Here is a 57,671-nt window from a genome sequence, read left to right on the forward strand (position 1 = left end):
CTTATGCGGTATTAACAGTCGTTTCCAGCTGTTATCCCCCAGTATGAGGCAGGTTGCCCACGCGTTACTCACCCGTCCGCCACTAAGATTTAACAAGAATCTGCCGAAGCTTCATCAGCGTTAAATCTCCGTTCGACTTGCATGTGTTAGGCACGCCGCCAGCGTTCATCCTGAGCCAGGATCGAACTCTCACGTTTAAAAGTTTAATCCGGCTAAGAACTTAAGCTTGGCTTTTCGTTCTGTCCGTTAATTTACATTTTTTCTGAATTATTCTCTTGGAATCTTTCAGGGTTGCATTACTGTTTATTTGTCAAGGTACAAGGAGCCTGAAACCCGCTCCAGTACTGCGTTTGCAGTGTTGTCTGCATCAGCAACGAATATAAATATATCACCCGCTATATTTAATGTCAACACCTTTTTTCAATTTTTTTTGCGAAAAAATGACATTTTCTGCATTACGTAAACGCATCTAACATAAAAACGTCACTTCTCGTGAGTGCTTCATGACTCAACAATAAACAGAACGCCCATGGTTCCTGGGCCGCAGTGGGATGAGACGACGCTTCCGGCTCGCGTCTCAATTATGTCAAGGAAAATTCCTAATTTTTCCAAAAAACTTCGTACTTCCTCTACTTTATCCCTGTCACAGCCTGAATGCGTGATAAAAACTCTGTCTTTTTTCGCCTTCCTAAGCTCATCTTCCATGTCTTTAACATAATTCATGATGCACTTATCTGCGCTTCCCCTATACTTCTTGTCGGGTCTCATAGTGCCACCGGACACAACGATCTTGGGATGTAGTTTAAGCGTGTTTCCCAAAAGAGCGGCAATCCCCGAACACCTTCCTCCCCTGTGCAGGAAAGTAAGGGTTTCTATAACGAAGCTGGCTCTGACTCTGCCCTTCACTTCTTCAATATACTCTGCAATCTCCGAGAGATTTTTTCCCATATTGGCTTGATCCACGGCTTCCATGACCAAAAGCCCGATTCCTGTAGAAAGATTAGCCGAATCAATTATTTTCACCCTGTCTTCAATTTCAAGTTCTCGGACTGCAAGCCTGCAATTGTTGTTGCTTGCGGACATAGACGCGGATATCGTAAAGACAATATACTCATCCTCCGAATTATCGCTAAATACATTCATATAATCCGAAACCGAAGGAGCTGCGGTCTTTGGCGTCTCTCCTGTTTCATTCGACCACTTGTATATCTCTTCGGGAGTGATATCTACTCCGTCTTTCTTTTCCTCATTACCGAGCCTTACATACAAGGGCACTATAACTATCCCATACTTATCAACGATTTCTTTTGAAAGATCACATGTGCTGTCTGAAACTATTCTGATCATATCCCTCTCCTGTCGTAAGTTGTTTTATTGTTTAGTTCCTGTCGAATTCAAAAAGCGGCACCTTTCATTACGAAAAAGTGCCGCCGTAACGCGTTCATAAATATGTTGCTTATCTTAAATTGATTTTCTGATCCTTACCGTCCTTTGTCATAATAAGTCCCAGAGTATCGACATTGGATGCATTTTTTTCATCGATCTGCGTAAGTATGGCAAGGCTCTCATGCGCCCTGGAATCTATCGTTCCAACGTATGAAGTAAGGTCATTTGGCAAGAATGTAACCGAAGAATAGCCTATATTCTTACCGTTTAGTATTATCTGGAATAAAAGATCCAATTTGAGCATATTTACGTCTTTTGCGGAATTAGACGCATTATAGAGGTCAAACCTCAGAACAAGTAGTTTTTTGCCCTTATCCGCGTTAATAACATAGCTCTTGGAACTCTCAGGATATGTACTCGAAACGGAATATCCCTGATAGGACAAAAAGATGTCATTCAGTATTTCCTGTGTATTATCGGCAGAAAGGGTTATCGTACCGGTTTCACCCGCGCCTGAAGAAGTGCTCTTTGAGCCTTCCTCGGATTTGTCCTTAGAAGCGTTTTCGGAACTCTCCTTTGAACTTTCTTCAGAACTTTCCGATGAACTGCTGTCTTTGCCCGCTTCATCAGTATCGCTTGCACCGGTAGAAGCTTCACTTCCGGAAGATGATACATCTGCGCTTATTTCGTCATCCTCATACTCATTCTGATAAGGACCGGGTGTTAAATGTGAACTGTTTTCCTCAGCTTTGGCAAGTTCCATAGCCTTAGCTTCCCTGCGCTTTTTCTCATAATTCACATCAACATACGTAAGCTTAGCCTGTTCGTTCCTTGAGTATTTCATTAATAGACCTACGGCATATTCAACAGTCTGGTCGTATTCTTCAGCCGTGAGCGAAGGAAACGCTTCCCCGCATCCGGTCAGAGCCATAACCATTCCTATCATAAATGCCGGCACAAAATACTTTTTCAAACGCATAAAGTCATCCTCTTTTGTCATTTAGTTTCAAGTTCAAAATAGAACTCAACGCCGTTCGCGTAGTTGATCACGCCGTAGTCCTGCTGCATGCTTTCCATTATTGCTTTAACAATGGAAAGGCCCACACCGCTTCCGCCGTATTCTCTTGTTCTGGCTTTATCAACCTTATAGAACTTATCCCAGATAAAATCGATATTTTCCTTCGGAATAGGTTCTCCCGTGTTAAATACGGATACTCTGACTTTGCCGTCTTTGTGAACAAGCTTTATCTCTATTATTTTATCACCGCTAACATGATTGATCGCGTTACTGTAATAATTTTGGAGAACTTCTTCGATCTTGAACTCATCTCCCCATACAAATATCGGATGATATTCGCCAAACTTTACGGTTACGTCCTTCTGTTTAGCCAAAAGATCTGCAGATCTGATATAGTTCTTCACCATCTCAACTATATCAAAGCGCTCCATATTCGCACTGTCGTTACCAAACTCAAGCTGGTTGAGCGTAAGGAGCTTTTTTACCATAATATTCATCTTGGATGCCTCATCCATGATAACTTCACAGTAAAAATTCCTGTTCTCCTCATCATCGTTTATGCCTTCCTTAAGACCCTCGGCATACCCTTGAATAAGTGCAATGGGAGTCTTAAGTTCATGAGATACGTTCGAAAGAAATTCCTTTCGCATCTCATCTATTTGTTCCTTCTTGGCAATATCATGCTTGAGTGCGATATTGGCATTCTTAAGATCTTTGATAGATGTTTCAAGCGTTTCGGACAGTTCATTCATATTCTTCCCGAGAACATCTATCTCATTTTTATAATCACTGTTATTTTCGTACTTGGCTTCAAAATTAAGCTTTTTCATCTCATCGGAAATAAGATATAGCTTCTTGATCGGAGCCGTAACTTTCTTGGATATAATAAGAACAAGCATTGAGCCGATACAAAGTGCGACAACACCGACATATGCCATGAATTTATTGGAGATTGCAACGCTGTCTTCGATACTCTCCATTTTCGAACGAATGAAAACGACATTTAGATTTATGCCGTCGGCCCTTTTTGCCGTTCCCCAAATGTCGATATATTCGCTGTTGTTACCGTTATCTATACTCTTCTGAAGAGTGTATCCGTTTCCGTCGTAAGTCCCCTGACTCAACACAAAATGGTCTTCTTCGACCGTTTTTTTGATAGGCGCAGGTTTCATAGACTGCATCAAACAATCAACCAGGACATTGACCAGCTGGCTGTTGCTCGAAACGCTCTTGATAACCTTTGTTTCATTATCACAAACTACCATATCAATATTATATCTTTCACAAATAAGGCGCATGTTGCGCTCAAATTCAAAAGATTCAATATTGTCATCGGCTATGGCGCTCACAACAAGCTCATAAGCTTCGATAATATTCTCTTTTTTCTTTTGCACATAGAATCGCTCAAGAAAAATAACGTTTATGATAAACCACAATCCAAAGGTCACCAGCATCGTTAAAATGAATACTGCACTGATCTCTGCGCGCACGGAATGTGTCTTCACTTTTTTATCGATAGAAGTCTCAGTCTGTTTCAAACTTGTAACCCATTCCCCAAATAGTCTTTATCATATCGCCCTTATTTCCGAGCTTTCCGCGAAGTTTTTTTACATGTGTATCGATAGTACGTGCGTCACCAAAATAGTCATAGTTCCACACATTATTAAGAATCTTCTCTCTGGAAAGAGCAACGCCCTTGTTCTCGAAGAAGAATGATAAAAGTTCGAATTCCTTATAGCTAAGCTCAATATCTTTGCCGTCAACCGTAACGCTGTGAGCGACTTTGTTAATTGTAATGCCGCCCTCTTCCATTACTTCGTTGGTTGTCACAATATTGGCTCTTCGCAAAATAGCCGAAACTCTGGCTGCAAGAATCTTGGGACTGAAAGGTTTTGATATGTATTCATCAACACCAAGCTCAAATCCGAGAAGCTCATCGCGTTCTTCCGATTTTGCAGTAAGCATTATGATGGGCACCTTGGAATTTTTCCTGATCTCTCTGCAGACTTCCCAGCCGTCTCTGTTAGGCATCATAACATCAAGAATAATAAGAGAAATCTCTTTGTCCTCATAAAAAATATCAAGCGCCTGCTGGCCGTCACCGGCCTCAATTACGATATAGCCATCCTTTATCAAAAAGTCTTTGACAAGCTTTCTCATTCTGCTCTCGTCATCAACAACCAAAATCTTTAAATCATCCACTCTGACTTTCCTCCTAACCTAGTCATTGTTCGCATCATCATAATAACCCTCAGAGCTTTCAATGCCAAGTTTTTTTTCTGCTTCACGAATTACTTTTTCCCTCTGCGTAAGATCCTGCTCCCACGAAGAGTAACGGTTTGTCACATTCCTCTTGTAATTCAAAATATTATCGCTGTCACCGGTCGATGCGATAATGAACATTGCAATTACAATTATCAGTAAAAAAATATTTAGAATATATGGGAATAATCTCTTAAATTCTGCTTTGCTGTCCCTTACATCAGGTTTGATCCTTTGCTGGATCGACAGATTTTCAAAAGCAGAATGCCTTGTAAGACTGACCGGTATCGGTATAGGAATAAGTTCTTCCTCCGAAAAGCCGCTCGCATATAGTTTTTCCCTAAGTCTTGCAAGATACTGCCATCCTATAGGGGACTTAAATATTTTATTCTCTATAGCCTTTTCGTATACAGCCTTTATATCATTGGGTCTGCTTGCCTTCACACGCTCTTCCAGAACTTTTATCTTGGACAGATCCAAAGACGCCTTCTGAGCATCAAGTTCAGACAAGAAGTCATACCCCCCCACTATAAAATTTGCATCTGTACGCTCATCATTGATTGCCATATTCAACTCCGTATGAAGCTATGAATACGCTGACACTCCTAGCTTTCAAAGTTTTATTTCTCCATGTAAGAGGCTTTGGTCTGTTAAAGTAGAACTTACCTTCCTCATCGCCTCCTGTGTCAACGCAGAGCCCCCAATACGCACCACTTGGCGGATTTGGAAGCATTATCTGTATATCTTCCCAATAAGCATTTATCGCAAGATATACTATGTCATCACGGCCCTTCTTTTCATCAAAGCCGGCAAAACGCACGCATATAACCTTTGAGTCCTTTGTGATATTTCCGTTGTCCGGATTCTCTGTATGAACAGACACAAAGGGCAAGCCGCATTTAGCTCTCTCAAGGTCTTTTCGTATCGCCGCATGCTTTCTCCTAAACTGAACAATATTCCTGTAAAAAGAGAAAAAGGCTTTATTCTTTTCAAGAAGATTCCAGTTAAGCCATGATATTTCATTATCCTGACAATACGCATTGTTATTGCCAAACTGCGAATTGCCAAATTCATCTCCCGCATAGATCATGGGAGTTCCTCGGCTGCACATAAGAACAGTCACAGCATTTCGCATCATCCTGAATCGCAGGTCAAGAACGCCGGGATCATCGGTATCACCTTCATATCCGCAATTCCAGCTCCTGTTATCGTTTGCGCCGTCCGTATTGTTCCAGCCGTTATCTTCATTATGCTTGTTATTATATGCATAAAGATCGTAAAGTGTAAATCCGTCATGACAATTTATAAAGTTAACAGAGGACTCATATCCCATATACGATCCGCCATACAAATCCATGGAGCCTGTAATTCTCTTTACAGCCTCCGGAGCAGCCCAAATATCGCCTTTAAGATACGATCTTATGTCATCTCTGTACTTACCGTTCCACTCTGCCCAGCGCTTCCACGAAGGAAAACTACCTACCTGGTACATTCCGCCGGCATCCCACGCTTCGGCAATAAGCTTGACATTTCCCAAGATGGGATCGTAAGCAATTCTCTGAATAAGCGGCGGTCTCTCCATAGGTGCGCCGTCCTGATCTCGTCCAAGGATACTTGCAAGATCGAATCTGAAACCGTCAACTCTGTACTCTTCCACCCAATAGCGAAGGCACGAAACAATATACTCCTGAACCATAGGATGATTACAGTTCATAGTGTTGCCGCATCCGCTAAAATTATAATACTTTCCGTCAGGTGTAAGCAGATAATAAATATTATTGTCAAAGCCTTTAAACGAGATAAAAGGCCCGTATTCATTGCCCTCCGCCGTATGGTTAAATACAACATCAAGGATAACTTCAATATGCCTCTTCTTGAGCTCTTTTATCATATATTTAAGCTCAACACCTTCCTTGTTGTGCTCGGCTTCATGCGAATAACTCGTATTGGGAGCAAAAAAAGCCGTGGTATTGTATCCCCAATAATCAAGAAGTATCCTTCCGTTTGCAACTCGCATATCACGAGTCTCATCAAACTCAAAAATAGGCATCAGTTCAACAGCCGTGATCCCAAGTGCTTCGAGATAATCCGCTTTCTCGGTAATTCCTTCAAATGTTCCTCTACACTTTACGCCTGATGATTCATCCATCGTAAAGCCTCTTACATGCATCTCGTAGATTATCGTGTCGCACATGGGAGTTCCAAGGCTCGACACATCATCCCACGCAAAATTCTGCCTTACCACTCTCGCCCTATATGTACCTGAAGTGAGGTTTTCGCCCCATATTCTCTGTCCGGATACCGCTTTTGCAAAAGGATCGAGCAATGTATTTTCCTTGTCAAAAAGAAGCCCTTTATCAGGATCCCAAGGCCCATCCACGCTATAACAATATTCAAGGTTCTCAATGTCCAGTCCAAAAACGATCATTGAATAAACCTTTCCTATCTTGTAGCTCTCAGGGAAAGGAATCGTCACAAAAGGCTCCTTATCATTTCTGTGATACAAAAGAAGCGCAATAGATGTCGCACCGTTGGAATAAATCGTAAAATTAATCCCACCGGGAAGCATAGTTGCCCCATACAAATCAGCAATGCCGGGCCTTATTTTATAGCCGTTAACCTCATCCAAAGGAATAAACTGACGTTCAATTTCGTTTTCCTTCAGTTCAACACCCTGCCTTTTTTCGGCATCTATTAACTTTCTGCTTTTTTTATGCCGTCTGTATTCACTCATGCATTAATTTTACCATAATATTCATTAAATAAGCGTTAAAAAGAGCTATCAAACGTAAATATTTACATCTGATAGCTCTAAAATTTTTAATAATTAAACAGGATATGCTCCGTTCTTTGTATCAGCGGCAGCAACATCAACCGATGTCTGCTGTGCCATACGATACTTGAAGAAGTCTGTAGCAACCTGAGGGAAGAGTGCGTATGAAAGAACGTCCTCATCCTGCTGCTTCCACTGCTTAACGTCCTCTTCGAACTTCTTAAGTCCGGGCTCAAGCTTATCTGCAGGTCTGCATGTGATAACTTCTCTGTCGCCGATGATCTTCTTCTGAACTTCGGGATTGAAAGGCTTGATTGTCTTTCCGTACTCACCAGCAAGAAGATCCTTTGTCTGGTCTGTAGCAACCTTGTATCTCTCGCCCATAAGAACGTTCATAACAGCCTGTGTTCCAACAATCTGTGAAGAAGGTGTAACAAGCGGAGGCTCACCGAAGTCCTTACGAACCTGAGGGATTTCCTCAAGCACTGTATCGTACTTGTCGCTTGCGTTCTGCTCTTTGAGCTGGCTAACCATGTTAGAAAGCATTCCGCCGGGTACCTGATACATAAGAGTCTTGATGTTAACACCAAGAACCTTGGCATCCATAAGTCCGCTTGCAAGGCATTCCTCTCTGTAAGGTCTGAAATGATCAGCAATCTTAGCAAGAAGCTTCTGATCGAGGCCTGTCTCAAAAGGCTGTCCCTTGAATGCTTCAACCATAACCTCAGTAGCAGGCTGTGATGTTCCGAGTGCGAAAGGAGAAATTGCGCAGTCGATGATATCAACACCGGCCTCAGCTGCCTTCATGTATGTCATGCTGGCAACACCTGAAGTGTAATGTGTATGAAGGTCGATAGGAAGCTTTGTAGCACTCTTAAGAGCTTTAACAAGCTTCTCAGCCTCATAAGGAAGAAGAAGTCCTGCCATATCCTTGATACAGATTGAATCTGCACCCATAGACTCAATATCCTTAGCGATATTCATCCAGTACTCTTCTGTATATGCATCACCAAGTGTGTATGCAAGAGCGATCTGAGCATGTCCGCCCTCTTTCTTACATGCCTTAACTGAAGCCTCAAGGTTTCTAAGGTCGTTAAGACAGTCGAAAATTCTGATTATATCAATACCGTTTGCGATTGACTTCTGAACGAAGTAATCAACAACGTCATCCGGATAATGCTTGTATCCGAGAATGTTCTGTCCACGAAGGAGCATCTGAAGCTTTGTATTCTTAAAGCCTGCTCTTAACTTACGAAGTCTCTCCCAGGGATCTTCCTTAAGGAATCTCATGCAAGCATCGAATGTTGCACCACCCCAGCACTCTACTGCGTTATATCCAACCTGATCCATTGTATCAATGATAGGCAACATAACCTCTGTGGGCATTCTTGTTGCGATAAGTGACTGATGAGCATCACGCAGAACAGTCTCATTGATACGAATTGGTTTCTTTTCAATATCTGCCATATCTATTTTCACCCTTTCTGTGATTTATACTCCAAATACTGCCATGAATGTACCTGCAACTACCGCTGTACCGATAACACCGGCAACGTTAGGTCCCATTGCATGCATGAGCAGGAAGTTGGAAGGATCGTATTCTGCACCAACTTTCTGTGATACACGAGCTGCCATCGGAACGGCTGATACACCGGCTGATCCGATAAGCGGATTGATCTTGCCCTTCGTAATGAAGCACAACAGCTTACCAAGAAGGCAACCTGCCGCAGTTCCGATAGCGAATGCGCAAAGACCAAGAATAACGATCTTGATTGTTGTCATATTAAGGAAAGCCTCAGCACTTGTTGTTGCACCAACAGAAGTTCCGAGAAGGATAACTACAATGTACATAAGTGCATTTGAAGCTGTCTCCTGGAGCTGACGAACAACGCCTGACTCTCTGAATATGTTTCCAAGCATCAACATTCCGATAAGAGGAGCTGTTGTGGGAAGAATCATACTAACAACTACTGTAACTACTACAGGGAAAAGAATCTTCTCAAGCTTAGTAACTTCTCTAAGCTGCTGCATCTTGATTGTTCTTTCCTTCTGAGTTGTAAGAAGTTTCATGATAGGCGGCTGGATCATGGGAACCAGTGACATATATGAATATGCCGCAACCGCGATAGGTCCTAAAATTGCTGTCTGATGAAGCTTAGAAGCCAGGAAAATTGAAGTAGGGCCGTCTGCTCCACCGATGATTGAAATAGCTGCTGCAGCCTGATCGTTGAAACCAAGTGCAATAGCAATAAAGTAAGCTGCAAAAATACCGAACTGTGCAGCTGCACCCATAAGGAAGCTTATAGGGTTTGCAATAAGCGGTCCGAAATCCGTCATAGCACCTACACCCATGAAAATAAGAGAAGGAAGAATTGCCCACTCATCAAGGATGTAGAAGTAATGTAACAATCCACCTGCAGACTCGCCAACAGGCTCAGCCATAATAGCAGGATAGATATTTACAAGAAGCATACCAAACGAAATCGGAACCAAAAGTAATGGCTCAAATCCCTTGGCAATTGCAAGATACAGAAAAACCAATGCTACGACAACCATGACATAGTTGCCGACAGACATTGAAGTAAATGCAGTTTGATCCCAGAGATTAGATAATGTCTTAACTATGTAATCCATTTTTTATCCTCATTTCTGTATAAAATAATACTTTCTCTGATTCATCAATTAAGAGTTGCAAGAACTGTTCCTGCCTCTACAGAATCGCCTGCTGCAACATCAATACTTGCAACTGTTCCGTCTGAAGGAGCTACCATAGGGATCTCCATCTTCATAGACTCAAGAGTGATAACTGTATCGCCCTTCTTTACAGCCTGTCCAACGCTGGCATTGATCTTAAGGATCTTTCCGGCAGCACCTGCCTCAACCTTGATTGAACCAGCACCTGCGCTTGCCTTCTTAACAGGAGCTACAGGAGCCTTAGGTGCACTTGAAGCTACAGGAGCTACTCCGCTTCCTGCGCCTTCTTCTACTGTTACATCATATACGTTTCCGTTTACGGTTATTGTATAGTTTTTCATTGTTTCTCCTTTCATCCGACACAGATTCAAGTCTCCGTGTACCCGATGTCATTATTAGAATTTTTTCCAATTATTGTTTACTTTTCTGATCGATCTTACACGGAATCCGTCTGTGCTTCCGCTTCCCTCGTACGCAGCGATCGCAGCGGCGATAACGGCAACGAGCTCTGAATCTCCTGAGAGATCTTCCTGCTCGGCGATCTGGCTTATTGTGTTATCCATTGCCTTTGCTGCAATATCTTTGTCGCTTACTTTTTTCTTCTTCTCTCCGAAAAGAACAGGGAAAAGACAGATGATAAGCGAGATGAGAATAAGGATGGCAAAAGCCATTCCCATGCCGAGAAGTGTATTAAGACCGGCATTAGTAAGTTTCTCTCCAAGTGTCTTGTTTACCGTAACACCTGCATCACGAATACTGAAATCATTGTTGATATAGAGCTGCAAAAGCGCGGAATGTTTTGTTCCCTGAATTGTAGCATCTACAACAAGAACATCATCATCGTTGATGTAGTATTTTACATCGGTAACTTTTATATCATCATTGAGAGTCTCAACACTGTTAAAACCAACTTCTTCAACTGCCTTGTACCAGCTTATATATCCTGACTTAATAGCATTAAAGTCATCTTCATTGACATTTTTGATGGTAAGGTTATTCTCATCAAATTCCATTGCCAAGCCAAGATACTGCTTCTCATCGAAGTTTTCGGGTGTGATATCGTTAAGATACCATCCCTCAAAAACTTTATCCTCGATATATGTTGCATACTGCTCCAATGAATCAGGTTTAAACAGTTCTTTTGGATATCTGTAACTGTCCAAGGAGCCTTCTGCAGCTTCACCGCAAGCACTGAGTCCAAAAAGGCAGCTGAGTATCACTCCCAAAACTAAAATTTTACGTTTCATTTTGAGCGCTCCCTTCATTATACTGTACCGTGCTTCTTTGCAGGACGTTCATCCCTCTTGGTGAAAAGCATCTCAAAAGCACCGATCACATACTTTCTTGTATCGGCAGCTTCGATGATCTCATCAACATATCCTCTCGCAGCAGCACTCTTAACATTGTTCTGAAGCTCTGCATAATCAGCTGCAGCCTTTGCAACAGTATCTGCATCTTTTCCATCACAAATAATCTTTGCAGCAAGTTTTGCATCCATTGATCCGATCTGTGCACCGGGCCAGCTGATAGTGATATCTGCTCCGATTGCCTTAGAATTCATGATCACATAAGCGCTTCCGAATGCCTTGCCTGTAATAAGGTTAACCTTAGGCACTGTAGCATTTGCAAGAGCATAAACAAGCTTTCCTGCAGCCTTTGCAACATGCTTCTCATCGCACTTGGATGAACCGAATCCTGTTGCATTTGTGATTGTAAGAACAGGAAGATCAAAAGCATCGCAGAAGTTTACGAACTCTGCAGCCTTCTCGCATGCATGAGCTGTAAGCTTATCATCGAACTTCTCAGAAGCCTTTCCGTTCTCGTCATATATAGCTGTACGGTTTCCAACAAGTCCAACAGTTGCTCCGTTGAGTCTTATGAAACCGGTAACCATCTCTTTTGCATAGTCTCTCTTTGTCTCAAAGAAAAGACCGTTGTCAGCAATCTGACCTGCAATAACAGCGGGATCCTCGATAGCACCGTCAAGGTTCTCGCATGCTCTGTTGAGATCGTCAGAGCACTCCTTGTATGAATCTCCGTCCTCGTTGTTTGAAGGAAGAAGAGATACAAGCTCTCTGATCTGTGCATATACAGTAGCTTCGTCGGCAACAACGTCTACATTGCCTGCCTCAGTACTCTGCCACTTTGCACTGGATGTATCACATTTCTCTTTATAGTTGCCCTCAAGAGCATTAGGTGAATTAACGAAAAGCTTAGCCTTCTCAGACTCCATGAATGTGAAGTCTGTGATTGAAGGGATAAGTGCAAGTCCACCGCCACATGATCCGAAGATTGCTGTAATCTGAGGAACAACGCCCGAAGCCTCCACCTGCTTAAGATAAATCTCTCCAAATGCGTTGAGCGCATCTGTTGCCTCCTGAAGACGAAGTCCTGCTGAATCGATAAGTCCGATTACAGGAGAGCCTGTCTTGATAGCCAGATCGTACAGGCGAACGATCTTCTTAGCGTGCATCTCACCTATAGAACCGCCAAGCACTGATGCATCCTGACTATAAACATACACCAGATTACCGTCTATAACACCATAGCCGGTAACAACACCGTCTGAAGGTGTTTCTTCCTGTTTCAGATTGAAATCTGTGTTTCTGGCTGTCACAAGAGCACCAATTTCAACGAAACTGTTTTCGTCGAGCAAAGAGATAATTCTTTGACTCGCTTGTGAAGAACTACTCATTTTTCTTTAACCTCCGTAAATATATTTAAGTTATGTTAATCTTTTGGAAAAAGAACGCAACTTAAGTCAGAATATAGTATAGCAAAAAAGAAAGTCAAAAAAAAGGAAAAAAGCATTTTTTCTGCCTTTTTCCGAAAACATTATATTATAAAATCAAATATCCAGCTTGACATTAACTTCCTGCTCTGCCTCAGCTTTGAATTCTTCAACCTGAACAGCACCTACCGTAGGCAGCTCCTCAAGCGACTTTACGCCGAAACTTCTAAGGAATTCTTCCGTCGTTCCAAAGAGAAGCGGTCTTCCCGGAGCATCAAGTCTTCCGAGCTCCTGAATGAGCCCGAACTCAACAAGACGATTTACCGCGTGATCGCTGTTAACACCTCTTATCTTCTCCACTTCAAGCCTTGTTATGGGCTGTTTGTAAGCGACTATTGAAAGTGTCTCCATAAGAGAATCGGTAAGAACCGCCTTTCTCGGAGTCTTTGCTATTTTTACAAGGTACTCGTACATCTCTTTTTTGGTACAGAGCTGTACAGCGTTCTCAAGTTCGATAATACCGATGCCGCTGTCTTCGTTTTCATATTTGGTCTTGAGATATTCTATGCTCTCTTTGACCTCTTTTGCACTCGCTTCCATGGCCTTCGCCAAAGCACTTATCTCAACGGAATCTCCCATTGTAAAAAGGATTGCTTCTATGATCGCTGCGCCTTCTTTACTTGTCATGGTATCAACTTGCCTTTCTTGATTTGATAATGATATCTCCGAACGTCTCGTCCTGCTCTATCTCAATTTCTCCAAGCTTCATTTCTTCAAGCATAACCAGAAATGTCACGATTATCTCTGTCTTGCTGTGTTGCTTTTCAAGAAGCTGCCTAAAGCTGAATCTGTCATGTTCCCGTATGTATGCCTTTATATAAAGAGTCTTGGCATCCATATCGACCTCTTCTTTTTCGATATTTCCGAATCTGCTTCTGATAGGATCGACCTTATCCTCCTGTCTCTTAAGAAGCTCTTGGAAGATTGAATTAAGTTTGGAAAGTGTCGCATCCCCTATAAGATCGGAAAAATCGATCGGAGCCTCATACTCGCTGACTTCCTTGGGTATATTCCTGCTTCTGAACCACTGCATGTCAGCTTCCTGCTGTCTGTCTTTGAGTTCGTCAGCCATAAACTTGTACATCTTGTATTCAAGAAGTTTCTCTACAAGTTCTGCTCTCGGATCCTCTTCCTCTCCATCCTCATTGACTTCCTTGGGAAGAAGCATCTTACACTTGATATCTATGAGTGTCGCAGCCATTACAAGGAATTCGCTTGTAACTTCCATATCATCCCTCTGCATGGCATTTATATAATCCATGTACTGCTCGGTGATCGTAACGATCGGGATATCATAGATATCTATTTTGTTTTTGTCTATAAGGTGCATGAGAAGATCGAGAGGACCTTCAAAGACCTGCAGTTTTACCTCAAGTGACATTTATTTTGCCTCATGTATTTTAATAACATCCACCTCGCAGGGATTGAACATTCTGACCTGGATCGTATGTGTTCCAAGCCCCCTGCTGAGGACCAGATGTTTTTTATCAATCTCAAAATGTCCGCCGTCATATTTAGGAAAAAGAGCTATCGTAGGCGAGATAACACCTCCAAGGAGCGGCAGTCTGACTATACCTCCGTGAACATGTCCCGCCACCGTAAGATCGGCGCCCCATTTCGCATACTCTTCAAAATACTGGGGATTGTGCGCTATAAGAATCTGGAACTCTTTCTTTGAGCTGTCGCCCAAAGTTCTCTTTAAAAATCCGGGTTCCATTTTTCTTTTTAAGATCTTGCGATAATAGTTCATATTAAGGTCAAGACCCGTTATCCTGATGTTCCCGTCCGCAATTCCCACCGACTCGTTCTCTAAAAAGGTTACTCCCGCCTTCTTAAGTCTGCTCTTATATCTGTCATAGAAATTACCGTAATCCGAGGTCCAAATCTTAAGCCTGTACTCATGATTGCCATTCGCATAATAAAACGGATACTTCTTTGCAAGGCTCTTTGCCAGTTCAAATCCCGGTTCATACTTTATCGGCTTTTTATCCTTGCGCGCGTTAAAAAGATCTCCCGCACAGAGTATAATATCCGGCTTTACGGCATCAATCGCATCGACCAGCTTTTCATTATTTTTGCCAAACGAATATCCATGAAGATCGGAAATCAGAACAAAAGTGTGATCGCCCTTTATCTTATCCGACTCAAGGTCATAAGTCCGTACAACAAAATTATGCGTGTCATGATAAATTACAACAACGCACAATATTATAAACAAAATTATTGCTGCAGCACAATAAAAAAATGTCATATATAAATACTCTCAAATCCGTTTATTTCATTTCAAAAATCACCAAGAGATATTATAGCATAAAAAAATATCCGCGAGGTGCACATCCAAAGCATAAAAAAAATCCCTGGAAACTCCAAGGATTTTTTCACATTTAAATTTAGTTATATTTGCGCTTTCTTGCTGCTTCAGACTTCTTCTTGCGTCTAACGCTAGGCTTTTCGTAGTGTTCTCTCTTACGAATTTCCTGCTGGATTCCAGCCTTCGCACAACTTCTCTTAAAGCGACGCAATGCGCTATCCAAAGTCTCGTTTTCTTTTACTACTACAGTTGACATCTTCTACTCTTACCCTCCCTTCAGTCCCTTCAAGCACATGACTGATTGGGTTATTTATTATGTTTTAAGCCCATTAAAGCTCACATAACAAAAATATTATAGCACAAAAAACTTTGTCGTCAAGCACTAATTCGTAAGTAACATATTTTTCTATCGTATTTTTTATTTGATTTTCTTTTGTCCCTCTTTGTAGGTATGAATAACAAACCGCTTCTTTCCTCCCGTAAAGCCGCTACAGGTTGAAAGCGTAAGGATTGACGGCCTTTTGTCAAAGGCTATTTCTTTTTCAATCCCCCATTGATCGTTTGAAAAGATATATTCCATAAAACGGTCGTATCCCTCGTCATCCGTAACTTCACTGTACGCTTCGCTCCCCGCAGTCGTTATCTCGTAGGCAAACGCTTCGTATCTGAATATCGTATCGCCCGTATAAATATACACATACGGATTATCTTTGAGAAGATTACTGTTTTCCGGAGAATAAACTTTCTTTAAACTTCCAAACATTGAACCGTCTTTCATGTTATGACCAAATATCATATCATGCAATCCGCAAAAGTTTTCGTCACTGAGGACATCCTCAAAAAGACTTCCGGCGTAGCTTTCCTTACCTTCAATAGTCTTATGCAGATACTCGTCTATCTCCTTTTCTTTTACAACAGGATAACTGATATCGAGGCACGGAATGTATATCCACGCTGTAATATCAGGATTCTTTTCCTTTAGTTTCTCAATATCAACCTCCATGTCGGGATAGCCGTCATCAGTTTTATCAGCCGTCTCCAAAAGAGCATATTCACTTCGTATGCTGTCATATTCATTTACTGCCAAAGTCAGTTCTTTTTTATCTTTTACAACATTAACCGCCTCAATGGCGATAACTGCCACGCACAGGATAATTGCAGCTATTCTGATCTTGTTCTTCATACTACGCCCTTTACGTTTTTAACCTGAATATCAATTTATTATAAGTTCGGGATTAGCTTTTATCAACTGTCGCAAAGTCGTAGACATTCACCTTTCACAGAAAAAGAGACTACAGTTGCCCGCAGCCCCTTCTTCCGGCAGTTCAAGTATTATTTGAAGTAGCTTATTGATTCTTCAAGATCCATAGCAAGGTTCTGGAGTCTCCTTGCAGATTCATCAATTATCGAGAATGTAGCGTTAAGTTCCTGCATGGATGCATTTGTCTGCTCCGAAGATGCGGCATTCTCCTCAGAAATAGCCGAAAGATCCTGTACGATCTCGACAAGAGCAATCTTGGCATCATTCAGGTTATCGATCATCTTGGAGATGTTCTGTGTATTATCCGTAACAACCGCAACATTCTGAGACATCTCAGTCATATCATTCTGAGTGGACGCAATGCTCTCACCCTGAAGCGCAATACTTGCATTTAAGGAATCCATAACCTTTACGGAAGCCTGCGCATCTTCCAGAAGTTTCTCAACTATTGCTTTGATCTCATCAGCACTGCTCTTTGACTCATCGGCAAGCTGTCTAATCTCATCGGCAACAACCGCAAATCCCTTACCTGCTTCTCCCGCTCTTGCAGCCTCGATTGAAGCATTAAGTGAAAGAAGGTTTGTCTGGGAAGCAATTTCATTGATCGCATCTGAGAATTTGGCAATTTCGTTTGCACTGCTGTTTGTAGCGGTAATCGTCGTACCTATCTCTGTAACAGCCTCGGCAACGGCTGAATTCTGGGTTACTATTTCAACAAGAGCATCTGTAGCCTTGTCACAGCTTTGTTTCATACGGCTCGCAGCTTCATCAAGTGTAGATATATTCTCGGAAATAAGATCTATATTTGTTCCGATGGAATCCGTACTTGCAGCGGCATTTTGAACGCTTTCGGCCTGTGATACCGCGCCTTTACTAACTTCACCTATAGCATCCGTAACCTGAGAAGATGCAGAGGTTGCCTGTGAAGCAGAATCAGCCAGTTCAAGTCCGGCTTTATTCAGATCTTTTGACATACTCTTTGTCTTAGAAATAACTTCATCAAGCTTTCTGTTAAGGAGTGATGTACTCTCGGCAATCGCACCGATCTCATTCTTGTTACCGATTATCTTTTCATCAAATTCGCCGTTAAGAGTACCGTTTGCGACTTCATCTATGAATTTTGCGATATTCTGCATCTGTGAAGATATCCTGATTGCCATATATACTCCAAAAGCAGTAACTACCAGTATAACAAAGACCGTAGTAATTATCATAGAGGAAATAATTTTGCCGGTATGTGCCTTAACATCCGAGGTTTCTCGTCCTGAAAATGCCATCGCAGCAACGCTTCCGTCGGAATTAAAAAGTGGGCAATAATATCCGTAATAAGGCATTCCTTCAATCATAAGAGAACCCGACGAATAATCACCTTTTCCATTAATTACCGCCTGTATTACTGCATCCGAAGCTTTTGTACCGATAAGCCTTTCATTTGTTCCGCTTTTATAGATTGTTGTAAGAACACGTGTATCGCCAAAAAAGATGGTATAATCGATACCCGTCTCAGAATGGATTGTATCAAGGATTCCTCCGAGCTCACCCGAAATAGATTCACCGCCTTTAAGAAGATTGCCGTCTTCAGACAGGCTCCAGTCGCCGTTATCATTAAGAGCTTTGGCTTCATCTGCCAGATGCTCTGTTGTAGCCTTAAGCTCCTCCAGGATAAGGTTGTTATATACCTTCTCGATATTCGCAGATGCCATAATCGTAAGCAATACCGCAACGGCGATTATTGTTGACACGGCTATAATAATTACATTGACAAGAAGTTTTTGTTTGTGTTGAACCTTTCCAGTATCCATGCAGTCTCTCCTTTCATAGACAACCCGATCCGAAAATATAATACACAAATCTATCTTTTTTAAATTGCTCTAAAAAAACATATAACTTAATTATTATCCTGCCATCACCATCAATTATAACATTCAAGAAATAATTTCAAACACAATTCCGTTAATTTTAATCCATTTTATGATTATTTAATAATTTATAAATATACAATAAAAAAAGACGCCGAACTTAATCGTCATCTTTTTCATCATCAAATTCAGGATCAGTACTCCTGTTATAGTATACATTTTTCTCATTCTGAAGAGCTATGGTTCCAAGAATCGAAATCGCTATCAAAAATACCGCAACCCCTCCAATGAATCCAGCGACGGAAGACAGAGCACCTTTGTCTCTATCACGTTCAATTCCTACAGTATCGGAATTACTCATCTGGGTATTAGCCGAACTGCTAATAGCGCTCGATGCGTAACCGCTATCCCCCGAATCATTAAAAAGAGTTCGATAAATTCCTTCTGAAAAAATTTCATCCTGTGCCAATGCCGTAATACTTAATCCCTCAAACGTCATGGAAATCACAACAAATACTGCTATAACCTTCAATCCAATCAGAGAAACGGCAAATCTGCACTTCTCTTCCCACTGCATATATATACTATCTCCTCTACTCATAACGTCCTGCAAATCCTTTAGTCAACCTATTTTTTAGCCATAAATAACTAGTAATAAAAACGTCCCCCGTCTTTTAAAAAAATCAACTCATAAACTTTACATGACTTAATTTTTATATCACATTTTCTAAAGGATTGTCAATACCCGTAGAAGCTATAATATTGCTTGTTATCACTGTGTAAAGTCGTGTTTTTGGCTTAACTGCCGCATCTTAAACGTTTTCAGAAAATTACATATTCATTAATAGAAATAGAAGTATTTTTAACTTTTATTTAATTTTCTAAAAAAAATACGAGGTAACCTTCAGTTACCTCGTAAAAATATGTTTTAAATATTCACACTAAACAGTAACGATTAATTATTTTATCTGGCCACTTAAAATCTTTTCAGCTTCCTTTAATGCATCCGGAATTCCTACAGGATTCTTACCGCCGGCCTGAGCCATATTGGGACGTCCACCGCCGCCACCACCTACGATAGGTGCAACAGCTTTAATAAGATTACCTGCATGAGCTCCCTTAGCCATTGCGTCATCGGTAGCCATTGCAACAAGATTTACCTTGCCGTCATTCTCAGACACAAGGAGAATCACACCTCCGCCAATCTTGGTCTTCATCTGATCGCCAAGGTCACGAAGCCCGTTCATATCAACGTTCTTCACTGATACTGCAAGAAAATTAACGCCGTTAATCTGCTTAACTTTATCTGTTACATCTCCGAGAGCTGCCTGAGCTTCTTTGCTCTTCAATGATTCATTTTCACTTCTGAGAGCCTTAAGTTCATCCTGAAGCTTTTTAATATGTGCCGAAACACCCTCTGAATTCGTTTTAAGAAGTTTTGCAACTTCATTAAGGGTATTTTCTGTATTTATATAATATTCTCTTGCATTTGAACCTGTAAGAGCTTCTATACGTCTTACACCTGCAGCAACACCGCTCTCTGATACGATCTTGAAAAGGCCGATTTTTCCGGTATTTGATACATGAGTACCACCGCAAAGCTCAACAGAGAAATCGCCCATTTCAACGACACGAACGACATCACCGTACTTCTCTCCAAACAATGCCATAGCGCCTGTCTTCTTGGCATCTTCCATAGACATTTCCTTGGTTGATACAGGAAGTGCCTCTGCAATCTTGGCATTAACAAGATCTTCAACCTTCTTGATCTCTTCGGCAGTCATAGCCTGATGATGACTGAAGTCAAATCTTGTCTTGTCAGGATCCTGATATGAACCGGCCTGCTCAACATGGTCTCCCAAAACAACTCTGAGAGCTTTCTGAAGAAGGTGTGTTGCAGAATGGTTTCTGCAAGTCTTAGCTCTGTTCTCGGCATCTACCAAAAGAGTAACCTTATCACCCTTCTTGATGCTTCCGGATACAACCTTACCTACATGGGCAATTCTTCCGCCGGCAACATGAATAGTCTCGGTAACTTCAATCTTAGTGCCCTTAGAGCCCTCGATAACACCGATATCGCCAACCTGTCCACCCATTGTACCGTAGAAAGGAGTCTTATCTGTAATAACAGTTACGTTGGCACCTTCCTTCGCACTGTCAACAAGCTTTGTCTCATCGGCAATAGCAACAATCTTGCCCTTTGCCTCAATATCTGTATATCCAACAAATTCAGACTGTACAGATGCATCAAGCGCATCAAATACACCCTCGTTGGTTGAAAGGTTAGCTGAGAAATTCTGATTGTCTCTGGCTTTCTGCTTCTGCTCTTCCATTGCAGATGCAAATCCCTTCTCATCAACAAGGAGTCCCTCTTCTCCTGCAAGCTCTACAGTAAGCTCTACAGGGAATCCGTAAGTATCATAAAGGAAGAATGCATTTCTTCCGTCAATCTCTTTCTTGCCTTCGCTCTTAGTCTTCTCAAGAATCTTGTTAAACTCTTTAAGACCGTTCTCAAGAGTGCTCTCAAAACGAGCAATCTCTCTTGAAAGTTCAGTAAGAACGAACTCACGATTCTTTACAAGATTCGGATAACTCTCATTGTATACCTTGTCGATATAGATTGAAGCCATCTCGATGATCTTATCCTTACCGAGATTGAGTGCTCTTGCGTGTCTTACGGCACGGCGAATAAGTCTTCTGAGAATATATCCCGCACCTGTATTTGAAGGAAGAAGCTTAGCTTCATCTCCGATAAGCATAACAGATGTACGAATGTGATCTGCGAGAATTCTCATAGACTTTGTAGTCTTCTCATCCGCATTATACTTAACACCCGCATTCTTCTCGATATAACTGATAACAGGTGTAAATACGTCAACCTGATATACATCCTTGGAACCGTTAAGGAATGCAAGGATTCTCTCAAGTCCCCAGCCAGTATCAACATTCTTCTGCTTAAGAGGTGTAAGCGATCCGTCCTTATGCTTCTCATACTGCATAAATACGTCGTTACCAAGCTCTGTATATTTACCGCAGTCGCATCCGGGTCCGCAATTCGGTCCGCAATCCGGCTTATCGGCAATATAGAACATCTCACTGTCGGGACCGCAAGGACCGTATTCAAGTCCCCACCAGTTGTCCTCAGCGGGAAGATAATAAATGTTTTCCTTCTTAAAACCTGAAGCTATACGATACTTAGCACCCTCTTCATCTCTGGGAGCATTCTCATCGCCCGCAAAAACTGTTGCGGCAAGGTGATCGGCATCAAAACCAAAGACCTCCGTAAGAAGCTCATAGCTCCACTTACAACGATCTTCTTTGAAGTAATCCCCGAGACTCCAGCTTCCCATCATCTCAAAGAAAGTAACGTGGCTCTTGTCACCTACAGAATCAATATCATTAGTTCTTACGCATCCCTGAACATTGCAAAGTCTTTTTCCAAGCGGATGCTTCTTACCGAGAAGGTAAGGCATAAGAGGCTGCATTCCGGCAACATTGAACATAACACCGGTAGAACCGTCGGATACAAGAGAAACCGCACCGACATCAACATGTCCTCTGTCTATATAAAACTGCTTCCATGTCTTGCGCAGCTCGTTAGCTGTAAATTGTCTCATCTAATCACTCCTTAAAATGTAAACTTGTCAGCAAAATAAGTCTCCAGCTCATCAATAGCAACACGTTCCTGCTCCATGCTGTCTCTGAATCTTACGGTAACCTTACCGTCTGTCTCAGAATCGAAGTCATATGTGATGCAGAAAGGAGTTCCGATCTCATCCTGTCTGCGATATCTCTTACCAATGTTTCCACGGTCGTCGAATTCGCAATTATATTTCTTTGAAAGCTGAGCATAGATCTTCTCAGCGCCTTCATTAAGTTTCTTTGAAAGAGGAAGCACACCGATCTTAACAGGTGCAAGAGCGGGATGGAAATGAAGAACTGTTCTTACATCACCTTCTCCAATCTCCTCTTCATCATATGCTCCGCAAAGCATAGCAAGGAACAATCTCTCAACACCAAGTGAAGGCTCGATAACGAAAGGAAGATACTTAATTCTCTTCTCATCATCAAAATATGTCATATCCTCACCGGATACAGTCTGATGCTGTGTAAGATCGTAGTCTGTTCTGTCTGCGATTCCCCAAAGCTCGCCCCATCCGAACGGGAAGAGGAACTCGATATCAGTTGTTGCCTTTGAATAGAATGAAAGCTCTTCAGGATCGTGATCCCTTACTCTCATCTCTTCTTCCTTCATGCCAAGGCTCTTAAGGAAATCAATACAGAACTGTTTCCAATATGCAAACCAGTCAAGATCTGTATCAGGCTCACAGAAGAACTCCATCTCCATCTGTTCGAATTCTCTTACACGGAAAATGAAGTTACCGGGTGTGATCTCATTTCTGAATGACTTACCAACCTGGCAGATACCAAAGGGAATCTTCTTACGTGATGTTCTCTGAACATTTTTGAAGTTAACAAAAATACCCTGTGCAGTCTCCGGACGAAGGTATACCGTATTCTTGGCATCCTCGGTTACGCCCTGGAAAGTCTTGAACATAAGGTTAAACTGTCTGATATCTGTAAAATTATGCTTACCACAGGAAGGACAAGGAATATTGTTCTCTTCAATATAAGCCTTCATCTGCTCCTGTGACCAACCGTCAACGCTTGACTCAAGTGTAATGCCGTTCTCTGCAGCATAGTCTTCAATGATCTTATCTGCTCTGAAACGCTCATGACACTCCTTACAATCCATAAGAGGATCGGAGAAGCTTCCAATGTGTCCTGAAGCAACCCATGTCTGGGGATTCATAAGAATGGCACAGTCAACGCCTACGTTGGTAGGGCTCTCTTGAACAAACTTCTGCCACCAAGCTTTCTTAATGTTGTTCTTAAGCTCAACACCTAAAATTCCGTAATCCCATGTGTTTGCAAGTCCGCCGTAAATCTCACTGCCCGGATGTACAAAGCCTCTTCCCTTTGCAAGAGCTATAATTTTTTCCATTGTCTTTGCACTATTTTCCATTGTCTGTCTCCATTCCTGCGAATATTTTTTTATTTTGAAAGAAGTATCTCTACGAGCTGTGTACTGCAACCCGACAGATCCGCTTCCTTTTTGCTGTTAAACCTTGCACCTACAGACATGTAATCAATCTTATAAGGCGCAATAAATGTAGTCTTGTCCTCTGTAATGATAACATGCTTATTCTTATATTTCTTTAAGATATCCTTGTCCGGTGCCTTTCTTTCACTGTCTACAAGCTTGTCTGTAAGCGTGTATCCTGCTTTCTCTGCTTCTTTAACGGTTCCGTAAAAAAGAACTTTACCATTAAACTTTTTATAATCGTCCGGGCTGTCATATGTCATAACAACCTTAATCTTTGATGTCTCTTCGTCTTTCTCAACTGATTCAACAGTAATTCTCTCACCAAGGCACTCTTCGTTATATGCTTCAACCCTTGCAGAATTACCAATCTCAAACTCTTCCTGACTGTAATTCTCTCCGGCAAAATCATCATAGATTACACTTGTGATGTTCCCTTTGCTGTCAATCTTAATTGACGTAATGTCCTTTTTCTCTTCTCCGCATCCTGCGAGCACAACGAAAATAGTTGCAGTCATGAAAACAACGGCTATCTTCTTCATTTTATTAAGTCGAAATGTATTAACCTGCATAGTTGTGCTGATGCCCTCCTTTTCTATAAATTAAACTGTTTTTCTAGCAAACAAATGATATTATATCCAAATAGTATTTTTTTTTCAATACTAACGCACATTATACAGACTCTCAAGCATTTCAAGGCTTTTGAGAGGTTTGTCAATAAACCTTTTCCTGTAATCTGCGGTAATCTCCTCAAGTTCCGAAAGCACTTCTTCAGAAACATCAAATGAGTACAGTTTCTTAAGCGGACTTGTCGCTATGTAATTAACCGTATACACTGTGGAGTCCAGAAATCTCCTGTCTGTAGGAATTCCGGGATACTCTCCTTCTATGCAAAGAGCCTTTATTTCATAGATGCATCTGACAAGACTGTTCCTGATCTTTTCATTCAAAAGAGCTCTGAGTGAAATATACAAAAGATTCAAAAGCTCTTTATCCTCATTGTTTTCTCTTGTATAAAAAGAAGCTATCTCAAGAAAAAAGGTGCCATAGCAGGCACCTTCCAGATCTTGTCTAAAACCTTCAAAGTAATTTTCTATGTCCGCTTCGACGATCGTGTAGGAATTCCTTCCGGCAAACAGTTTAAACGTTCCGAAGCAAAAAGGCTCAACGCTTCCTGCCAGCTTACTTCCGGGCTTTCTTGCATTTCTGGCAAAAGCAGTTATCTTGCCTCTGTCAGCCGTAAACACAGTTGCCACCCAGTCATAATCTCCGACGGGAGAATGCTTTATGACCATGCCTTTTACATTTACCAATTCTTCCATATGACGGTTACCATTTTCTCAGTTAATGCCTTTGACATCATATCCAAAACTCTTAAGCTGAGTCTTGTCATCTCTCCAGTCTTTTCTGACTTTGACCCACAACTGAAGATTTACTTTGATCCCAACAAGTTCCTCAATATCTCTTCTGGCGGTCGATCCGATCTTCTTAAGCATCGCTCCGCCTTTTCCGATAACTATTCCCTTGTGTGAATCTCTCTCACAGATGATCGTAGCCTCAATATCCATGAGTTCTTTGTCTTCACGTTCCCTCATTCGCTCAACCGTAACGGCGATTCCGTGAGGTACCTCATCTTTCATAAGCCTGAGCGCCTTCTCTCTGATGATTTCAGCAACAATCTGTCTTTCAGGCTGATCCGTAAGAGTATCCTCATCGTAAAAAGGTGGTCCCACGGGAAGAAACTCTTTTATCGCATTCATAACCTCATCGACATTTATTCTGCGAAGTGCCGCGGTATGAACAATCTTGGCAAAATCCATCTGACTCTTATACGCGTCTTCAAATTTTGAAAGGCTGTCTTTTTCCACCGTATCTATCTTATTTATAACGAGTATGACCGGTTTCCTGCACTTCTTAAGTTCCTCGATAATGCCCTTCTCACCGGCACCGATAAAGGTACTCGGCTCAACAAGCCACAAGACCACATCAACTTCTTCAAGAGTGCTCTTTGCAACCTTTGTCATATATTCACCAAGTTTATTCTTGGTCTCATGAATACCCGGTGTATCCAGAAAGATCATCTGACACTGTTCATCCGTAAAAACAGTCATTATCTTGTTTCTGGTAGTCTGGGGCTTACATGAAGTTATTGCGATCTTCTGCCCGATCATCTGGTTCATGAGCGTCGATTTTCCGACATTCGGACGTCCGATAAGCGCTATGTACCCGGTTTTAAAATTATTCTCCATCATTACCTTCTGTTTTCTTCTCAGTAGTTACTACTGTTTTTACCTGCTTCTTTTCTCTGTATTTCTTGACACATATCCAGATCACAGCAACGAATATCGCAAGGAAAAGCAGCTGCGGAATGTGTATCACAAACCAGATAATGAATTCCTTTATGCCATGTCCCACAGATTTAAAGCTTTCAACGAATCCTTCGCCCATTCTTGCAAATGCACCTTTTTCTTCAACAGGCGTATACTTTGCAACTTCTTCAAGACTGAGATTCACCGTGCTGTAATCGACCTGATTGTCAAAAGTACGAAGCTGGGATTCCATGTTCTCAAGCTGATATCTTACCTGCGAAAGTCTGTCCTGAACAGCGATGATATCTTCCACCGACTGAGCGGATTCAAGTATCTTAAGTAGACTTTCTTCCTCGGTCAAAAGAGCTTTCTTCTTGCTCTCAAGATCGACGTACTGAAGTGTTACATCTTCAACGTTTGTCGACTTGCTTGTGATATTATACGCATCACCCAGACTGTCCACAAAACTTCCAAGCTTATCCGCGGGAACTCTTATAACAAAATTGGCGTTTCTTTTCGAATCATTGTAGTTCTTGTCGTATGAGCTTCCGTTGTAGATGTCACTTGACTCGATATATCCACCAAGCTCACCCACTTTCGCTTCTACCGCCTTGAGCGCCTCGTCAAAATTATCAGTTTCGGCACCGATATTCATCGTTGTGATAAGTTTCCTCGATGTATCGACCGCAGCCTCGGGATTTTCCTGCGCTGCTTCACCGCTTGCCTCCGCGCTTTCCTCTACTTCGAAAGGCGCCGCATCGGCATTTTCATCAACAGCTGCATCTTTTGTAAAAAACTCAGTACTGCCGGAAGCTTTTGGGCTTACCGGACCGGGCGCATGCAACTTTGATGAGCCCGATGAACTTTCCGAAGAACTTCCGCATCCCACAGATGTCAAAACCAATAAAGTCACACATGCGAAAATAACAAATACTTTCTTTCCAATAAATCTTTTTCTCATATTTTTACCCATGTGTGCATAAGCACAAAATCACTTATTTACAAGCTGCTCAATATTATCAAACAGATCCTTTTCCGAATCGATCTTATCCGAACTTCCTATTACGCATAGGCACTTATCTTCCATAAATGCATCAACATACTTGCTAAGTCCCCTTATCGTCTCCTTTGTCGTTCCAAGAAGCTCATCTCTGTTGCGCTGGATATTCTCCATCTTAGCATTGCAAAGATATGCTGAAAGTCCGTAAGTTCCCTTTGCTGCCGGAGTCTTAGGCGTATCGAGATCAGAAATGGCTCCGATAATGTATTTAAGGATAACCTTCTCATCCTCATCGAAGTTTTTCAGATATTCTGATGCCTTCTCAAAAACATCGATACTGTTCTTAAGATTCGGATCTCTGTATGTTACAAACGCAGAATCACCGTTCTTTGCATAGCTGCTCATACATCCGTACGCTCCGCCGATCACTCTTATATTCTTCCAAAGATAATCATATCCCATCATAACCTTGAGAACACGAAGTGCCCCGTTGTACTTAAGCCCCTTGGATGCAAAATTTCCGGCACGGCACACGTACTGAACCTGTCCGGCCGTCTTGAACGCCTCATTTCTTTTGCATGTCTCAATCTCGAACTTAACCTTTTCATAGTCATCTGTGAAAAGAGAATCGGCAAACAGCTTACTTTCTTCGGCAATTCCCGCATACTCTTTATCCGTGCAGGTTACGTCAACCAAAAGATTTTCTGCCCTGAATATAGCTTTGCAAAGCTCTTTAAGCTTATCGGATATCTCTTTTGCCCCTTCCGGAGTTTCAATCTCTGAAAGAAGTCCCTCAAGATGCCTTAAATATCCGATTCCGCCGGTTCTGTCAGAAACAGCCGCAGCAGGCGAAACATAAGACATAGCTCTTACAGCACTTGTCTGATGTCCGGCAGCTGCAAGATCCGACTGAAGTCTTGCGTACTGCTCGTCAAAAATCTCCTTAAGTCTCTTAACATCACCAAGCATAGTCTTAGTAAGAATCTCTTTTACAAGCTCAAATGCGTAATGCAGATTCTCATGTAAAACCTTTACGCTTATTTCAAGAGTTGTCTTAAATTCAGAAACGTCGTCCGCATCCGTATATGTGCTGATAGATCCTGTGATACCGCCCGTTTTGATATTGATCTCATTAAAAAGATCACCGTAACTGTAATTCTCGGTATCCATCATTCCAATTACTTTTTTAAGCACGGAAACATATGGAATAAGCTTCGCATCTAGATTTTTTAAGTCAAAAACAAAGGTCAGATAAACAATTCCGTTAGTAAAGATATTATGGAAAAGGATATCGACTCCGTTATCTTCTTTTTTCTCATAAATAAATTTATCAGATTCTTTCTTAAGATCTTTAAGCTCAAGAACCGGTATCTTTTCAAGATCTTCGGGTGAGTCCGGAGCATCCTGATACTCCTTAAGATCTGCCGTATACTTCACGATCTCAGAGATCTCATCCTTTGAAAGAGAAGCCTTGTAATCGGCAAGCTTCTTTTTAAGCTCCTCATCCTTTTTATCCGTAAGCCCCGGAACGGGCTCAAGCATAAGAATAGTCCTGTGAGGATTATCCAAAAGATATTTCTCGATAAGTTCCTCGAAGTATCTTCCCTGAACTTCCTTCTTAAGCTCAGCAAATGTGGCATTTGCTTCAACATTTATCCAAGGTCTGTTGTCATCATAGAGCCAGCTGTCAAAAACCTGAAGTCCGTATAACAATCCCTTAGGATATCTTCCGAAATCAGCCTCTCTGTACTTGAACTCATCATAATTAAGTCCTGCCAAAAGAGCCTTCTTATCAATTCCGTTTGTCGCCTGCTCTTTAAGCACAGATCTGATAATCTCTACAAATTCGTCCTTCTGAGATGCATCGGCATTCTTTGCGATAATGGAAAAAACAGGCTGCTGTATTCCATTGTCGTATTCGCTGTAAACGTCCTGTCCGATTCCTTTTTCTATAAGAGCCTTCTTGATCGGAGCCCCGGGTGCGGAACAAAGCGCATAATCCAAAATATCAAAAGCAATATAAAGCTTTTTATCAAGAGTAGAGCCCACACTGCAATTGTATGAGAGATAAGTGTTCTTATCGATTTTCTCTTCGGAAAGGATCGAATAAGGCTTAACTATCTCCTTAGGCTCTTTAAACGCTTCCTGTCTTTCTATCTTAGAGTCAACATCAAGACTATCAAATCTTGAAAGATAATTCTTATCGATATAATCAAGTTTCTCCGCTACATCCATATTTCCGTACAGGTAAATATAGCTGTTTGAGGGATGATAATATTTTCTGTGAAAATCAAGATAATCTTCATAAGTAAGAGACGGGATGTCATCCGGGTCACCACCCGACTCCATTCCGTATGTAATGTCGGGATAAAGAGAATTCTGTATTTCTCTTGAAAGCACATCATCCGCAGATGAAAATGCTCCCTTCATCTCATTGTAAACGACTCCGTTTATTGTAAGCTCGGAGTCGTCATTTTCCATTTCATAATGCCAGCCTTCCTGGCTGAATATTTTATCTGTCTTGTAGATATTGGGATAAAAAACCGCATCCAGATATACATCCATCAGATTCTGGAAATCAGCATCATTGCAGCTTGCAACCGGATAAACGGTCTTATCCGGGAATGTCATTGCGTTTAAAAAAGTATTAAGTGACCCTTTGGCAAGTTCCAAAAACGGGTCTTTTATAGGGTATTTCTCAGATCCACAAAGCACCGTGTGCTCAATGATATGAGCAACACCGGTGGAGTCCTTGGGCGGAGTTCTAAAGCCTATGGCAAATACCTTATTCTCTTCATCATTTGAAAGAATGGCAACTCTCGCCCCGGTCTTCTTGTGTCTCATTAAATAACTATCTGAGTTAAGATCGTCAATATGTCTCTTTTCGACGATCTCATATGCGGATAAATTTTCTATGTTCATCAATCAGCCTTCCTTAAATGTCAAAATCGTCTCCGGAACTGAAGTCAAAGTCGAAATCAGTCTTTGAGCCGGCAGCACTTACTTTAACAGTCTCTTTATTATTTCTGTTTATCGAGATTGTGCCGTTATATTCAGGCATCTTCATTCTGGGCTCGGCACTTCTGCCATCGGAAGCATCTGCCTCAGTTTCTTTCGGAAGAACCATTCCCTCGGGAACAAAGCGGATATTCTTCTTTTCTTCGCGTGCGCGAATTCTCCTTATGCGCTCTTGCTCACGACGGGCTCTTGCTTCCTCTTCTTCCTGCTCCTGACGTTTTCTTTCCTCAGCAAAGAACTTTTCTTCCTCTTCGATGATCTTTCTTTCGCGTTCTTCCTGCTCACGACGTTCTCTCTCGAGTTCCTCTTCCTCACTGAGTTCTTCTTCACGTTCAGCCTGTTCGCGCTGCTGTCTCTCGCGTTCCTCACGTTCAGCCTGTTCGCGCTGCTGTCTTTCGCGTTCTTCACGCTCTGCCTGCTCGCGCTGCTGTCTCTCACGTTCTTCACGCTCTGCCTGCTCACGCTGCTGTCTTTCGCGCTCTTCACGCTCTGCCTGCTCGCGCTGCTGTCTCTCGCGTTCCTCACGCTCTGCCTGCTCGCGCTGCTGTCTCTCACGTTCTTCACGCTCTGCCTGCTCGCGCTGCTGTCTTTCGCGTTCTTCACGCTCTGCCTGCTCGCGCTGCTGTCTCTCGCGTTCTTCACGCTCTGCCTGCTCGCGCTGCTGTCTCTCGCGTTCTTCACGCTCTGCCTGTTCACGGCGCTGTCTCTCAAGCTCAAGTCGCTCGCGTTCTTCCTGCTCACGTGCAAGTCTTTCACGTTCCTCACGTTCTGCCTGCTCACGACGCATTCTTTCGCGTTCTTCACGTTCACGCATCATTCTTTCACGCTCTTCGCGTTCACGCATGATTCTCTCGTGTTCCTCGCGCTCTGCCTGTTCGCGAAGCTGTCTTTCACGTTCTTCACGAAGTGCCTGTTCACGCTGCTGTCTCTCACGTTCTGCCTGCTCGCGAAGTGCCTGCTCACGCTCTTCTTTCTCGATCAGCCTTGCGCGTTCTTCCTGTTCGCGAAGAATCTGAGCGCGCTGCAATCTGATACGATCCTGCTGTTCACGCTGAATTCTGGCAAGTTCTTCCTGCTCTTCTCTTGCACGCATTGCTCTTGCCTGTTCTTCAAGTTCACGCTGACGTATCTCTTGTTCCTGCTGTTCACGCGGTTTCTTTCTGCGCTCTTCTATTTCACGGAATTTATTTTCACGATCTTCAGGTACACTAAGCTCAACTTCAGGTTCCATGGTTGCTTCAAAAAGAAGTCGCTCGCGTTCTGCCTGCTCACGAAGCATTCTTGCACGCTGCAATCTGATACGTGCTTCCTGTTCACGCTGAACTCTTGCCTGTTCTTCCTGATTCTCCTGTTCACGCTGACGCCTTATGCTCTCTTCCTGCTCACGCATAACTCTCTCGAGAGCTTCCTGTTCACGTTGTAATCTTTCTCTTTCTTTTCGATCACGTAATATCTTTTCACGTGTTCCCTGTTCAAGTGCCAATCTTTCCTGTTCCTCCTGCGCTTCTTGCTCTCGCTGAATACGAGCAAGCGCTGCACGTTCGTGGAGCATTCTGGCTCTTGCCTCCTGCTCACGAAGGATCCTTTCACGTACTGCTTGTTCACGCGCAAGTCTTTCCTGTTCTTCGCGCTCTGCCTGTTCACGCTGAAGCTTTTCCTGCTCCATACGCTCTTCCTGCTCACGCTGCTGTCTTTCCTGTTCCTCGCGTTCTGCCTGCTCACGCTGTAATCTTTCCTGTTCTTCCCGTTCAGCCTGCTCGCGACGCTGTCTTTCGAGTTCTTCCTGCTCACGAAGAATTCTCTCACGTTCTTCTTCCTGCTCACGTCTGATTCTGTCTTGCTCTTCCTGTTCGCGGCGCTTTCTGACAAGTTCCTCCTGTTCACGGAGAATTCTTTCACGCTCTTCGCGCTCTTCCTGCTCACGCTGAAGTCTTTCCTGCTCTTCGCGCTCTTCCTGCTCACGCTGAAGTCTTTCCTGCTCTTCACGTTCTGCCTGCTCGCGCTCAAGTCTCTCCTGCTCTTCGCGTTCTGCCTGCTCGCGCTCGAGTCTTTCCTGCTCTTCGCGTTCTGCCTGCTCACGCTCAAGTCTTTCCTGTTCCTCGCGTTCTGCCTGCTCGCGCTCGAGTCTTTCCTGCTCTTCGCGTTCTGCATCTTCACGCTCAGCCTGTTCAAGATCTTCCTGCTCGGGTTCTTCATCTTCGGCAGCATCCATGTCTCGTCTGAATTTACCCTGCTTTGCTCTCTCACGAAGGATCTTTGCACGTTCTTCTATGTCACGACGCTCCAATTCACGAGCTTCTTCTTCCTGAAGTTCTTCCTGTTCACGACGTTCTTTGTCATCTTCCTGCTCGAGAAGCTCCTTTGCGCGTTCTTCAACGGCTTCATTTTCAGCAAGTTCTCTTTCACGAACTTTTTCCACATCAATCTGCTGTGTGCGCTGATCGTCCTCGCGCTCTGCCTGCTCACGCTCTCTTTCGCGCTCTTCACGTTCTTCCTGTAAGCGCATTCCTCTTTCTCTGGCAAGCTGCTCACGGCGCTCACGACGTTCTCTTGCGCGTTCTTCTCTTTCACGGCGCTTTTTCTCACGAAGCTCTTTTTCATAAGCTCCGCCTCTGTCCATGATTTCTCCCTCGCCCATAAGTTCGCCGGTCATAAATCCTTCTCTTCGGTCGGTAGCACGACGATTGCGGGCAGCAAGAGAATTGTCACCATGATTTCCAAAGCCGCTCATCTCGGAAGCCTTCTTATATGCATAGTTGTTCTCGGGATTTGATTCTTCCTCTTCTTCCTCTTCCTCGATGATATCGGTCTCCTTTTTGGGACCCTGAGAAACAAGCATGGCTACACACGCAAGAATAAAGCCATAGTAAACGGTTACTACATACTGAGAGATCATCCTGGTCTCACCAAGACTTGGCTGCATCACAAAGAGAAAGATCATTCCAAAAAGCCATGGGATTATATTGTCTGCGTCTTTACTTCTTAAGTATCCGGCAAAAACAGCTGACATTATAACAACCGTGATCAGGTACGCAAGCTTATTTTCCGAATATATGAAGAAAGGTTTAATAGCTCCCACTTCATGGAAATAATATGACATCCATTTAGAAAATACAACACCTACATGTCCGATACCGGCTTCCTGTATCATCATGATAAGGAAGGTGAACAGCGTTCCGCCAAGTACGACCAGCAGACTCTTTCCGCCATTCGCAAGACTTCCTTCCGCCATGAACAATACCGAGATAAGTAACGGGAAGACCGCAACAAAAGTTCCGGCATCGACATAACCCATAAATCCAACCGTTACTCCCGCCAGGAAGAACAGTATCATAAACGCCGGTCCCTTACATTCCACGGTATATATCTGCTTCAGATAACGAATTACAACATAAATCTCGATACCGAACATAACATAAAAGATTCTGTCCGTGTTGAGCTCTTTATCTGCAAATGTCTTAAGAAATGCGGGCATAAAAGATACATAACCAATGTAAACAATAGATGCTATCGGCCCTAAAAGAAGTTTTACCGCAGAACCTGTGAACATTATGAAAACACACGCAAGAAACGCTTCATAAACATACACGGTCTCTGACATATTTCCGGTAAATATCATAAAGAATCCAAGAAGTTTGGAATAAGTAATGGACAAAAGATCCTGTTCGTACGAAACGCTGTCGGATCCAACTATCGCATTGTCAAGTAAAGACGTATTTCCCGTAAAGATCGGTTCACCCACCGCAATAGTCCTGTATCTGTAAACAAATGCAGCAATAATGAGGCAGGCAACGGCAACTTTATAAAAAATCTCAAACCCTTTTTTGTGAGTATATCTGTACAATTTGACGCTGTCGAACACCTTACCGGCCAGTAACGCGACCGCATTAGTCCAGATAATTCCCAATGTGGAAAAGATTAATGTGAATCCAAGTCTGTTTGAGGCAGGAAAAAGCCCTAAAAAATAGCCTGAACAACCAACCATCACCGCATTAAAGAGTATGAATAAAAGCCATATGCACAATGTCGGTATTTTTCGTCTCAGTTTCATTCTTTAGGACTCCCCTCATTTTATTCCCATCATAATCTTTAATTATTCTTCAGGCTCTTCCCAGTTGTGATATACAGCCTGAACGTCGTCATCTTCATCAAGAAGATCGAGTATTCTCTGAAGATACTTAACAGTATCGGGGTCTGTAACAGATACATAATTTTGAGGAATCATTGTTACTTCCGCTGATGCTGTCTCGATGTTTTCTTTGCTGAGAGCTTCTACAACAGCCTGGAAATTCTCAGGAGTTGTAAGTATCTCATAGCTGTCTTCCTCTTCGTTGAAATCATCTGCTCCCGCATCAAGAACAAGCATCATGAGATCGTCTGAAGACATCTTGCATTCTTCCTTGTCGATAAGAATCTGTCCCTTATTATCGAACATATAAGATACACATCCGGGAGTGCCGACATTTCCGTTTCCCTTTGTAAATGCACTCTTTACGTTAGCTGCAGTTCTGTTCTGGTTGTCTGTGAGTGCCTCAACAATGATGGCTGTTCCGCCGGGGCCGTATCCTTCGTATGTGATGCTCTTGTAGTCAACTCCACCTTCTGCGCCCGAAGCTTTCTTGATACCTCTTTCGATAGTATCGTTAGGCATGTTGTTTGCTTTTGCCTTTGCAATGACCGTTGCAAGCTTGAAGTTGTTTGACGGATCCGGACCTCCCTCCTTAACGGCAACCGCTATTTCTCTACCGATAATAGTAAAAATTTTACCCTTTGCCGCATCATTCTTTTCTTTCTTGTGCTTGATGTTAGCAAATTTTGAATGTCCTGACATATAAAATTCCTTTCATTACTCATATATAAACTATTTTGCTAATTCCGAATCTTTCACGCTTTCTGCTTCCTCTTCTTTTGGAAGTTTCTTCATAAGTACGCTCTGTACCATATGATTTCCAACGGAAAGAATCGTGAAACTATAGCCATCCACTTCGACGCTGAATTCGTCGTCTTCCTCCGGTATTCTGTCGAGCTTTGATATCAGAAATCCGTTCAAAGTTTCAAACTCCGACTCACCGAAAGACATCTCAAATTTCTTTTCAAGTGCCTCAATAGGCGCTGTGCCCTCTACAATAAACTCATCCCTGTTCTTGGTAGGTTTAATGAAATTCTCATCTTCGTCATATTCATCCATGATATTTCCGACGATCTCTTCAAGAATGTCCTCCATGGAAACAAGTCCCGCAGTCTGACCATACTCATCGATGACCACAACCATCTGCGTTTTGGACGATTGCATATTATGGAAAAGAGAATCAATATTCCGGGTCTCCGGAACAAACTTGGGCTGGCGAAGAAGTCCTTTTATCTTCCTGATCGGAAGATCCTTTTCTTTTTCCTCGGACAACTTCTTCATTGCATCACGTATATGCATGATGCCGATTATATGATCGATATCGTCAAGGTAAACCGGGAATCTGGAATTGTTGGTATCCATCATGAATCCAACAGCTTCTTTAAGGGTCATATTTGCATCAATGGCAACCATGGCGTTCCTGTTGGTCATAATATCCTGAGCTTCTTTGTCGGAAAACTCAAAAATATTGGATATCATATCGGCCTCTGTTTCCTGAAGAACGCCCTGTTCCTGGCCTTCCGAAACCATCGAGATGATTCCTTCCGTGGTTACATCGGTGAGATTCTCATCTCCCCTTACACCAAAAAGATACAAGACCGTTCCGGAGATTGCTCTGATAACCACAACAAAAGGAGTCACCAGAAATCTCATAAACGCCACCGGATAATAGCATGCCACCGCCCATTTTTCGGGACATCTGACAGCAAGGCGCTCAGGTATCCTTACGCCAAAGCTCATTGTAAGAAGCAATATAACCGCACCGGTCAAACAATATGTAAAACGGGTCGCAATAAAGGATTCACTAAGATCCAAAACATATGCGATATACCGTCCGATATCTCTTGTAACAAATCCTCCAAGAACCATGTTCACTGCTGCCGCAAAAACATTCATGGCTCTTATATGTTTCTCGGGGCTCTTCATGATATTAAGAAGTCCCGAAGCAACTTTATCTTTGTTCTCCCGACTTTTCTTTTCAACATCCTCTTCTTTGACGCGGGTTATCGCTGCATCAAATCCGAAAACGAAGATATCTGCTATAAGAACAGCCGCGAGTAAAAGAAAACTGGCAGAAGGCAAGCCTTCGTCCATAATCAGCCCTCCTGATACGCGATTGATTAAAATAAACCTAAAACCTCAAATTAAAATATACCACATTTTAGCATAATGTACTATATATAATTCCGACAATATTAGCTAAAATGCTTCTTTACCTTATCATACTGTACATTTATCTCCTGTAATGCTCCGTTATCGCCATCCATGTTGTCGGGATGGTAGAGTTTTACAAGACTTTTATACTTTCGCTCTGCGCTTTCCCTGCTCTTACAGCCGGCAAAGAAATCAAATGTCTGTGAACCCGCCGCAGCTACCTCAGGTTCTCTTTCATAGCCGTAAGTTTCATCTTCCTCCTCTTCTTCATAGTATTCGTCTTCATAATAGTCTTCTTCAGGGTACTCTTCTTCATAATACTCATTCCCCGAATAATCATCCGCATAATCTGCATCGCCGTATGCATCACCATATGGCTCATCATAGCGCGAATCTTCGTATCCGGCGTCATCGTATCGCGAATCGTCATACCTCTCATCATATCCGCGGTCATAACGTGCTCTCTCATCGTAATACTCATGTCTTCTTCGGCGGATTATGCAGTCATCGTCAGGATAGCGGTCGGAGCTGTCATCATAAAAGCTCCTGCCTTCCTGCTCTCTTCTGCTATTCGCATTTTCAGCGGCTTCGGCATTTCTTTCTTTTTTCCACTGCGCATACTCTCTGGTAAAATGTCTTTTACCCGCATCGGGAAACAATCTGTAATACCGGTTCTGCATCACGCTCATAAAGCCTTTTCCCAATACCGCAAATCCCACGTAGAAAGCCATGTCGGCCGCGACGGCAAAAAGCAGGATCTTTCCGTAAGAAAAAAGCACGGTTATCCCAAGAATAACGCCCACAACGGGAGCAAGCAGAACAAAGCTTAAAACAAGCAAAATGACAAACGAAAATGTTCCCTTATATTTGCCTATTTCACCCTTCCACCAGGTCACAAGTTCATTGTAAAAATATCCGACTTCAGAATTTCCGATCTTCAAAAAATCCTGTGCAGTCTGTTCAAGTCTCTCATTTGATAAAGCATCCGTGGAAATCTTATCGGGGCCGGCACTCCCCGAAAGTAAAAGAAATGTATTAAGACAATATAGTCCGCAGAACACAACAGCAGTCACAGGTAACACGCAATACAGGTATTTAAGTAAGCCAAAAAACAGCTTAAGAAACCATGTAAGCATGGATAAAAAAGCCTTAAGCGCGGTTATGGCAAGACCCAATATCGCATTGGCTGCTGTAGTCAGAATAGATATCATAAAATAAACTCCCTTGCAAAACTTCTATGAAAATTTTATACGAAATACGTACCCATGTCGAGTGTCCGCCTTTTTGATTAAAGAAAAAAGAGAGCCGTAAAAAAGGCTCTCTAAACAAAAAATATTTTTTTATTCATGCTTAAATATATACTCTGGGAACTCTGTGGTTAATATCGCAGGTAAGTTCATAATTAAAGCGTCCGCTTAAGTTTCCAAGCATCTCAGCCGAGATCTCTTCACCGGAAACAGGATCTTTTCCGAGAAGAACAACTTCGTCTCCCTCTTTTGCATCAGTAATATCCGTTACATCGACCATGAACTGATCCATGCATACTCTTCCGAGAATATTTGCGCGATGCCCTTTTATAAGAACATAGCCCTTATTTGAAAGGCTTCTTGGATATCCGTCTCCGTATCCGACAGGTATTGTGGCAATACGCGTCGCGCTGTCGGTAACAAAGGTTCCGCCGTAGCTTACCGGTGTTCCCTCAGGAACATCCTTTATCATTACTATATGGCTTACAAGCTCCATAGCCGGCTTAAGATCAATAATATCCTTCGCAACTTCATCCGAAGGCCACATTCCGTAGATTGTAACGCCCGCTCTTACCATATCCATGGAAGATTCGGGAACCGCAATGATGCTTGCGGAATTTGCGCAGTGATGGATCGGTATCTTTTTACCTGCGGCAGCCTCTGCACTCTTTACAAACTCAGCAAAGATCTGTTCTCTTTCTTTTACATTGGAAAGATCCTTCTCATCGGCTCTCGCAAAATGGGTAAATATACCTTCAACCTCAATACCGCTTACTTCAAATGCTTTTTTGACAAACTCTTCTCCGCTCTTGTCATGACGGATTCCTATCCTTGACATTCCGGTATCAACAGCGATGTGTATCGGAGCAGAATTCTTAATCACGCCCGACTTCATAAGTCTTTCTGCGCAATCTCCCAGCTCTTTTAACATATCTTCCCTAAATACCGCGGGCCTTATTCCCAAAGAAAGCATTTTCTCATATGCATAAGGGAATGTGTAACCAAGCACCAGTATCGGCTTTTTGATTCCGTTCTCTCTGAGGTCAAACGCCTCCTCTGCCGTCGCAGTCGCATATCCCCAGATATAATCTTTATTTTCCAAAAAATTGGCAATTCTCAAAGCGCCGTGTCCGTACGCATCCGTCTTGATGACAGCCATGATCCTGACTCCGTCCGGGATATTATTCTTCATCGCTTCAAGATTATATTCTATTGCACCAAGGTCTACTCTTGCGCAGACCCTTGAATTCTCATCATACATTTCCATTCCATCCGTTTTTAATTCAAAATATTCTCAAGTTCATCCACTATGTCGGAAGCAACCATCGAAAGCTTTCCGTGACGAGCAGCCGCCAGATCGCCCGCAGCCCCGTGCAGATACGCTCCTATGCAGGCGCATTCAAAAGAACTAAGTTCCGTTCCCACAAGAGCTCCAAGCACGCCCGAAAGCACATCTCCGCTTCCCGCGGTTGCCATGCCGTCATTTCCGCTTATATTAATATAAATCTTTTTTTCGTTACTGTCACTAACAACGCTTCGCGCATCCTTACAAATGACCGTACAATGAAGTTCTTTGGCAAGTTCTTTTGGATAAAAGAGAATATTCCTCTTACACTCCTTAATATCCCTTCCAAAAAGTCTTGCAAATTCAGCAAGATGAGGCGTAAGGATAAGCTTTTTGCCGTTTCTTCCAAAGTTGCCCGCAAGACGCCTAAGTTCCTTATCGGTTGAAATAAGATTAAGTCCGTCCGCATCAACAACAAGGTTCTTGTCATATCTTGAAAGAACGATTTTAAGGATCTCAGCCCCCCTACCGGTCATCCCGATTCCCGGGCCCACAACCGCTGCCGTCGACCAGTTCATCGCATCTTCAAGCTTCTCCGAAACAGGTTCATAGTCCTCATATGTATCAATAAGGACTTCCGGAATAACAGTCTTTATGACTTCCGCATTTTCAGAAGCCGTAAACACCTTTACCATCCCTGCTCCGGCTTTGAGACACGCTCCCGCGCTAAGCGCACATGCTCCGCTTATTTCCTTCGAGCCGGCAATTATAAGGATTTTTCCGTTTGTTCCCTTATTTGAATACTTTTTTCTCTCGGGCAAAAGAGCTGTAACTTTCTCGTCATAAAAGAAATATTCCGGAGTGTTTCCGCAAAAGCTTTCTTTTGTAATTCCGGCATCGCAGACAACAAGCTTGCCAGTATATTCGCATCCCGGATACAGAATATGTCCCAGTTTTACGCAGTTAAACGTAACAGTTTCATCAGCTTTTACACAAAGAGAACAGATCCTTCCGTCATCAGCATTTATCCCCGAAGGAATGTCGACAGACACAACAAAAAGATCGTCTCTTCTGTCTTTTTTGCAATCATTGATATAGTCGATAACCTCGGCATAACTTCCCGTAATATTTCTGGAAATCCCTATACCAAACAATGCATCTACTATAATATCCCATTCAGCAGGGCTTTTGTTGTCTCTTATATTGGAAAAAGTGTCAGCATTGATTCCGTAATTTGCCGCGATCTTAAGTTGCTTCAGGCACAGGTCGCTGCACTTAGTCATATCACCGACTACCACAAGCTTGACTCTTATGCCCCTTTGTTTTAAAAGCCTCGCGGTACAAATGCCGTCTCCGCCGTTATTTCCGACTCCGGCAAAAACAAGCGCTGTGTACTTTCTGTCTGCGTTTTTGGAAGAAATATGTTTTTCAATCTCATCAGCAACGCAGAGAGACGCTCTTTCCATCAAAATCTCAGTGCTCACTCCGAAGACCTCCGAAGTATTTCTGTCATATCTTTTCATCTCATCGCTTGTCACCGCATACTTCATAGCTTATCTCCCCTTTGAAAAAAGCTGCCATCAGGCAGCTTTTTAAATCAATTATGATGTGTAATCCTTGTCATTGCCTGCAAGAGGCCTGCGGATAGGATGTCTTCTGTCCGGATCGTATTTCATATCGAATATTTCAATAACTTCCGGCCCAAAGATCTGATGCATATAGGAATAAAGATTATAATTTTCCATCTCCGCCTGTTGCATGAGAACTATATTCTTCTTAAGTTGCACTCTGAAATCCGAAACCCATTTATCAAGTTCCGTGATGTACTCGGTATTATCATGAAGTCTCTCATAGCAAACCTTCATCGTTTCGATCATCAGCTCGTAATCGGCTTCATATATCTTTTTCGAAAGATCCCTGAGTTCATCATCGTAGGATTCGATTCTTTCGTTGCAGTCATTGATAAGTCTTGTTCTGTCTTCAATTTTTTTCTCGATAGCAGATGAATCACCCGCTTTATTGGCTTCGTCCCTAAGGGGCACAATCTCACCAAGAAGCTTTTTCTTAACCTTCTTAAGGTCCTTGGTCTCACTGCGCAACTTCCCGTCACGCTCGACAAGTGCATTCAATTCATCCGCAAGATTCGAGATCTCCGGTGTCATTTCCGTCTGCGTAAAAAGCTGGTGCCATTTGTTATCCAGCGTCAAAATGGGAATATTCTTTCCCTGTAACGCAGACATATAAGCTTCTTTGTCTTTTGCCATTAGTTTTTCTCACCTGAGTTAAACATTTTTTCCTGACCTGTTTATATTATACGATAATTTCATCAAACTGTCAGATAAATGTACATTTTCTACCACAATATAGTCAGGCACCTCGAGATCGACGTGTGCAAAGTTCCAGATGGCTTTAATTCCACACTTGCATAGTCTGTGAGCCATCGGAACTGCCTGATCCTTCGGAATGGTCAAAACAGCTATCTCTATTTTATTGTTTTTTACAAAATCTTCTACTTCATCGATTGGACGAACTTCCACATCTCTTATCTTTGATCCGAAAAGATCGGGGTTACAATCAAATGCTCCTTTGAAAACAAATCCTCTTCTTGTAAAATTCGTGTAACCCGCGATTGCTTTGCCGAGATGTCCGGCTCCGATAATAACAAGGCTGTGTTCCTTGTCTATTCCCAAAATCTTACTGATCTCGTCATAGAGATAACCTACGTTATAACCATATCCCTGCTGACCAAAACCACCAAAATTATTAAAATCCTGCCTTATCTGAGAAGCAGTGACTTTCATGATGTCGCTAAGCTCTTGAGAAGATATTCTCTCAACACCTTTCTCCTTGAGATCTCCCAAATATCTGAAATAACGCGGAAGTCTGGAAATGACCGCCTGAGAAATTTCCTTATCTGCCATATTCTGCTCCTTTATTATGTATTATTTTTAACTGAAATAATTCTTAGAATTCTCTTTTAAACAATAGTATAGATTGTTAAGGATTATACAAAATAATTATATCTGTGCGTTAAATCTATGTCAATCGGATAAAGCCACATATTCCGCAAAAACAGCTGATTTACCGCGCCATTTACTTTAATAGTGAAATCATATATTATTCAATACGAATTACATCTATTGATAATAAAGAAAGTTGAGGATAAATCATGTCATATAAAGATTATATGGTACGCGCAACCGCAGCAGATGCGCAGATAAGAGCTTTCGCTGCAACAACAAGAGATCTTGCCGAATACGGAAGAAAAGCACACAACCTCTCTCCCATTGCCGCAGCGGCACTCGGACGTCTTATGACAGGCACTGTAATGATGGGAACAATGATGGATAACGATCAGGACCTCATAACCGTAAAGATGGACGGTGACGGTCCTTTAAAAGGAGTTCTTGCTACAGCCGACAGGTTTGGTAATGTTAAGGGCTATGTTACAAATCCTTATGTTGTCATGGAACCAAATGCGGCCGGACATTTAAATGTAGGAGGCGGAATCGGCGAAGGTACTCTCACCGTTATCAGGGATATGGGGTTAAAAGAGCCCTATGTCGGCCAGGTTCCTCTGTATACCGGAGAAGTTGCCGAAGATCTCACATACTATTTTACCAAGTCTGAACAGACTCCTTCTTCAGTCGGACTCGGCGTTCTTGTTGAAAGAGAGAATCTTTCCGTTATCGCCGCAGGCGGATTTATCATCCAGCTTCTGCCCTTCGCTTCCGAAGAAGTAATATCAAAGCTCGAGGAAAATCTTACAAAATTCTCTTCGGTTACTGATATTCTCAAGGCCGGAAAGGCTCCTGAAGATTTACTTAACATAATTCTCGAAGGCTTCGATATAGAGATCACAGATAAAATTGATTTAAATTTTTTCTGCAATTGCGACAAAGACAGGGTTGAAAGAGCCCTTATGTTAATTGGCCGAAAAGAGCTTCAGGAGCTGATTGACGATGGAAAACCTATAGAATTATGTTGTCATTTTTGTAACAAAAAATATATCTTTAAAACGTCTGAACTCCTTGAAATTCAAAGAAATTTGAAATAACACCTTTTATAAAAACAGATTATGCGTTATACTATTACTTAGATGTTAGTAACATTTTACTAACAAAGTTACAGGGGTTTTAACAAAGGAGGTAATAGTATGACAAGACACACTGTAAAAAAATCGCGTGCCATCAGGACCGTCATGTCCTTAACTCTGGCATCGACTATCTTTCTGACTTCCGGTATAGGTGCAGCCGTTGCACATGCCGGAGGAAAAGAAGGTGTACATATAAATAACACTTCTGGTGTAGCCAGTATCAATGATTTCAAAAAGCTTGTAGAAGAAGGAAAGGATATGTCCGATAAAACAGTTATCCTTTCAACCAATGATGCACAATGTAATTTCGATAAATATCCTTATGTTGCATCTCTTAAGAACTTTTTTGAAGATAGCTTGAAGTCTGATGTTGTTCTTATCGACACAGGTGATTTCTGTGAAGGTAAAGATATGGAAAAATTTTGGAGTGCCAACGGTGGTGCTCAGTGCATGAACACTTACGATAACGATTATGCCGCTTTCCTTGCAATGAATGAAGCCGGCTATGATTTTGCTAATTTCGGAAATTACGGATTCAACTACGGATCCGATATAAATACAAACAATTATTTTGATTCAGGTTGCAGCATTGTTAATTTCGACTGTGCCGACAAGGCAATGAATGCTGCTTGCAAAGGCAAAGGAAAGGATTTCTCACAGTCATCCGATTGCTTCTCAAGCATTATGAAGCAAAACAACCTTTGTGACAACAGCTTCATGTATGACTGTGCTAATTCAGACATGAAGATCGGCTTCTTCGGATTGCCCGAATATGAAGCTTTAGGAAACTATGACTTATCCAAGAATTCTGAATGGTATACTTGCGCCGAACAGCAGGCTCAGAGTCTTAAGGAAGATGGTGCCGACCTTGTTATCTGCATGTCCCAGCTTGGCTTGGGTGATGCTCTTAAGGGTGGCAGCGGAATCTTTAATCTGCTTGGCAATTTGTTTGGCCTTGGCGGAAAGAGTGCCTCAAAGGGTGCATCCAAGGGCGGATCAGGCATGGATTTCATCGATCTTCTTCTCGACGGTTGCTCTCTCTTCGCTGAAGGCGAAAGCGCTCTGCCCCTTAAGTTAGCTGATATGCTTCTTCGTAATATCGGTGTAACAATTCTTGATAACAACAGCAAGTCTATCGAAGATAATTTCCTCTTCTCTCTCGATGACATCATCAAGAACCTTGGTGGTGATTCAAACATCTCCAAGTTCGTAAGTGATATGATCGGTGGATTTGGTTTCAACCTCTTCGGCGATGCTGATTGCGACTTCGATTGCGATTGGGATTGGGATTACAACAGCTGCACAGGAAAGACCAACGGCAAGTCAACACCTCAGCCCAAGCCTTCACCACAGCCTAGATGCGGTGACACACCTCAGCCTCAGCCCAAACCTTCACCACAGCCAAAGCCCACTCCACAACCTAAGGGTGGCACATCCACTCCAAAACCGGACGGAGCCGCTGCACCTAAGGGTGAAACAGTTCCCGCTAAACCGGACGGAGCTGCTGCACCTAAGGGTGAGACTGTTCCGGCTAAACCTGACGGAGCTGCCGCTCCTAAGGCTGAAACCGTTCCCGCTAAGCCCGACGGAGCACCTGCCCCTCAGTATCAGCAGAACAGCAAGTCATTATTTGACGAATTATTCCCTGAAGAAGAGGATGATGATTTCTTCTGGTTCTAATTTTCGAATGAAAAAGTTTTAATATATATCGAACCACTTCTTTGATCATATATCAGGGAAGTGGTTCTTTTATTAATATATTAAAATATGAGTTAAAAATTTAGGGGTTTAATTAATTTTCTTTTTACGTTATACTATTATTTAAGCATTGGGGCCCAAGATGCTTACTACGTGACACAACAGAGATTTTAACATCAAAGGAGGTAGTAGTATGAAAAGACACAATGTAAACAAAGCACCTGCCATTCGGGCTGTAATGTCTATGATAATGGCAACAGCAATCTTTCTTTCTTCAAATTTCGGTGCGTCTGTTGCACACGCCGAAACAAAAACCGTCTCATACGAACACAATGAGTCTGTTGACGGAAAAATATCTGATTTCAAAAAAATGGTAGCGGAAGGCAAAGACCTGTCCGACAAGCTGGTAATTATTTCCACAAACGATGTACACGGTGCTATACAGAAATATCCATATGTAGCATCACTAAAAAACTTTTTCAAAAATGAACTCAATGCTGATGTTCTCCTTGTCGACTCCGGAGATTTCAGCCAGGACAAAAATCCTGAACACAATAATGAGGACGCCGACAGTGCCAACTGCATGGAACCTTCAGAAGGTTTGGCCGGTGTTGAAGCCATGAACGCTGCCGGATATGATATCGCGACTTTAGGCAATCATGAATTTGAAAGTTTCGTTAAGCTTGATAAAAATCTATCGAAAGCAAAATTCAAAGTTATTTGTTCAAATCTAGTTACAAAAGATGCTCGTACAGAACTGGAAACCGCCGAAAAAAACAATAAAAATGACAACAATGCATTGATGAACGCATTTAACAGTCTTACCGAAAAAGATTATTTTTGCGCCCCAAGTTATACATATAATAGTTCCAAAACAGGCATAAAGGTTGGTTTCTTCGGCCTCCTTACAGGAGAAGCTAACATAAATAATATTTCAGCCAAAAAGTTAAAAGACTCGCTGGCATTATCTTGCGCAAAATATCAGATAAACTCTCTTGGAGATAATGGTGCGGATATCATCATCTGTCTTTCACACTTAGGCCTTGAAGATGACCGTGGTGACCACCAAAACAGAAGTATCGATATATACAACGCAGTGAAAAACGATCCCACATACAAGGCTAATTACCCTCTGGATCTGGTTCTTGACGGTCACTCTCACACTCTTATAAGCTCAGGCGGAAACGGTGAACCTATCATGTCAGGCAAATATATGCTTCAGTACGCAGGCATCACTATCATCGGAAAAGACACAGACGGTAAAGCTAAAATTGAAAAATCTGTCCTTGTATCACTCGATGACATGAAAGAGAATCTCGGTCCCGATGAAGAAGCAAATGCAACCATTACAAGTATTATAAATTCATATAACCCGAGCTTCTTTGGCGGCACACCCGAAAAAACAAGCAAAGAAAAGAAATCCAATCGCTCACACTCAGACAGCAAAAGGAGGAAATCGGCATGAACATTATAAAAAACAAAGCAACTAAAGCCCTTCTATCAGTTTCAATGGCCACTACCCTTTTCTTTACAGCAAATGTCAGTGGCTCAATTGCAAATGCCCAAGTTGGTGATATTAACTATCCCATTCCGACCCCAAACTTCAAAGAATACAGTCATTTTGATGAACTGGCAGCAAATAATAAGAATAAAAGTTCTTCCCTCAAAGGCAAGACAATAATCCTGACAACAAACGATGTACACGGTGCGATTGAAGGTTATCCATATCTTGCAGGTTTAAAGAAGACTTTAAAAGACAAGTATCAGGCTAATGTCCTTGTCATTGACGCAGGTGATTTTAGCAACGACAAAAAGAAACCAATTTATACAACCCCCGATAATTGTAATGCAATCGATCTGATGAACAAAGTAGGTTATGATGTTGCAACCCTTGGTAATCATGAATTTTATAAAGCGCAATACCTTAAAGGCAACATCGAAAGAGCAACATTTAAAGTGATAAACGCAAATGTCACGCAGGAAAACACTTTTGATTTTATTAAAAACCACAAGATCACCTTAAACGAAGATGATCCCAAAAACAAAATAACAATAGGCTTTTTTGGAGTTGCTACCCCTGATGTAACTACTTTTGACCCCAAAGTCTCTGTTGCTGTCGGCGATAAACTGCTCAACATTTCCAGAGATCAGGTTACAGAATTAAAAAATAGCGGATCTGATATTGTTATTTGCCTGGCTCATTTAGGTCTTGAAGATGCATTTGAAAAAGATCAATGCCGAAGTGTTGACGTTTATAACGCCTTGACCAAAGGAAACGCGGAACAAAATATAGCTCCGGTACCACTTGACCTTATTGTAGACGGTCACTCACACAGCACTATTACTCCTCCTCAAAAAGGTGAACCTGAAAGAGAAAAAATATTATCAACAGGTACCGAATTTGAAAATATTGGAGTTATAGTCATCGATAATAACGATAAAGCAATTGAAGAGACATTCCTTCTCAAAACAAAGAATTTACCAAAAAATCTTCGCGATTCAGACGTTCAGAAAGATGTAGACAAAATAATATCTCAAACCAAATAAAGTAATATATTTTTCCCACCGTATAAGTAAAAGCGCCACTTTTTTGAGTATCAATCAAAAAAGTGGCACTTTATATTATTACAATTTCTCTTTACCTAACAATATCTCCATAGCATTCAGGCCTTCTGTCTCTGAAAAGTCCCCATGAAGATCTCATCTTTCTATTCTCTTCAAAGTTATATTCTGCATATATAATCTCTTCCTTATCTCTGCTTGCCTCTGAGATCACATCTCCAGTCTCATCGGTAAGGAAGCTGCTTCCGTAGAAGCACAGGCTTGAACTCTGATTGCCGTTTTCTTCGCATGGTGTAACTTCTTCCGTTCCTATCCTGTTTGCAGCAGCAACAGGAATAACATTTGCAGCGGAATGTCCCTGCATGGTTCTCATCCAGTGTCCCGAGCTGTCAACATCAAGTATAGGTTCAGATCCTATTGCTGTCGGATACAGGATAATATCGGCGCCGTTTATCGCAAGGCACCTTGCAGTCTCAGGAAACCACTGGTCCCAGCATATTCCGACACCGATATTTCCGACAGAAGTCTTAAACACCTTAAATCCGGTATTTCCGGGTGTAAAATAGAACTTCTCCTGATAGTAATGATCGTCGGGAATATGAGTTTTCCTGTAAATATCAACTATCTCACCGTCAGAATCTATCATGACAACAGAGTTATAGAATACATTCTCATCTTTTTCAAAAATACTTATTGGCATTACCACATTGTTCTTTTTACAGAAATCCTTGAAATAAACTACCGCAGGATTTGTAAGTGCAGGCTCTGCAAGCTCATAATAATCGTATCTTCTCTCCTGGCAAAAATACTTTCTTTCAAAAAGTTCAGAAAGAAGAATGAGCTTTGCACCGTTCTGTGCCGCTTCCAAAGCAAGTTTTCCCGCTTTTTCTATATTGCGCTTTACCTGCTCCTCATCGGATGCCGCGCTCTCTCCGCATGCAAACTGGATACATGCAACTTTGACAGTATCTGACATTTTAATGTCCTCCGTATTATAGACAAGTTTTTTATTTATTCCGGTATCTGCTGTGTTATGCAGTGAATATTTCCGCCGCCAAGCAGAATGTCTGTAGCAGGGATGCCTACAACTTCTCTGTCCGGATGAATCTCTTTTAATATATCAAGAGCTCTCTTATCGCTCTCCTTATTCGCTCCGCCAAACTGAGGAACAAGAAGTGCTCCGTTAATATAATAATAATTCACGTAACTTGCGGCAAGTCTCTCTCCTACGCTTCTTTCATCTTCGCCGTCCTCAAACACATAATTGGCGAGATTATCTTCATTTATAAGAACGGGAACATCGGGAATCGGAAGCTTGCGAATCTTTATTTTCCTGCCCTTCGCATCTGTCTTACTCATAAGATAATCATATGATGCCTTCGAAAGCTCGTATTGAGGGTCATTCTTATTATCGGTCCACGCAAGAACAACTTCTCCGGGTTTTGTGAACGCGCACACATTATCTACATGCTCGTTCGTCTCATCATTGTAGATTCCTCTGGGAAGCCATAAAACTTTCTCAGCTCCGAGATATGTCTTTAGCTTTTCTTCTATCTGTTCTTTTGAAAGAGAAGGATTTCTTCCCTTGCTTAAAAGGCAGCTCTCAGTAACCATCAATGTTCCGTCGCCGTCCGTATGAACAGAGCCTCCTTCAAGGATAAATGGCTCCGCATCGTAATATTCATATCCGCAAAAATCGCAGAATTTTTCGGGAACCGCATTATCCTTATCCCAGCTTGCATAAAGTCCGTCAAATTCGCCGCCCCATGCGTTAAAGCCAAAATTCACGCCTCTTTTCGATCCGTCTTTTCCCGAAACAAATATTGGTGCAACGTCTCTTGCCCACGAATCGTCGGTATCGATCTTTATAAGATTCATCGCATGATCAAGTCTTCCTCCGCAGTCTGTGCAGATTTTTCTCGCTATCAGATCGGTGAACTCTTTTGCCTCCGCGTAATATAGAGGATTGCTCGGAACAAGAAGATATAAGTCTTCTCTTTTTAATATCTCATAAAAGATCATTCCAAAAGAAGCAAGCGCTCCGCTTCTGTCTTTTCCCCAGCTTCCCGGTCTTGTGGGATATATCATTATTGTGCCTTCATGCCGGTCAAACTCCGCCTGCATACGAAAGCCGTCATTTATGGGCAATGCGCCCTTTCTCGTTATCTTCAACCTAACTCCTTACTCATAATCTTGATTTAAAATCGTCATATGAAAACTTCTTAAGTACTTCAACACTTCCGTCTTTATGCATAATATCGATATCGGGAAGCGGCATACCGTTAAATGTATTGTTCTTTACCATGCTGTAGATTGCCATGTCTTCAAAAGTGAGCCTGTCACCGATCTTAATTTCCCGTTCAAAGCTGTAATCGCCTATAACGTCACCCGCAAGGCATGTTCTCGATGACAATCTGTAGGTATACTCTTTTTCATCGCAAAGGCCCGAATCCTTAAGAGGCGGCCTGTAGGGCATTTCAAGCACATCGGGCATGTGACACGCAGCCGATGTATCAAGAATAAGAACAGGATAATCCTCCGTCTCAACAATATCCATCACCGTGGTAACAAGATATCCCGCATCAAGTGCTACCGCTTCACCCGGCTCAAGATATACATCAATATCATACTTCTCTTTAATATATCTGATAAGATTCTTAAGCCCCTCTCTGTCATAATCAGGCTTTGTAATATGATGTCCGCCGCCGAGGTTTATCCATTTTATCTGTGAAAAGAATTCTCCAAAGTCATTTTCAACTTCGTTAAAAGTCGCCTCAAGTGGCTCAAATCCCTGTTCACACAGAGTATGGAAATGAAGTCCCTCCACTCCTTTGGGAAGCGGATCCGGAAGATTTTCTCTCCTTATTCCAAGACGCGATCCGGGTGCACAAGGATCGTATATCTCATGTCCTTCCTGCGTGCTAAATTCAGGATTGATCCTTAGTCCAACAGAAAGTTTTTTCTCTGAGACTGCTTTCTCCCATACGTTTCTGTGGTGTTCAAGCTGTGCTATAGAGTTAAAAACTATATGATCTGCAACTTCACACACAAGAGGAAATTCCTCATCCTTAAATGCCGGCTCAAATACGTGATTCTCGAGCTTTTTCTTTCCCTCGAAGGGCTTTATCATTTCTTCGTAAGCAAGCTTCGCCTCGTAAAGTCCCGAAGCCGTAGCTCCCTGAAGGTATTCTCCTATAAGAGGATACGTACTGTACGCAGAAAAAGCCTTCTGTGCAAGAAGAATCTTTGCCCCCGTGCCTTTGGCAATATCCGATAAAATTATCAGGTTATTTAAAAGTTTCTGCTCATCTATAACATAAGCAGGCGTTGTTATTTCGGTTATGTTCATTAAAACTCTCCTAAATCCTATTTACTGCTCAATTTCCTACAACAAAAAAACAAACAAAGCTCCACTTCTAAAATAAAAAGTGAAGCTTTGCCTATATTATAATCGCTTAAAACAATCTCAATCAACCAAAATCGGATTCTCGTCAACCACCCAAGGAAGTCCGTATTCATTAAGCATCTCCATATATGGATCGGGATCGAACTCATCTGTTGTATATACGCCCGGCTTTTTCCACTGACCGTTTACGACAAGGGCTGTTCCGATCATTGCAGGCACACCTGTTGTGTAGCTGATAGCCTGGCTTCCGAGTTCTTTGTAGCACTCCTGATGATCGCATACATTGTAGATATATACAGTCTTTTCTTTTCCATCTTTGATTCCGCGGAAAATACATCCGATATTTGTCTTTCCTACAGTTCTGGGACCAAGGCTTGCGGGATCCGGAAGAAGTGCCTTAAGGAACTGGATAGGCACAATATCTCTTCCCTCAAACTTGATAGGAGTCGTTGAAAGCATTCCGACATCTTCAAGGCAACGCATATGGTCAAGATAACTCTGTCCAAATGTCATAAAGAAGCGGATTCTCTTAACTTCAGGGAAGTTCTTTCCGAGAGCTTCGATCTCTTCATGGTGAAGAAGATACATATCTTTCTGTCCAACTTCAGGGAACTCATATACTCTCTTGATCTCCATAGGCTTTGTCTCAACCCAGTGGCCATCCTCCCAGTAGCTTCCGTTTGCGCTTACTTCACGGAGATTGATCTCAGGATTAAAGTTTGTTGCAAAAGCATAACCATGGTCTCCGCCGTTGCAATCAAGGATATCGATATAATGAATCTCGTCAAAATAATGCTTTTTTGCATATGCGGTAAATACGCTTGTTACGCCGGGATCAAATCCTGTTCCGAGAAGGCCTGTTATTCCTGCCTCCTTGAACTTATCCATATATGCCCACTGCCAGCTGTAATCAAAGTATGCTGTAAAGCCCTTCTCCTTGCAACGCTTCTCATAAATCTCACGCCACTTCGGATCGTCTGTATCTTCAGGCTCATAGTTTGCTGTATCGATATAGTCAACCTTGCACTCAAGGCATGCGTCCATGATCACGAGATCCTGATAAGGAAGAGCAACGTTAAGAACAGCGTCAGGCTGATACTCCTTAATAAGTGCGATAAGCTCGTTTACATCATCTGCATTTACAGACTTTGTAGTAATCTTGACACTGCTACCGCTCTTTTCTATCTTTTCCTTTAATGCATCACACTTAGAAACTGTGCGGCTCGCAATACAAAGCTCGGTAAATGTCTTGCTGTTCTGACAGCATTTCTGTATCGCAACCTGTGCGACACCACCGCAACCTATAACAAGTAATCTGCTCATCTTGACATATCCTCCTCTTCCTGAAGCAAATCTTCTACATACTTTGGGAGCATAAACGCTCCTTTATGTAAATGTGTAGTGTAATACCACGTCTTTATTCCTCTTTCATCCCATCTGTCGGGATTAAAATCCTTGAGCGGATGGTACTTCTTGCTGGCGAAGCCAAAAAGCCAGTATCCGGCGGGACATGTGGGAATATGCGCCTGATAAACCCTGTTTACCGGGAACACTCTGTACGCCTTCCTGTGCATTGCCCTGCAACTCTCTTCGTCCTCATCATAGAACGGGCTTCCATGCTGATATACCATTATTCCATCGTCATGAAGCGCTTTATAGCAGCTTCCGTAGAACTCTTTGGTAAAAAGACCCGCTTCATGTCCCAAAGGTTCTGTCGCGTCATTTATTATAAGATCGTACATATCATCACATTTGCGGAGGTACTTAAGACCGTCCTGATAATAGATATGTACTCTGTCATCCTCAAGACCTACCGCATTGTCGGGGAAATACTGCTTGCAGACATCCACAAACATATTGTCCGGCTCAACTACGTCGATTACCTTGATCTCCTCATAATGAGTAAGCTCTCTGGCAACACCGCCGTCACCGCCACCGAGAACGAGAACTCTCTGAACCTTGGGATGAACAGCCATAGGAACATGTACGATCATCTCATCATAAGTAAACTCGTCCTTCTCGGAAAAGATAATATTACCGTCCGAAGTAAGGAATTTGCCAAACTCAGGCGAATCAAAAACATCTATTCTCTGAAATTCGCTGCTGCCGGAAAAAAGCTGCTTGCTGATCCTGATACTGATCTTAACATTTCCGGTATGCATATCACTGAACCAATAATCCATCTCTGCCATTATCGATCTCCTATTTATTTTAATACAAAAAGCTCCGAAATATCTTCGCTCTCAGGTCCCTGCATCGCACATCCCTTCTCCATAGCCGTCTTAATATACGAAAGGATATCCCCTGTTATTACTTCTCCGGGAGAAAGAATCGGTATTCCCGGAGGATAACACATTACAGATTCGGCGCTTATCCTTCCTACACACTCTTCGATAGGAAGCTGCTCTTTTTCCGCATAAAAAGCTTCCTGAGGCGTAGCCTTGACGATAGGTGTAACATACTCTGCCGAGAAAAAGCTCTGCTCAGGCTTAGAATAAAGTCTTCTGATATCCGCAAGCGCTCCCGCAAGTCTCTCTATATCCTGAAGTCTGTCTCCTATAGAAATATATGCCATGACATTCGACAAGTCTCCAAACTCCATCTGAATGTCATATTCATCTCTGAGAAGATCGTATACCTCTATTCCCGTAAGACCGATGCTTCTCGTATTTACAACAAGCTTGGTCTCATCAAAGTCAAAGATACTTCCTCCGTTTATAAGCTCATTGCCATAAGCGTAATATCCGCCTATATCATTTATCTCTTCTCTGGCGTACTGCGCCATCTTAGTTACTTTTTCAAAACTGTCATGTCCGTTGAGAGCAAGATTTCTTCTGGAAATATCAAGACTTCCCAAAAGAAGATAACTTGCACTTGTAGTCTGGGTCAGATTTACAATACGGCTGATATAGCCGATATTCGCATCCGATCCGCAAAGAAGAATCGAACTCTGCGTAAGACTTCCACCGGACTTATGCATACTGATAGCTGCCATATCAGCACCGGCAGCCATAGCATTTAAAGGAAGCCCGGGTCCAAAATACAAATGAGTTCCATGTGCCTCATCAACCAGAGCTTTCATTCCGTTTTCATGTGCAAGATCGACAATTGCTTTAAGATCTGAACAAATTCCGTAATACGAAGGATTGTTTATCAGAATAGCCTTGGCATCGGGATTTTCCTTCACTGCCTTCTTTACATCTGCAATCTCCATACCAAGCGGAATTCCAAGCTTGGTATCAACCTTCGGATCAATATATACAGGTACAGCCCCACATAAGATAAGTGCATTTATCGCACTCTTATGCACATTTCTGGGCATGATGATCTTTTCACCTTTTTTTACATGAGAAAGAACCATCGCCTGAACAGCACTCGTCGTGCCATTTACCATCATAAATGCATGCGCGGCGCCAAATGCATCCGCCATAAGCTCCTCAGCTTCCTTGATAACAGAAACCGGATGACAGAGATTATCCAGAGGTTTCATGGAATTAACATCTATCCCAACACATCTGTCACCCAAAAAACGTACCAGTTCAGAGTTCCCTCGTCCCCTCTTATGCCCAGGTACATCAAAAGGTACAACCCTTTGCTTGCGAAATTTTTCAAGAGCGTCATAAACAGGCGCTTTCTTTTGTCTACTAAGGTCCAACTGCCGTTCCTCCTACCATCGAGAAATGGTGTTGCACAAGTTCTCTATCAAAAAAGAGCGGTGCGTACAGTGTAAAGCGTACGCACTACTCCCCAATCAATTCTAATTGTGCAGCAAAATTATGATACTATATATCTTCCCATTATGAAAGTAAAATTTCGCAGGAAATAAAGTATTTAAGCTACTATTCTATTATTCTGTATATCTGTGTCAAAATGCAAAATTAAATGTGTAATTGAGCCCCGCATTGTAAATCTTATCATTGCTCTGTGTAATCTCTAATGTCGCATCTTTCCAGCCGTTCAGCTTAATGATTCCTTTAATATTGTTTCTGTTTCCGGTAAACTCAAGCTCTCCGTTACCTTTATCTTTAAAGGTTCCTTCCAAAAGAGCCATCTGATGAATTGAAATTACAGCCTCATTAGTGTTATCAGCACCTTTTCGTGTTATAAGTATACTGCTGAGAGTATCTGAATCCTGAGTATCGACAAAAATTCCGTATGCCGATCTGTCAGGGATTTTAAACTTCTCTTCTCTTGACTGGGCAATTTCATATGCAAGAGCCACGCATCTGTTATGAGTGGTATCCTCCATGAATTTGCTTGCAAGTTTAGGATCTACGGCTTCGCCATTTTTGCTGTCGCCGATACTTTTCTTCATTACATCTTCTTTAACTGCATTCCAGTTTTTCTGGTCTTCAAGAAGTTTTTCTCTCTTAGCGACATCCGATATGCCGGCAACTCTTGTACAAAGTGTATTTAACTCGCAATCCCATACAGTACGAACAAGTCCTGCAGCAACATCCTTCTCTTCTTCTGTAACAGCCATTGAAGAAAATTCTGAGTACTTTTTAGCGATCTTCTCTACTCTGTCAATCTCATTCTGCATTGATGTCGCATCAGCTATAGCATCCTTAATCTCTTCTTTGATTTCAAAAGAGTGATCCTTGAAAAAATCAAACTTTGATGGATCTTCTGAATCCGCACTTCCTGCAATCTGTATTGCATTCGCATTTACATTTGCAGTGACCATTTTAACATTGGCCGGGTCAACCCCAACTACGGTATCTGCTGCGGCGCATCCCCATACGGCAACTGATAGCGTTGAGATCAGTAACATTGAATTAATTGACATTTTCATACTTGGCTAATTCCTCCGCTTAACGTAAAACATAATATTAAGTGTCATCATTTGCTGCTTAGTATCGCACACAATCTGATACATAAGTCATATTATAGCATATAATGCGACCTAAATTGTGAAGATTGTGAAAAGTCGTTTAATCAATAATAAACTTACTCATTACCGAATAATTAACTAAAAAGCACTACATCCAGCAAGGATTTTATGATTAATTTAGTCTAAAGTCAAGAGAAAAAATAAACCATTTCAATCCCCGTGGTGTAGCGCTTCACAAGTTTTTCTTATTTAAGAAAAATGTCTTATTCTAAGTTCAATTCCGGTTTTTTCAGATAATTCCTTACATTTCTCGATATCCTGTTCAGGAAGGACATCAACAATCGACCATTTGACATCTTTTATCTGTTCTTTGCATTTCACTGCAAAATCAACCATCTTATCAAAACCGTTTTCATATTTGGGTCTCGACACTTCCTGATACTTTGCCGCATCAGGTGCATTAAGGCTGACAGAAACGCTGTCGATCACCTTTGAAAGCTCAGGTACAATATTTCTGCCGTTTTCCTCATTGCCAAGCCCATTGGTATTAAGACGTGTCTTTAATCCGAATTCTTTTTTCACAAGCCCTGCCGCCTCAATAAGCGTATCCAGTGCACAGGTTGGTTCGCCGTATCCGCAGAACACAAGCTCATCATATCCGGAAAAATCATAATTACGTATCGCATCTAATACTTCTTCTTTGGTTGGATTTTTCTCATGCCATAGATTATCGGCACTTCCAAGTCCATTCTTTAGTGATCTGATGCAAAAAGTGCAACTGCAATTACATTTATTGGTAATATTCGCATAAACCGAGTTTTTGTATGTATATAAGATATCTGCCATTTCCCTGCTCCTTATGATGTAAATTTTAATATATTTCTCTTTATTCCCGCGCTCTGGAACGCTGCCGCTCCTATGTAGAAAAAGATCGCGCTTCCGCCGGACTGTACAAGGCTGCCCGACAAAGCAGACAATAGTGCAACTTCGCTTCCAAACAGAATCTTTTCCGCAATATAATATCCGGTCGCCGAGATAAAGAATGAAATTATTGGAGCTATAATATTTCTTTTCGTAAGAAGCGCATCGCTTTTACTTGTAAAAGGTAATACGATAAGCATCTTTATTATCACCGTGGCAACAGCCCACATAGGTGCTGTCAAAAGATCGGCGATTCCTCCCCCGAGTGCACCTACAATCATTGCATATGGCGCAGGCAAAAGTACCGCAGAAAGATATATGACCGAATCACCAAAGTGCACATATCCTCCGTTCACACCAACAGGTATATGAAAAATATATGCCGTAAATATGACGGTTAACGCAGTCATTGCTCCGGCGAGGGTCATAAGTCGTATTTTTGTATTTGCTTTTTTCTCTGTCATGGAAACGTCCCTCCCATATCAAATATTTATATGAAACTTTACAGCAAATCTGATTATATAGAAATAGTCAGATTATGTTTTTTTGATATGACCAGATGGATTCCGACGATTTGATCAACTTGCCATTCGAGACTCGTCATAACAATCGACAATCTCTTTTTTATCGGCTTTTACCGCAGCAATCGCCGCAACCACAGCAAATGCTGCCATAATTATTGAAAATGTCCACGCATATTTAAGTCCGCAATTATCAAACAGATATCCGCTATAATACTTAACAATACCGGTTATAAACGCTGAAACAAAGTCTGTAATACCATACAATCTTCCTCTCAGATCGGCAGATACTTTTCCTGCCAGATACGCGCCTACAGCCGTGGCCGTCAGGATTTCTCCCAATGTAAAGAGAATTATTGATATATAATATCCCCCGATCAGACCAAATGACAGAAGGAACGAAGCAAAGCTGAGCACCTGAAATACTGTTCCTATCATATATTTTTTTGCAAGAGATACTTTTTCCAGCAGCATGGTCATGAATGGAGTAAAAAGAACTACTATTATGCAGTTCAAACTTGCAACCGAACCATATATCGCCGCACCGGTTTCCGGATAAGCTTTGGAAATATCAAGTGGCATTAGATATCCAAACTGAGAATATGCCCCTTCTTGAAAACACATGGCTATAATAAAGAAAATAAGCGCAGTGCTGCTTTTAATGGCACTCCATATAGTCTCATTGCCCGCTTTCTTTACCATAGCGTTCGATTTGGCTTCTCTGCCGGCAAAACCTTTATCTTTCACAAAAAGCCCAATCAGAACGGTAGAAATTGATATTGCAAGTCCATTTATGATAAAGCACAATTGCAAATGGTTGTTAAACAAAAATCCTGCGATAGTCGGTGCAAGTATCAGTCCGATATTTTTTCCGAGGTACAGCAGCGAAAAGGCTTTTTCTCTTTTATCCTTGGGTGTTATATCAGCAACAAGCGCACTATAAGCAGGATGCTCAAGTGTCTGGAAAAAGGATCCCGCCATTATTACACATATCGCAAAGAGGGAAAGCGGTAAAAAACCACTTGTGATATA

At 42.1% G+C, this 57,671-nt stretch carries 47 protein-coding genes and 1 rRNA gene (1 of these 48 running past the window's edge); 4 read left to right on the forward strand and 44 right to left on the reverse strand.

Annotation, left to right across the window (positions count from 1 at the left end; genetic code table 11):
• From G628_RS0111935 to G628_RS0112100, 34 genes are all read right to left on the reverse strand, one after another.
• Positions 1-197 (reverse strand): 16S ribosomal RNA (locus G628_RS0111935); the annotation flags it as partial.
• 304 nt (positions 198-501) lie between these two features.
• Positions 502-1,347 carry a DegV family protein gene (locus G628_RS0111940; RefSeq protein ID WP_026654525.1) on the reverse strand — a complete coding sequence of 282 codons (846 nt, stop codon included), beginning with the start codon at positions 1,345-1,347 and terminating at the stop codon, positions 502-504.
• Between the two features lie 109 nt (positions 1,348-1,456).
• A complete protein-coding gene (locus G628_RS0111945) occupies positions 1,457-2,365 on the reverse strand; it encodes a hypothetical protein (RefSeq protein ID WP_034500924.1) in 909 nt (302 codons plus the stop codon).
• A 17-nt stretch (positions 2,366-2,382) separates the two neighbouring features.
• The gene (locus G628_RS0111950; protein WP_330365488.1) at positions 2,383-3,942 is read right to left on the reverse strand and encodes an ATP-binding protein; all 1,560 of its coding nucleotides are present in this window, start codon (positions 3,940-3,942) and stop codon (positions 2,383-2,385) included.
• Positions 3,929-4,606: a response regulator transcription factor gene (locus G628_RS0111955; protein ID WP_026654520.1), complete on the reverse strand. Its 678-nt coding sequence runs from the start codon at positions 4,604-4,606 to the stop codon at positions 3,929-3,931. The genes G628_RS0111950 and G628_RS0111955 overlap by 14 nt, the downstream gene beginning before the upstream one ends.
• An 18-nt stretch (positions 4,607-4,624) precedes the next feature.
• On the reverse strand, positions 4,625-5,233 hold the full coding sequence (locus G628_RS0111960) for a hypothetical protein (RefSeq protein WP_027209232.1): 609 nt from the start codon (positions 5,231-5,233) through the stop codon (positions 4,625-4,627).
• Positions 5,220-7,400: a glycogen debranching protein gene (locus G628_RS0111965; RefSeq protein WP_026668122.1), complete on the reverse strand. Its 2,181-nt coding sequence runs from the start codon at positions 7,398-7,400 to the stop codon at positions 5,220-5,222. Before G628_RS0111965 ends, G628_RS0111960 begins: the two co-directional genes overlap by 14 nt.
• A 93-nt stretch (positions 7,401-7,493) precedes the next feature.
• Positions 7,494-8,906, reverse strand: a complete 1,413-nt coding sequence (locus G628_RS0111970; RefSeq protein ID WP_026514277.1) for an oxaloacetate decarboxylase subunit alpha — start codon at positions 8,904-8,906, stop codon at positions 7,494-7,496.
• Between the two features lie 24 nt (positions 8,907-8,930).
• Positions 8,931-10,073 carry a sodium ion-translocating decarboxylase subunit beta gene (locus tag G628_RS0111975; RefSeq protein ID WP_026654518.1) on the reverse strand — a complete coding sequence of 381 codons (1,143 nt, stop codon included), beginning with the start codon at positions 10,071-10,073 and terminating at the stop codon, positions 8,931-8,933.
• A gap of 44 nt (positions 10,074-10,117) precedes the next feature.
• Complete coding sequence (locus G628_RS0111980; protein ID WP_026654517.1) at positions 10,118-10,474, reverse strand: biotin/lipoyl-containing protein; 357 nt, start codon at positions 10,472-10,474, stop codon at positions 10,118-10,120.
• A gap of 54 nt (positions 10,475-10,528) precedes the next feature.
• Positions 10,529-11,380, reverse strand: coding sequence for an OadG family transporter subunit (locus tag G628_RS18255; protein WP_196803761.1), 852 nt, complete (start codon positions 11,378-11,380; stop codon positions 10,529-10,531).
• A gap of 17 nt (positions 11,381-11,397) precedes the next feature.
• Positions 11,398-12,828, reverse strand: a complete 1,431-nt coding sequence (locus G628_RS0111990; protein WP_026668123.1) for an acyl-CoA carboxylase subunit beta — start codon at positions 12,826-12,828, stop codon at positions 11,398-11,400.
• A gap of 153 nt (positions 12,829-12,981) precedes the next feature.
• Positions 12,982-13,551: an SMC-Scp complex subunit ScpB gene (gene scpB, locus G628_RS0111995; protein WP_026654514.1), complete on the reverse strand. Its 570-nt coding sequence runs from the start codon at positions 13,549-13,551 to the stop codon at positions 12,982-12,984.
• A gap of 4 nt (positions 13,552-13,555) precedes the next feature.
• Positions 13,556-14,305 (reverse strand): segregation and condensation protein A, encoded by a 750-nt coding sequence (locus G628_RS0112000; RefSeq protein ID WP_026654512.1) that lies wholly within the window; start codon positions 14,303-14,305, stop codon positions 13,556-13,558.
• The gene (locus G628_RS0112005) at positions 14,306-15,175 is read right to left on the reverse strand and encodes a metallophosphoesterase (RefSeq protein WP_034461934.1); all 870 of its coding nucleotides are present in this window, start codon (positions 15,173-15,175) and stop codon (positions 14,306-14,308) included.
• Between the two features lie 139 nt (positions 15,176-15,314).
• The gene (gene rpsU, locus G628_RS0112010) at positions 15,315-15,491 is read right to left on the reverse strand and encodes a 30S ribosomal protein S21 (protein WP_013280615.1); all 177 of its coding nucleotides are present in this window, start codon (positions 15,489-15,491) and stop codon (positions 15,315-15,317) included.
• A 162-nt stretch (positions 15,492-15,653) separates the two neighbouring features.
• Positions 15,654-16,418, reverse strand: coding sequence for a class B sortase (locus G628_RS17355; RefSeq protein ID WP_051199186.1), 765 nt, complete (start codon positions 16,416-16,418; stop codon positions 15,654-15,656).
• 149 nt (positions 16,419-16,567) lie between these two features.
• Positions 16,568-18,298 carry a methyl-accepting chemotaxis protein gene (locus G628_RS0112020; RefSeq protein WP_027209233.1) on the reverse strand — a complete coding sequence of 577 codons (1,731 nt, stop codon included), beginning with the start codon at positions 18,296-18,298 and terminating at the stop codon, positions 16,568-16,570.
• 217 nt (positions 18,299-18,515) lie between these two features.
• On the reverse strand, positions 18,516-18,956 hold the full coding sequence (locus G628_RS0112025) for a hypothetical protein (protein ID WP_155833808.1): 441 nt from the start codon (positions 18,954-18,956) through the stop codon (positions 18,516-18,518).
• A 358-nt stretch (positions 18,957-19,314) separates the two neighbouring features.
• On the reverse strand, positions 19,315-21,972 hold the full coding sequence (alaS, locus tag G628_RS0112030; protein WP_026654506.1) for an alanine--tRNA ligase: 2,658 nt from the start codon (positions 21,970-21,972) through the stop codon (positions 19,315-19,317).
• 11 nt (positions 21,973-21,983) lie between these two features.
• The gene (locus tag G628_RS0112035) at positions 21,984-23,381 is read right to left on the reverse strand and encodes a glycine--tRNA ligase (RefSeq protein ID WP_026654504.1); all 1,398 of its coding nucleotides are present in this window, start codon (positions 23,379-23,381) and stop codon (positions 21,984-21,986) included.
• 29 nt (positions 23,382-23,410) lie between these two features.
• Positions 23,411-24,031 (reverse strand): hypothetical protein, encoded by a 621-nt coding sequence (locus G628_RS0112040; RefSeq protein WP_026667028.1) that lies wholly within the window; start codon positions 24,029-24,031, stop codon positions 23,411-23,413.
• A gap of 90 nt (positions 24,032-24,121) precedes the next feature.
• Complete coding sequence (recO, locus tag G628_RS0112045; protein WP_026667027.1) at positions 24,122-24,781, reverse strand: DNA repair protein RecO; 660 nt, start codon at positions 24,779-24,781, stop codon at positions 24,122-24,124.
• A gap of 18 nt (positions 24,782-24,799) precedes the next feature.
• A complete protein-coding gene (gene era / locus G628_RS0112050) occupies positions 24,800-25,708 on the reverse strand; it encodes a GTPase Era (protein WP_026654499.1) in 909 nt (302 codons plus the stop codon).
• Complete coding sequence (locus tag G628_RS17360; protein ID WP_051199187.1) at positions 25,698-26,729, reverse strand: DUF4349 domain-containing protein; 1,032 nt, start codon at positions 26,727-26,729, stop codon at positions 25,698-25,700. Before G628_RS17360 ends, era begins: the two co-directional genes overlap by 11 nt.
• A gap of 30 nt (positions 26,730-26,759) precedes the next feature.
• Positions 26,760-29,690, reverse strand: a complete 2,931-nt coding sequence (locus G628_RS0112060; protein WP_026667026.1) for an insulinase family protein — start codon at positions 29,688-29,690, stop codon at positions 26,760-26,762.
• Positions 29,691-29,703: 13 nt separating this feature from the next.
• Complete coding sequence (locus G628_RS19010; RefSeq protein ID WP_027209235.1) at positions 29,704-33,837, reverse strand: hypothetical protein; 4,134 nt, start codon at positions 33,835-33,837, stop codon at positions 29,704-29,706.
• 42 nt (positions 33,838-33,879) lie between these two features.
• Positions 33,880-34,617, reverse strand: a complete 738-nt coding sequence (locus G628_RS0112070) for a YebC/PmpR family DNA-binding transcriptional regulator (RefSeq protein ID WP_026654494.1) — start codon at positions 34,615-34,617, stop codon at positions 33,880-33,882.
• 30 nt (positions 34,618-34,647) lie between these two features.
• A complete protein-coding gene (locus G628_RS0112075; protein WP_026654493.1) occupies positions 34,648-36,009 on the reverse strand; it encodes a hemolysin family protein in 1,362 nt (453 codons plus the stop codon).
• Between the two features lie 101 nt (positions 36,010-36,110).
• A complete protein-coding gene (locus G628_RS0112080) occupies positions 36,111-37,280 on the reverse strand; it encodes a hypothetical protein (RefSeq protein WP_027209236.1) in 1,170 nt (389 codons plus the stop codon).
• Positions 37,281-37,419: 139 nt separating this feature from the next.
• Positions 37,420-38,577 carry an alanine racemase gene (gene alr, locus G628_RS0112085; RefSeq protein ID WP_081670711.1) on the reverse strand — a complete coding sequence of 386 codons (1,158 nt, stop codon included), beginning with the start codon at positions 38,575-38,577 and terminating at the stop codon, positions 37,420-37,422.
• 17 nt (positions 38,578-38,594) lie between these two features.
• Positions 38,595-40,151 (reverse strand): bifunctional ADP-dependent NAD(P)H-hydrate dehydratase/NAD(P)H-hydrate epimerase, encoded by a 1,557-nt coding sequence (locus G628_RS0112090; protein ID WP_027209238.1) that lies wholly within the window; start codon positions 40,149-40,151, stop codon positions 38,595-38,597.
• Positions 40,152-40,202: 51 nt separating this feature from the next.
• A complete protein-coding gene (locus G628_RS0112095) occupies positions 40,203-40,865 on the reverse strand; it encodes a hypothetical protein (protein WP_026654487.1) in 663 nt (220 codons plus the stop codon).
• Positions 40,866-40,883: 18 nt separating this feature from the next.
• Complete coding sequence (locus G628_RS0112100; protein ID WP_026654486.1) at positions 40,884-41,522, reverse strand: redox-sensing transcriptional repressor Rex; 639 nt, start codon at positions 41,520-41,522, stop codon at positions 40,884-40,886.
• A gap of 248 nt (positions 41,523-41,770) precedes the next feature.
• On the opposite strand from G628_RS0112100, the gene hslO reads away from it, so the two are divergent.
• From hslO to G628_RS0112120, 4 genes are all read left to right on the forward strand, one after another.
• Positions 41,771-42,658 (forward strand): Hsp33 family molecular chaperone HslO, encoded by an 888-nt coding sequence (gene hslO, locus G628_RS0112105; protein WP_026654485.1) that lies wholly within the window; start codon positions 41,771-41,773, stop codon positions 42,656-42,658.
• A gap of 99 nt (positions 42,659-42,757) precedes the next feature.
• Complete coding sequence (locus G628_RS0112110; RefSeq protein ID WP_027209239.1) at positions 42,758-44,377, forward strand: hypothetical protein; 1,620 nt, start codon at positions 42,758-42,760, stop codon at positions 44,375-44,377.
• A 211-nt stretch (positions 44,378-44,588) separates the two neighbouring features.
• Positions 44,589-45,860 (forward strand): metallophosphoesterase, encoded by a 1,272-nt coding sequence (locus G628_RS0112115; RefSeq protein ID WP_027209240.1) that lies wholly within the window; start codon positions 44,589-44,591, stop codon positions 45,858-45,860.
• The gene (locus G628_RS0112120) at positions 45,857-46,942 is read left to right on the forward strand and encodes a metallophosphoesterase (RefSeq protein ID WP_027209241.1); all 1,086 of its coding nucleotides are present in this window, start codon (positions 45,857-45,859) and stop codon (positions 46,940-46,942) included. The genes G628_RS0112115 and G628_RS0112120 overlap by 4 nt, the downstream gene beginning before the upstream one ends.
• 91 nt (positions 46,943-47,033) lie before the next feature.
• Here the strand turns inward: G628_RS0112120 and G628_RS0112125 are convergent, their stop codons facing one another.
• The 10 genes from G628_RS0112125 to G628_RS17380 form a co-directional block, all read right to left on the reverse strand.
• Positions 47,034-47,933 carry a nitrilase-related carbon-nitrogen hydrolase gene (locus G628_RS0112125; RefSeq protein WP_026654482.1) on the reverse strand — a complete coding sequence of 300 codons (900 nt, stop codon included), beginning with the start codon at positions 47,931-47,933 and terminating at the stop codon, positions 47,034-47,036.
• Positions 47,934-47,968: 35 nt separating this feature from the next.
• The gene (aguA, locus tag G628_RS0112130; RefSeq protein ID WP_034500927.1) at positions 47,969-49,129 is read right to left on the reverse strand and encodes an agmatine deiminase; all 1,161 of its coding nucleotides are present in this window, start codon (positions 49,127-49,129) and stop codon (positions 47,969-47,971) included.
• Between the two features lie 13 nt (positions 49,130-49,142).
• Positions 49,143-50,306 (reverse strand): carboxynorspermidine decarboxylase, encoded by a 1,164-nt coding sequence (gene nspC, locus G628_RS0112135; protein WP_027209243.1) that lies wholly within the window; start codon positions 50,304-50,306, stop codon positions 49,143-49,145.
• 117 nt (positions 50,307-50,423) lie between these two features.
• On the reverse strand, positions 50,424-51,686 hold the full coding sequence (locus G628_RS0112140) for a saccharopine dehydrogenase family protein (protein ID WP_026654478.1): 1,263 nt from the start codon (positions 51,684-51,686) through the stop codon (positions 50,424-50,426).
• Positions 51,683-52,546 (reverse strand): polyamine aminopropyltransferase, encoded by an 864-nt coding sequence (speE, locus tag G628_RS0112145; RefSeq protein ID WP_026654477.1) that lies wholly within the window; start codon positions 52,544-52,546, stop codon positions 51,683-51,685. Before speE ends, G628_RS0112140 begins: the two co-directional genes overlap by 4 nt.
• Positions 52,547-52,569: 23 nt before the next feature.
• Positions 52,570-54,018 carry an aminotransferase class I/II-fold pyridoxal phosphate-dependent enzyme gene (locus G628_RS0112150; RefSeq protein ID WP_026654476.1) on the reverse strand — a complete coding sequence of 483 codons (1,449 nt, stop codon included), beginning with the start codon at positions 54,016-54,018 and terminating at the stop codon, positions 52,570-52,572.
• A 210-nt stretch (positions 54,019-54,228) separates the two neighbouring features.
• Positions 54,229-55,158 (reverse strand): hypothetical protein, encoded by a 930-nt coding sequence (locus G628_RS0112155; RefSeq protein WP_027209244.1) that lies wholly within the window; start codon positions 55,156-55,158, stop codon positions 54,229-54,231.
• Positions 55,159-55,446: 288 nt separating this feature from the next.
• Positions 55,447-56,043: a TIGR04100 family radical SAM protein gene (locus G628_RS0112160; protein WP_026654474.1), complete on the reverse strand. Its 597-nt coding sequence runs from the start codon at positions 56,041-56,043 to the stop codon at positions 55,447-55,449.
• 11 nt (positions 56,044-56,054) lie between these two features.
• On the reverse strand, positions 56,055-56,582 hold the full coding sequence (locus tag G628_RS0112165) for a TIGR04002 family protein (RefSeq protein WP_051199188.1): 528 nt from the start codon (positions 56,580-56,582) through the stop codon (positions 56,055-56,057).
• Between the two features lie 114 nt (positions 56,583-56,696).
• Positions 56,697-57,671 carry the 3' portion of an MFS transporter gene (locus G628_RS17380; protein WP_051199189.1) on the reverse strand. Its footprint extends 270 nt past the window's final position, so only the last 975 of its 1,245 coding nucleotides appear in the window; the start codon falls outside the window, past its right edge — the gene reads right to left on this strand; its stop codon occupies positions 56,697-56,699.

The sequence above is a fragment of the Butyrivibrio hungatei NK4A153 genome, assembly GCF_000424465.1.
GTDB classification, from domain to species: domain Bacteria; phylum Bacillota; class Clostridia; order Lachnospirales; family Lachnospiraceae; genus Butyrivibrio; species Butyrivibrio hungatei_A.

What these genes read in the sequence shown, in the direction of transcription:
- G628_RS0112090 (WP_027209238.1), bottom strand. Translation starts at nt 40,151, where the DNA reads ATGAAGTATGCGGTGACAAGCGATGAGATGAAAAGATATGACAGAAAT.
- G628_RS0112165 (WP_051199188.1), bottom strand. Translation starts at nt 56,582, where the DNA reads ATGACAGAGAAAAAAGCAAATACAAAAATACGACTTATGACCCTCGCC.
- G628_RS0112120 (WP_027209241.1), top strand. Translation starts at nt 45,857, where the DNA reads ATGAACATTATAAAAAACAAAGCAACTAAAGCCCTTCTATCAGTTTCA.
- G628_RS0111960 (WP_027209232.1), bottom strand. Translation starts at nt 5,233, where the DNA reads ATGGCAATCAATGATGAGCGTACAGATGCAAATTTTATAGTGGGGGGG.
- G628_RS0111945 (WP_034500924.1), bottom strand. Translation starts at nt 2,365, where the DNA reads ATGCGTTTGAAAAAGTATTTTGTGCCGGCATTTATGATAGGAATGGTT.
- G628_RS0112020 (WP_027209233.1), bottom strand. Translation starts at nt 18,298, where the DNA reads ATGGATACTGGAAAGGTTCAACACAAACAAAAACTTCTTGTCAATGTA.
- G628_RS0112075 (WP_026654493.1), bottom strand. Translation starts at nt 36,009, where the DNA reads ATGGACGAAGGCTTGCCTTCTGCCAGTTTTCTTTTACTCGCGGCTGTT.
- scpB (WP_026654514.1), bottom strand. Translation starts at nt 13,551, where the DNA reads ATGACAAGTAAAGAAGGCGCAGCGATCATAGAAGCAATCCTTTTTACA.
- alr (WP_081670711.1), bottom strand. Translation starts at nt 38,577, where the DNA reads ATGTATGATGAGAATTCAAGGGTCTGCGCAAGAGTAGACCTTGGTGCA.
- G628_RS0112005 (WP_034461934.1), bottom strand. Translation starts at nt 15,175, where the DNA reads ATGACATTTTTTTATTGTGCTGCAGCAATAATTTTGTTTATAATATTG.
- nspC (WP_027209243.1), bottom strand. Translation starts at nt 50,306, where the DNA reads ATGAACATAACCGAAATAACAACGCCTGCTTATGTTATAGATGAGCAG.
- recO (WP_026667027.1), bottom strand. Translation starts at nt 24,781, where the DNA reads ATGGAAGAATTGGTAAATGTAAAAGGCATGGTCATAAAGCATTCTCCC.
- rpsU (WP_013280615.1), bottom strand. Translation starts at nt 15,491, where the DNA reads ATGTCAACTGTAGTAGTAAAAGAAAACGAGACTTTGGATAGCGCATTG.
- G628_RS0112140 (WP_026654478.1), bottom strand. Translation starts at nt 51,686, where the DNA reads ATGAGCAGATTACTTGTTATAGGTTGCGGTGGTGTCGCACAGGTTGCG.
- G628_RS0111970 (WP_026514277.1), bottom strand. Translation starts at nt 8,906, where the DNA reads ATGGCAGATATTGAAAAGAAACCAATTCGTATCAATGAGACTGTTCTG.
- G628_RS0112100 (WP_026654486.1), bottom strand. Translation starts at nt 41,522, where the DNA reads ATGGCAGATAAGGAAATTTCTCAGGCGGTCATTTCCAGACTTCCGCGT.
- G628_RS19010 (WP_027209235.1), bottom strand. Translation starts at nt 33,837, where the DNA reads ATGAAACTGAGACGAAAAATACCGACATTGTGCATATGGCTTTTATTC.
- G628_RS17360 (WP_051199187.1), bottom strand. Translation starts at nt 26,729, where the DNA reads ATGAGAAAAAGATTTATTGGAAAGAAAGTATTTGTTATTTTCGCATGT.
- G628_RS0112060 (WP_026667026.1), bottom strand. Translation starts at nt 29,690, where the DNA reads ATGAACATAGAAAATTTATCCGCATATGAGATCGTCGAAAAGAGACAT.
- speE (WP_026654477.1), bottom strand. Translation starts at nt 52,546, where the DNA reads ATGGATTATTGGTTCAGTGATATGCATACCGGAAATGTTAAGATCAGT.
- G628_RS0112160 (WP_026654474.1), bottom strand. Translation starts at nt 56,043, where the DNA reads ATGGCAGATATCTTATATACATACAAAAACTCGGTTTATGCGAATATT.
- G628_RS0111975 (WP_026654518.1), bottom strand. Translation starts at nt 10,073, where the DNA reads ATGGATTACATAGTTAAGACATTATCTAATCTCTGGGATCAAACTGCA.
- G628_RS0112125 (WP_026654482.1), bottom strand. Translation starts at nt 47,933, where the DNA reads ATGTCAGATACTGTCAAAGTTGCATGTATCCAGTTTGCATGCGGAGAG.
- G628_RS0112025 (WP_155833808.1), bottom strand. Translation starts at nt 18,956, where the DNA reads ATGAGTAGAGGAGATAGTATATATATGCAGTGGGAAGAGAAGTGCAGA.
- alaS (WP_026654506.1), bottom strand. Translation starts at nt 21,972, where the DNA reads ATGAGACAATTTACAGCTAACGAGCTGCGCAAGACATGGAAGCAGTTT.
- G628_RS0111980 (WP_026654517.1), bottom strand. Translation starts at nt 10,474, where the DNA reads ATGAAAAACTATACAATAACCGTAAACGGAAACGTATATGATGTAACA.
- G628_RS0112040 (WP_026667028.1), bottom strand. Translation starts at nt 24,031, where the DNA reads ATGCAGGTTAATACATTTCGACTTAATAAAATGAAGAAGATAGCCGTT.
- G628_RS0112035 (WP_026654504.1), bottom strand. Translation starts at nt 23,381, where the DNA reads ATGGAAAATAGTGCAAAGACAATGGAAAAAATTATAGCTCTTGCAAAG.
- G628_RS0111940 (WP_026654525.1), bottom strand. Translation starts at nt 1,347, where the DNA reads ATGATCAGAATAGTTTCAGACAGCACATGTGATCTTTCAAAAGAAATC.
- G628_RS0112070 (WP_026654494.1), bottom strand. Translation starts at nt 34,617, where the DNA reads ATGTCAGGACATTCAAAATTTGCTAACATCAAGCACAAGAAAGAAAAG.
- hslO (WP_026654485.1), top strand. Translation starts at nt 41,771, where the DNA reads ATGTCATATAAAGATTATATGGTACGCGCAACCGCAGCAGATGCGCAG.
- G628_RS0112000 (WP_026654512.1), bottom strand. Translation starts at nt 14,305, where the DNA reads ATGTCACTTGAGGTAAAACTGCAGGTCTTTGAAGGTCCTCTCGATCTT.
- G628_RS18255 (WP_196803761.1), bottom strand. Translation starts at nt 11,380, where the DNA reads ATGAAACGTAAAATTTTAGTTTTGGGAGTGATACTCAGCTGCCTTTTT.
- G628_RS0112095 (WP_026654487.1), bottom strand. Translation starts at nt 40,865, where the DNA reads ATGGCAAAAGACAAAGAAGCTTATATGTCTGCGTTACAGGGAAAGAAT.
- G628_RS0111990 (WP_026668123.1), bottom strand. Translation starts at nt 12,828, where the DNA reads ATGAGTAGTTCTTCACAAGCGAGTCAAAGAATTATCTCTTTGCTCGAC.
- G628_RS0112110 (WP_027209239.1), top strand. Translation starts at nt 42,758, where the DNA reads ATGACAAGACACACTGTAAAAAAATCGCGTGCCATCAGGACCGTCATG.
- G628_RS0112155 (WP_027209244.1), bottom strand. Translation starts at nt 55,158, where the DNA reads ATGAAAATGTCAATTAATTCAATGTTACTGATCTCAACGCTATCAGTT.
- G628_RS0112080 (WP_027209236.1), bottom strand. Translation starts at nt 37,280, where the DNA reads ATGATATCTATTCTGACTACAGCAGCCAATGCGATATTGGGTCTTGCC.
- G628_RS0111965 (WP_026668122.1), bottom strand. Translation starts at nt 7,400, where the DNA reads ATGAGTGAATACAGACGGCATAAAAAAAGCAGAAAGTTAATAGATGCC.
- era (WP_026654499.1), bottom strand. Translation starts at nt 25,708, where the DNA reads ATGGAGAATAATTTTAAAACCGGGTACATAGCGCTTATCGGACGTCCG.
- G628_RS0112115 (WP_027209240.1), top strand. Translation starts at nt 44,589, where the DNA reads ATGAAAAGACACAATGTAAACAAAGCACCTGCCATTCGGGCTGTAATG.
- G628_RS17355 (WP_051199186.1), bottom strand. Translation starts at nt 16,418, where the DNA reads ATGAAGAACAAGATCAGAATAGCTGCAATTATCCTGTGCGTGGCAGTT.